The 55283-nt window shown below is 66.6% G+C and carries 58 protein-coding genes, 1 tRNA gene and 1 other RNA gene (1 of these 60 running past the window's edge); 31 read left to right on the forward strand and 29 right to left on the reverse strand.

Annotation, left to right across the window (positions count from 1 at the left end; translation table 11 throughout):
* The first annotated feature begins 102 nt into the window (after nt 1–102).
* A complete protein-coding gene (cobC, locus tag NA11_RS32215) occupies nt 103–1143 on the forward strand; it encodes an Rv2231c family histidinol phosphate aminotransferase CobC (protein ID WP_069165877.1) in 1041 nt (346 codons plus the stop codon).
* 556 nt (nt 1144–1699) lie between these two features.
* Nucleotides 1700–2821 carry a Nif3-like dinuclear metal center hexameric protein gene (locus NA11_RS32225; protein ID WP_069165826.1) on the forward strand — a complete coding sequence of 374 codons (1122 nt, stop codon included), beginning with the start codon at nt 1700–1702 and terminating at the stop codon, nt 2819–2821.
* 394 nt (nt 2822–3215) lie between these two features.
* On the opposite strand, the gene NA11_RS32230 is transcribed toward NA11_RS32225, so the two are convergent.
* A tRNA-Ile gene (locus NA11_RS32230) sits at nt 3216–3292 on the reverse strand.
* Nucleotides 3293–3662: 370 nt separating this feature from the next.
* On the reverse strand, nt 3663–3956 hold the full coding sequence (locus NA11_RS32235) for a zinc ribbon domain-containing protein (protein ID WP_069165827.1): 294 nt from the start codon (nt 3954–3956) through the stop codon (nt 3663–3665).
* Nucleotides 3957–4094: 138 nt separating this feature from the next.
* Here NA11_RS32235 and NA11_RS32240 point away from each other — a divergent pair, with 138 nt between their 5' ends.
* The 4 genes from NA11_RS32240 to NA11_RS32255 all read left to right on the forward strand — a co-directional run bounded on the left by NA11_RS32240 (nt 4095) and on the right by NA11_RS32255 (nt 7984).
* On the forward strand, nt 4095–4736 hold the full coding sequence (locus NA11_RS32240; protein ID WP_069165828.1) for a hypothetical protein: 642 nt from the start codon (nt 4095–4097) through the stop codon (nt 4734–4736).
* 106 nt (nt 4737–4842) lie between these two features.
* Nucleotides 4843–5580 carry a zinc ribbon domain-containing protein gene (locus NA11_RS32245; protein ID WP_069165829.1) on the forward strand — a complete coding sequence of 246 codons (738 nt, stop codon included), beginning with the start codon at nt 4843–4845 and terminating at the stop codon, nt 5578–5580.
* 34 nt (nt 5581–5614) lie between these two features.
* Complete coding sequence (locus NA11_RS32250; protein ID WP_069165878.1) at nt 5615–6760, forward strand: bifunctional RNase H/acid phosphatase; 1146 nt, start codon at nt 5615–5617, stop codon at nt 6758–6760.
* Nucleotides 6761–7279: 519 nt separating this feature from the next.
* Nucleotides 7280–7984, forward strand: coding sequence for a S1 family peptidase (locus NA11_RS32255; protein ID WP_369691176.1), 705 nt, complete (start codon nt 7280–7282; stop codon nt 7982–7984).
* A gap of 123 nt (nt 7985–8107) precedes the next feature.
* On the opposite strand, the gene NA11_RS32260 is transcribed toward NA11_RS32255, so the two are convergent.
* Both NA11_RS32260 and NA11_RS46800 read right to left on the reverse strand, forming a co-directional pair.
* Nucleotides 8108–9148, reverse strand: coding sequence for a DoxX family protein (locus tag NA11_RS32260; RefSeq protein WP_245746325.1), 1041 nt, complete (start codon nt 9146–9148; stop codon nt 8108–8110).
* Entirely contained in the window at nt 9058–9468 is a 411-nt protein-coding gene (locus tag NA11_RS46800; RefSeq protein WP_245746327.1) for a hypothetical protein, read from the reverse strand. Before NA11_RS46800 ends, NA11_RS32260 begins: the two co-directional genes overlap by 91 nt.
* Nucleotides 9469–9803: 335 nt before the next feature.
* Here NA11_RS46800 and NA11_RS32265 point away from each other — a divergent pair, with 335 nt between their 5' ends.
* Complete coding sequence (locus NA11_RS32265; protein WP_084655241.1) at nt 9804–10292, forward strand: GNAT family N-acetyltransferase; 489 nt, start codon at nt 9804–9806, stop codon at nt 10290–10292.
* Nucleotides 10293–10511: 219 nt separating this feature from the next.
* On the forward strand, nt 10512–11576 hold the full coding sequence (locus NA11_RS46225) for a hypothetical protein (RefSeq protein ID WP_069165831.1): 1065 nt from the start codon (nt 10512–10514) through the stop codon (nt 11574–11576).
* Between the two features lie 45 nt (nt 11577–11621).
* Here NA11_RS46225 and NA11_RS32275 read toward each other — a convergent pair whose 3' ends face one another.
* From NA11_RS32275 to NA11_RS32305, 7 genes are all read right to left on the reverse strand, one after another.
* Nucleotides 11622–12182 (reverse strand): NUDIX hydrolase, encoded by a 561-nt coding sequence (locus tag NA11_RS32275; protein WP_069165832.1) that lies wholly within the window; start codon nt 12180–12182, stop codon nt 11622–11624.
* A 79-nt stretch (nt 12183–12261) separates the two neighbouring features.
* Complete coding sequence (locus tag NA11_RS32280) at nt 12262–13023, reverse strand: ABC transporter permease (protein ID WP_069165833.1); 762 nt, start codon at nt 13021–13023, stop codon at nt 12262–12264.
* On the reverse strand, nt 13020–13823 hold the full coding sequence (locus tag NA11_RS32285; RefSeq protein ID WP_069165834.1) for an ABC transporter ATP-binding protein: 804 nt from the start codon (nt 13821–13823) through the stop codon (nt 13020–13022). The genes NA11_RS32280 and NA11_RS32285 overlap by 4 nt, the downstream gene beginning before the upstream one ends.
* Nucleotides 13824–13832: 9 nt before the next feature.
* Nucleotides 13833–14195 carry a DUF1048 domain-containing protein gene (locus tag NA11_RS32290; protein WP_069165835.1) on the reverse strand — a complete coding sequence of 121 codons (363 nt, stop codon included), beginning with the start codon at nt 14193–14195 and terminating at the stop codon, nt 13833–13835.
* A 2-nt stretch (nt 14196–14197) separates the two neighbouring features.
* Nucleotides 14198–14527, reverse strand: coding sequence for a PadR family transcriptional regulator (locus NA11_RS32295; protein WP_069165836.1), 330 nt, complete (start codon nt 14525–14527; stop codon nt 14198–14200).
* Nucleotides 14528–14627: 100 nt separating this feature from the next.
* Nucleotides 14628–15035: a hypothetical protein gene (locus tag NA11_RS32300; RefSeq protein ID WP_069165837.1), complete on the reverse strand. Its 408-nt coding sequence runs from the start codon at nt 15033–15035 to the stop codon at nt 14628–14630.
* Between the two features lie 90 nt (nt 15036–15125).
* Nucleotides 15126–15848, reverse strand: coding sequence for a DUF4386 family protein (locus NA11_RS32305; RefSeq protein WP_069165838.1), 723 nt, complete (start codon nt 15846–15848; stop codon nt 15126–15128).
* Between the two features lie 40 nt (nt 15849–15888).
* Here NA11_RS32305 and NA11_RS32310 point away from each other — a divergent pair, with 40 nt between their 5' ends.
* Complete coding sequence (locus tag NA11_RS32310) at nt 15889–16509, forward strand: TetR/AcrR family transcriptional regulator (RefSeq protein ID WP_069165839.1); 621 nt, start codon at nt 15889–15891, stop codon at nt 16507–16509.
* 172 nt (nt 16510–16681) lie between these two features.
* Here the strand turns inward: NA11_RS32310 and NA11_RS47240 are convergent, their stop codons facing one another.
* From NA11_RS47240 to NA11_RS46805, 3 genes are all read right to left on the reverse strand, one after another.
* Nucleotides 16682–16834, reverse strand: a complete 153-nt coding sequence (locus NA11_RS47240) for a DUF6879 family protein (RefSeq protein ID WP_369691177.1) — start codon at nt 16832–16834, stop codon at nt 16682–16684.
* Between the two features lie 43 nt (nt 16835–16877).
* On the reverse strand, nt 16878–17393 hold the full coding sequence (locus NA11_RS32315) for a TrmH family RNA methyltransferase (protein ID WP_141717956.1): 516 nt from the start codon (nt 17391–17393) through the stop codon (nt 16878–16880).
* A 74-nt stretch (nt 17394–17467) separates the two neighbouring features.
* On the reverse strand, nt 17468–18040 hold the full coding sequence (locus NA11_RS46805; RefSeq protein ID WP_245746328.1) for a hypothetical protein: 573 nt from the start codon (nt 18038–18040) through the stop codon (nt 17468–17470).
* A 57-nt stretch (nt 18041–18097) separates the two neighbouring features.
* On the opposite strand from NA11_RS46805, the gene NA11_RS32325 reads away from it, so the two are divergent.
* Both NA11_RS32325 and NA11_RS32330 read left to right on the forward strand, forming a co-directional pair.
* Nucleotides 18098–18859 (forward strand): helix-turn-helix domain-containing protein, encoded by a 762-nt coding sequence (locus NA11_RS32325; RefSeq protein WP_069165840.1) that lies wholly within the window; start codon nt 18098–18100, stop codon nt 18857–18859.
* Nucleotides 18843–19316: an NUDIX hydrolase gene (locus NA11_RS32330; protein ID WP_069165841.1), complete on the forward strand. Its 474-nt coding sequence runs from the start codon at nt 18843–18845 to the stop codon at nt 19314–19316. The genes NA11_RS32325 and NA11_RS32330 overlap by 17 nt, the downstream gene beginning before the upstream one ends.
* A gap of 34 nt (nt 19317–19350) precedes the next feature.
* On the opposite strand, the gene NA11_RS32335 is transcribed toward NA11_RS32330, so the two are convergent.
* Complete coding sequence (locus tag NA11_RS32335) at nt 19351–20238, reverse strand: alpha/beta hydrolase (protein WP_069165842.1); 888 nt, start codon at nt 20236–20238, stop codon at nt 19351–19353.
* Nucleotides 20239–20314: 76 nt separating this feature from the next.
* Here NA11_RS32335 and rnpB point away from each other — a divergent pair.
* The 3 genes from rnpB to NA11_RS32350 all read left to right on the forward strand — a co-directional run bounded on the left by rnpB (nt 20315) and on the right by NA11_RS32350 (nt 22431).
* Nucleotides 20315–20730: RNase P RNA component class A (rnpB, locus tag NA11_RS32340), an RNA gene on the forward strand.
* A 217-nt stretch (nt 20731–20947) separates the two neighbouring features.
* The gene (locus tag NA11_RS32345; RefSeq protein WP_141717957.1) at nt 20948–21379 is read left to right on the forward strand and encodes a hypothetical protein; all 432 of its coding nucleotides are present in this window, start codon (nt 20948–20950) and stop codon (nt 21377–21379) included.
* A gap of 179 nt (nt 21380–21558) precedes the next feature.
* The gene (locus NA11_RS32350) at nt 21559–22431 is read left to right on the forward strand and encodes a slipin family protein (RefSeq protein ID WP_141717958.1); all 873 of its coding nucleotides are present in this window, start codon (nt 21559–21561) and stop codon (nt 22429–22431) included.
* A gap of 198 nt (nt 22432–22629) precedes the next feature.
* On the opposite strand, the gene NA11_RS32355 is transcribed toward NA11_RS32350, so the two are convergent.
* The gene (locus tag NA11_RS32355) at nt 22630–23010 is read right to left on the reverse strand and encodes a hypothetical protein (protein WP_069165844.1); all 381 of its coding nucleotides are present in this window, start codon (nt 23008–23010) and stop codon (nt 22630–22632) included.
* 432 nt (nt 23011–23442) lie between these two features.
* On the opposite strand from NA11_RS32355, the gene NA11_RS32360 reads away from it, so the two are divergent.
* Together NA11_RS32360 and NA11_RS32365 are read left to right on the forward strand one after the other, a co-directional pair.
* Entirely contained in the window at nt 23443–23772 is a 330-nt protein-coding gene (locus NA11_RS32360) for a hypothetical protein (protein ID WP_069165845.1), read from the forward strand.
* A 16-nt stretch (nt 23773–23788) separates the two neighbouring features.
* Complete coding sequence (locus NA11_RS32365; RefSeq protein ID WP_069165846.1) at nt 23789–25246, forward strand: RNB domain-containing ribonuclease; 1458 nt, start codon at nt 23789–23791, stop codon at nt 25244–25246.
* Here NA11_RS32365 and NA11_RS32370 read toward each other — a convergent pair.
* From NA11_RS32370 to panB, 5 genes are all read right to left on the reverse strand, one after another.
* The gene (locus tag NA11_RS32370; protein WP_069165847.1) at nt 25210–26091 is read right to left on the reverse strand and encodes a CHAD domain-containing protein; all 882 of its coding nucleotides are present in this window, start codon (nt 26089–26091) and stop codon (nt 25210–25212) included. The genes NA11_RS32365 and NA11_RS32370 overlap by 37 nt on opposite strands.
* Before the next feature lie 2 nt (nt 26092–26093).
* The gene (gene pip, locus NA11_RS32375; RefSeq protein ID WP_069165848.1) at nt 26094–27056 is read right to left on the reverse strand and encodes a prolyl aminopeptidase; all 963 of its coding nucleotides are present in this window, start codon (nt 27054–27056) and stop codon (nt 26094–26096) included.
* 17 nt (nt 27057–27073) lie between these two features.
* Nucleotides 27074–27514, reverse strand: a complete 441-nt coding sequence (locus NA11_RS32380) for a hypothetical protein (protein WP_069165849.1) — start codon at nt 27512–27514, stop codon at nt 27074–27076.
* A 140-nt stretch (nt 27515–27654) separates the two neighbouring features.
* Nucleotides 27655–28515: a phosphotransferase gene (locus NA11_RS32385; RefSeq protein ID WP_084655243.1), complete on the reverse strand. Its 861-nt coding sequence runs from the start codon at nt 28513–28515 to the stop codon at nt 27655–27657.
* 20 nt (nt 28516–28535) lie between these two features.
* Nucleotides 28536–29390, reverse strand: a complete 855-nt coding sequence (gene panB / locus NA11_RS32390; protein ID WP_069165882.1) for a 3-methyl-2-oxobutanoate hydroxymethyltransferase — start codon at nt 29388–29390, stop codon at nt 28536–28538.
* A 195-nt stretch (nt 29391–29585) separates the two neighbouring features.
* Here panB and NA11_RS32395 point away from each other — a divergent pair, with 195 nt between their 5' ends.
* The 3 genes from NA11_RS32395 (at nt 29586) to NA11_RS32405 (ending at nt 35645) form a co-directional block, all read left to right on the forward strand.
* A complete protein-coding gene (locus NA11_RS32395) occupies nt 29586–31121 on the forward strand; it encodes an alpha/beta hydrolase (protein WP_069165851.1) in 1536 nt (511 codons plus the stop codon).
* Between the two features lie 95 nt (nt 31122–31216).
* The gene (locus NA11_RS32400; RefSeq protein WP_069165852.1) at nt 31217–32557 is read left to right on the forward strand and encodes a glutamine synthetase family protein; all 1341 of its coding nucleotides are present in this window, start codon (nt 31217–31219) and stop codon (nt 32555–32557) included.
* A 76-nt stretch (nt 32558–32633) separates the two neighbouring features.
* Nucleotides 32634–35645: a bifunctional [glutamine synthetase] adenylyltransferase/[glutamine synthetase]-adenylyl-L-tyrosine phosphorylase gene (locus NA11_RS32405; RefSeq protein WP_069165853.1), complete on the forward strand. Its 3012-nt coding sequence runs from the start codon at nt 32634–32636 to the stop codon at nt 35643–35645.
* Between the two features lie 62 nt (nt 35646–35707).
* On the opposite strand, the gene NA11_RS32410 is transcribed toward NA11_RS32405, so the two are convergent.
* Nucleotides 35708–36052: a winged helix-turn-helix transcriptional regulator gene (locus NA11_RS32410; protein ID WP_069165854.1), complete on the reverse strand. Its 345-nt coding sequence runs from the start codon at nt 36050–36052 to the stop codon at nt 35708–35710.
* Nucleotides 36053–36160: 108 nt separating this feature from the next.
* On the opposite strand from NA11_RS32410, the gene NA11_RS32415 reads away from it, so the two are divergent.
* The 4 genes from NA11_RS32415 (at nt 36161) to NA11_RS32430 (ending at nt 39931) form a co-directional block, all read left to right on the forward strand.
* Entirely contained in the window at nt 36161–36487 is a 327-nt protein-coding gene (locus NA11_RS32415) for a YciI family protein (protein ID WP_069165855.1), read from the forward strand.
* Nucleotides 36488–36496: 9 nt separating this feature from the next.
* Entirely contained in the window at nt 36497–37186 is a 690-nt protein-coding gene (locus NA11_RS32420) for a cysteine hydrolase family protein (RefSeq protein ID WP_069165856.1), read from the forward strand.
* Nucleotides 37187–37363: 177 nt separating this feature from the next.
* Nucleotides 37364–38308 carry an endonuclease/exonuclease/phosphatase family protein gene (locus tag NA11_RS32425; protein ID WP_069165857.1) on the forward strand — a complete coding sequence of 315 codons (945 nt, stop codon included), beginning with the start codon at nt 37364–37366 and terminating at the stop codon, nt 38306–38308.
* A gap of 168 nt (nt 38309–38476) precedes the next feature.
* Nucleotides 38477–39931 (forward strand): neutral zinc metallopeptidase, encoded by a 1455-nt coding sequence (locus NA11_RS32430; RefSeq protein ID WP_245746330.1) that lies wholly within the window; start codon nt 38477–38479, stop codon nt 39929–39931.
* A gap of 98 nt (nt 39932–40029) precedes the next feature.
* Here the strand turns inward: NA11_RS32430 and NA11_RS32435 are convergent, their stop codons facing one another.
* Both NA11_RS32435 and NA11_RS32440 read right to left on the reverse strand, forming a co-directional pair.
* Nucleotides 40030–40929: an alpha/beta hydrolase gene (locus NA11_RS32435; protein WP_084655244.1), complete on the reverse strand. Its 900-nt coding sequence runs from the start codon at nt 40927–40929 to the stop codon at nt 40030–40032.
* Nucleotides 40926–42302: a M20/M25/M40 family metallo-hydrolase gene (locus NA11_RS32440; RefSeq protein WP_069165858.1), complete on the reverse strand. Its 1377-nt coding sequence runs from the start codon at nt 42300–42302 to the stop codon at nt 40926–40928. Before NA11_RS32440 ends, NA11_RS32435 begins: the two co-directional genes overlap by 4 nt.
* A gap of 302 nt (nt 42303–42604) precedes the next feature.
* On the opposite strand from NA11_RS32440, the gene NA11_RS32445 reads away from it, so the two are divergent.
* On the forward strand, nt 42605–43549 hold the full coding sequence (locus NA11_RS32445; protein ID WP_245746332.1) for a DMT family transporter: 945 nt from the start codon (nt 42605–42607) through the stop codon (nt 43547–43549).
* A 413-nt stretch (nt 43550–43962) separates the two neighbouring features.
* Here the strand turns inward: NA11_RS32445 and NA11_RS32450 are convergent, their stop codons facing one another.
* Together NA11_RS32450 and NA11_RS32455 are read right to left on the reverse strand one after the other, a co-directional pair.
* Nucleotides 43963–45078, reverse strand: coding sequence for a glycosyltransferase (locus NA11_RS32450; RefSeq protein WP_069165860.1), 1116 nt, complete (start codon nt 45076–45078; stop codon nt 43963–43965).
* 46 nt (nt 45079–45124) lie between these two features.
* Entirely contained in the window at nt 45125–46192 is a 1068-nt protein-coding gene (locus NA11_RS32455) for a DUF2334 domain-containing protein (protein WP_369691178.1), read from the reverse strand.
* A gap of 89 nt (nt 46193–46281) precedes the next feature.
* Between NA11_RS32455 and NA11_RS32460 the strand changes: the two genes are divergently transcribed.
* Together NA11_RS32460 and NA11_RS32465 are read left to right on the forward strand one after the other, a co-directional pair.
* Nucleotides 46282–46731 (forward strand): TY-Chap domain-containing protein, encoded by a 450-nt coding sequence (locus NA11_RS32460; RefSeq protein ID WP_069165861.1) that lies wholly within the window; start codon nt 46282–46284, stop codon nt 46729–46731.
* Between the two features lie 87 nt (nt 46732–46818).
* Nucleotides 46819–47553, forward strand: coding sequence for a DUF4191 domain-containing protein (locus NA11_RS32465; protein ID WP_069165862.1), 735 nt, complete (start codon nt 46819–46821; stop codon nt 47551–47553).
* Between the two features lie 368 nt (nt 47554–47921).
* Here the strand turns inward: NA11_RS32465 and NA11_RS32470 are convergent, their stop codons facing one another.
* Complete coding sequence (locus tag NA11_RS32470) at nt 47922–48377, reverse strand: RDD family protein (protein ID WP_069165863.1); 456 nt, start codon at nt 48375–48377, stop codon at nt 47922–47924.
* A 288-nt stretch (nt 48378–48665) separates the two neighbouring features.
* Between NA11_RS32470 and glnA the strand changes: the two genes are divergently transcribed.
* The 3 genes from glnA (at nt 48666) to NA11_RS32485 (ending at nt 50971) form a co-directional block, all read left to right on the forward strand.
* Nucleotides 48666–50102 (forward strand): type I glutamate--ammonia ligase, encoded by a 1437-nt coding sequence (glnA, locus tag NA11_RS32475; RefSeq protein ID WP_069165864.1) that lies wholly within the window; start codon nt 48666–48668, stop codon nt 50100–50102.
* Between the two features lie 162 nt (nt 50103–50264).
* Nucleotides 50265–50552 (forward strand): hypothetical protein, encoded by a 288-nt coding sequence (locus NA11_RS32480; protein ID WP_174567761.1) that lies wholly within the window; start codon nt 50265–50267, stop codon nt 50550–50552.
* Nucleotides 50534–50971 carry a DNA-binding protein gene (locus NA11_RS32485; protein WP_245746336.1) on the forward strand — a complete coding sequence of 146 codons (438 nt, stop codon included), beginning with the start codon at nt 50534–50536 and terminating at the stop codon, nt 50969–50971. Before NA11_RS32480 ends, NA11_RS32485 begins: the two co-directional genes overlap by 19 nt.
* A 130-nt stretch (nt 50972–51101) precedes the next feature.
* Here NA11_RS32485 and NA11_RS32490 read toward each other — a convergent pair whose 3' ends face one another.
* Complete coding sequence (locus tag NA11_RS32490; protein WP_141717959.1) at nt 51102–51410, reverse strand: hypothetical protein; 309 nt, start codon at nt 51408–51410, stop codon at nt 51102–51104.
* 118 nt (nt 51411–51528) lie between these two features.
* On the opposite strand from NA11_RS32490, the gene NA11_RS32495 reads away from it, so the two are divergent.
* Entirely contained in the window at nt 51529–51930 is a 402-nt protein-coding gene (locus NA11_RS32495) for a RidA family protein (protein ID WP_069165888.1), read from the forward strand.
* 408 nt (nt 51931–52338) lie between these two features.
* The gene (locus NA11_RS32500; RefSeq protein ID WP_069165866.1) at nt 52339–53244 is read left to right on the forward strand and encodes a tyrosine-protein phosphatase; all 906 of its coding nucleotides are present in this window, start codon (nt 52339–52341) and stop codon (nt 53242–53244) included.
* Between the two features lie 53 nt (nt 53245–53297).
* Here NA11_RS32500 and NA11_RS32505 read toward each other — a convergent pair whose 3' ends face one another.
* On the reverse strand, nt 53298–55283 hold the 3' portion of the coding sequence (locus NA11_RS32505; protein ID WP_069165867.1) for an elongation factor G-like protein EF-G2. 210 nt of this gene lie beyond the right edge of the window; 1986 of the gene's 2196 nt are visible here — the last part of the coding sequence; the start codon falls outside the window, past its right edge — the gene reads right to left on this strand; the stop codon is at nt 53298–53300.

A 55283-nucleotide genomic window follows, 5' to 3' on the forward strand; every position in this document is an offset into this window, starting at 1 on the left:
CCGTGGTGTGCCACTCGTGAATTCCGGGGCGAGTTTCCGGTGGGGGCGGCGGTGTGTCGTTGCCGCGGGGGCGGGGTGGGGACCCACGTAGGCTGTGCACTCGTGTCCGAGGGCAGCGTCGACCGCGCGAAACTGCGTCACCACGGTGACGTGGAGGTGCGTCCCGGCATGCTCGATTTCGCGGTGAATGTGCAGGGGAGTGCGCCGCCGGAATGGTTGCGGCGGCGGCTGGCGGGGCGGCTGGACGAGCTCGGGCGGTATCCGAGTGCGGAGGACGAGCTGGCGGCGCGGCGGGCGGTCGCGGACCGGCACGGGCGGAACCCGGACGAGGTGTTGTTGCTAGGCGGGGCGGCCGAGGGATTCGCGATGCTGCCCCGGCTCGGGTCGCGGCTGGCGGCGGTGATCCATCCGTCGTTCACCGAGCCGGAGTTGGCGTTGCGCGAGGCGGGGGTCGCGGTAGCGCGGGTGGTGCTCGAGTCGCCGTACACGCTGGACCCGGCTGCGGTTCCCGCCGAGGCGGATCTGGTTGTGCTCGGCAACCCGACCAACCCGACGTCCGTGCTGCACCCGGCCGAGACCATTCGTGCGTTGCGGGCGCCGGGGCGAATCATCGTGGTGGACGAAGCTTTTGCCGATGCGGTGCCGGGGGAGCCGGAGTCGCTGGCCGGATATCCGGCGCCGGACATCCTGGTTTTGCGTAGTCTCACCAAGACCTGGGCGCTCGCCGGCCTGCGTTGCGGTTACTTCCTCGGCGCGCCCGAATTGTTGGCGCAGCTGAATCACGGCCGCGCGCACTGGCCTTTGGGCACGCTGCAATTGGAGGCGATTGCCGCCACTGCGGCGGCTGGCGCGGTGGCCGAAGCTGAGGAGCAGGCGCTGGTGATCGCCGCACAACGCGCCGCCATGATCGTTCGGCTGGTCGAACTCGGCATTCAGGTCCACACACCGGCCGAAGGGCCGTTCCTGCTGATCCGGGTCCCCGACGGTGAGTTGTTGCGAAAGCACTTGGCAGACAAGGGCATTGCTGTCCGTCGTGCCCACACGTTCCCTGGTCTCGGGCCGAACTATTTGCGCGTCGCAGTGCGCGGCACCGCCGAGGTGGACCACTTGATCGCCGCGATTCAATCGGCGGATCTGTGGTGATCGCCGCCGGACCGCCGAGTCTCGCTGGCCCGCGGAGGCGGGTTGTCGAGTGTTCGAGTGATCGGCAGCGAGGTGTGCTTACCGCGGCCGAGCCTGCCAGGGCAGCATCCACCGTGCCCGTGCCCGTGCCCGTGCCCATGACTGCGCCCGCGATTGCGACTGTGCCTGTGCTCGCGATTGCGACTGTGCCCGTGACTGCGCCCGCGATTGCGACTGTGCCTGTGCTCGCGATTGCGACTGTGCCCGTGACTGCGATTGCGATTGCGACTGTGCCTGTGCCCGTGCCTGTGCTCGCGACTGTGCCTGTGCTCGCGACTGTGCCTGTGCTCGCGACTGTGCCTGTGCTCGCGACTGTGCCTGTGCTCGCGACTGTGCCCGTGCCCGTGCCCGTGCCCGTGCCCGTGCCCGTGCTCGCGCTTGTGCCTGCGACTGTGGCGATCGCGGGCTGGGTGCCAGCGAGTGTGATCAGTGCCGCGAGTGGTGGTTTCGCTGGCCGCGGATTGCGCAACGGAAAAGCATTGCGACAGTGTGTGACTGGATTGGAGGAGGGTGGACGATGACCACACTGGGTGATCTCATCGGGGTGCTCGACGCGGCGTATCCGCCGAAGCTGGCCGAATCGTGGGACTCGGTGGGGCTGGTGGCCGGTGACCCTGCCGACGAGGTCACCCGGGTGCTGTTCGCGGTGGACGCGACGGCCGCCGTGGTCGATGAGGCGATCGGCTGGCGGGCACAGGCGCTGGTGGTGCACCATCCGCTGCTGCTGCGCGGCGTCGACACCGTTGCTGCGGACACCCCGAAAGGCGCACTGCTGCATCGGCTTATCCGTTCCGGATGTGCCTTGTTCACCGCGCACACCAACGCGGACTCCGCTGACCCTGGCGTCTCGGATGCTCTGGCGGCCGCGCTCGGACTGACTGTGATCGGCCCGTTGGATGCGAAACCCGAATCCCCCGTAGACAACTGGGTGGTTCAGGTGCCGCGTGCGCATGCCGACGCCGTGCTTGCCGCCTTGTTCGCCGCCGGTGCGGGCGGCAGCGGCGACTACCGGGATTGTGCGCTTCGGGTCCCCGCCGTCGGCCAATTCCGGCCGATGTCGCAGGCGAATCCGGCGGTCGGCGCACTCGGTGAGCTCCAGCACATCGATGAGGAGCGCCTTGAGGTGGTCGCGCCGCCCGCCGCCCGCGCCGCCGTCCTCGCTGCCTTGCGTGCGGCCCACCCGTACGAGGACCCGGCGTACCACATCACCGAACGTGCGCTGCTGCCCTCGTCTCTCGGCATCGGTCGCGTCGGCACCCTGGCGGCGCCGGAATCGTTGCGCGCCTTCACCGATCGCGTCGCCGCCGCATTGCCGCCGACCGCGTGGGGTGTTCGCGCCGCGGGCGACCCGGACCGCACCGTCTACACCGTCGCCGTGTGCGGCGGCTCCGGCGACTCGTACCTGAACGCCGCAGCCCGCCGGGGCGTCGACGCCTACGTCACGGCCGACCTGCGCCACCATCCGGTCGACGAACACCTCCGCCGCGGCGGCCCCGCACTGATCGATGCCGCCCACTGGGCCACCGAATTCCCTTGGTGCGCACAGGCGGAACGAATCGTCCGCACCGACCTCCCCGACCTGGAGACCCGCGTCTCGACCCTCCGCACCGACCCGTGGACGGTCAGCGCCCCGAGCTGACATGTCCGCCGATACCCATCGACCGGGAAACCAGTGCTCCTGGAGTTGGTCAGCTGATCACGGGGCACTGGCGGCGGCATCGCGCGAGAAGCCCCCGCCACCAGTGCCCCCTCGGTGAGACGCGCGCTCGCACGAGTAGGACCTGGTGGAGGCGACACGCCGTAGATGGCTCCACCATGGACCACTCGGGCAGCCGTCCTCAGCGAATAGTCCATGGTTGCACTAACTCTGGGTCCGACACCGGGCTCGCGGACGCCACCGGCTCACCGATCCGCTGGGGGCGACGGCCACCATACGGTGGTGTGACCTGTCTGCCGGGCATGAAGGTGCCCGAGGTGCGGGGCCGATCCAGGCGGGTCGGGTGCGGTCGGCATGCGGTCGATGAAGGCGCAACTGGTGCTCCCGGCAGGGCTTGAACCTGCGACCGTCACTGTATAAGAGTGCTGCTCTGACCAGCTGAGCTACGGGAGCCGGGTTTATGGCGATTTCGCGCGAGTCCGACACGGGCACTCGAGGTTCGGGCTGTCCTGGCGACCGGACATAGGCGCCAATCGTCCGGGACGATGCTGTCGTGAATCGCTGACGCGAGTGCAGCGGTGTTCCGTTCGAGTTCAGGTCGATTCGCGAGTGGGACATGGCAGGGGAGATCTGCGGCGTGTCGCGCGGTGAGGTCCCACTCGCGGGGGAACGCGATCGCCGAGTGGGACAGCGTCGTGATCGCCGGTCCGGGCTCAGCGGTGTCCTGTGCGTGAGCCGGCCCGAGCAAGGAACTCTGTTCGACTCGAGAGCGAGGAGTCCTGTTCAGCACCGGCTGATCAACGGGCCGGGACGGTGCTGGTCGCTATATGCGAGGCGGTTGCCCGTGCCACGGGGATCCGGTGCGGGCGGCCGATTGCTCGGGTTGGGCGCGGGCGACGAGTTCGCCTGCGTGTTGCGGTGGCACGGTCGATTCGGTGCCGCACCAGGTGCATTGCAGTGTGTGTTTGGTGCTCAGGGGGAAGAGCGGGACGAAGAAGACGGTGAACTTGGTGACCACCTTCTGGAGGGTGTGGGCGGCCGGGTTGCCGCAGTTTCCGCACACCAGGGTGAGCATGGCCAGTCGCTGCACGTATCGGCGCCAACCCAGGATCAGCATGGAAAACTCCCGAAGAATCGAACTGAGGTCCATCCGACACTACCGCCGTCCCGGCGTGTCGGGGCGTGTCTGCTGGATTGGTCTGTGACGCGCGTGGTTTGCGCGAGTCGTCCGGCTTTTCGGGGGTACAACTACCGCATGAATTTCCCGGTGAACTTCGGCTTCATTCAAGTCGGGTTGATCTTGCTCATTCTGGTCGGTGTGGCGCTGCTGATCTCCGGGCTGGTGCTGATGCGCCGGGTCGGCTTGCGCGCGTTGATCGCACGCGGCGGCAGCGGGCTAGTTGTCCTGCTCGTGGCGGTAGTGCTGCTCTGGATCGCGACGCTGATGCAGACCTATCTCGGATTGACTGGGGAAATCAAGGCGGCACACGTGGTGGCCAAGCCGGTGCCCGGCCAGCAGCACCTGCTCGACATCGACCTCACGCTGTACGGCGACGACCAGCACGACGAGCAGCGCCTCACCTATCAGGTCGAAGGCGATATGTGGGTGCTGCAGGCAGGCCTGGTCGAGCTGGAACCCTGGGTGAACGCGCTCGGCTTCCACTCCGGATACAAGATCAGCAGGCTGTACGGCCAGCGCCTGGACGGCGTCGCCACCAAGCAGAACCAGATCTTCCTCAACGACGGCGACGAGGACTTCTTCAACGACATGCGGGAGGGCCGCTGGTGGACGGAGCCGTTCGTGCGCTCCGCCTACGGCAACGCGGTGATCGCCGTGCCCGGCGAATACGACGTCTTCATCTCCAGGGACGCGATCAAGACCCGCGCGCCTGCCTGATCCTTGACCACTCGGCACCCATTGGTGCGGCGTCCGTCCGCGCGGGTGGGTCGGCGGGGTACGGTTGAACACCGACCCGTCCATAGTGTTCAGGAGTTTGTCCGCGTTGAATGTCGAACCACCGATCCAGGCCAAGCTGCTACAGCTCGCCTCTGTCGACGCCGAGCTGACGCGGATCGCGCACCGCCGCACCGTGCTGCCCGAACAGCAGGAGGTGGCCAGGCTGGAGGCCGAGCGCAACGCGCACAAGGATGCTGCCGTCGCGGTGGAGATCGTGTTGGACGACCTCGACCGCGACATCCGCAAGCTGGAGGGTGAAGTCGACGCCGTCCGCAAGCGCGAGGAGCGCGACAAGGGCATGCTCACCGCGGGAACGGTGAACGCCAAACAGCTTTCGGAGATCCAGCACGAACTGGGCAGCCTGGAGCGCAGGCGCTCGGTGCTCGAGGATGAGCTGCTCGAGGTGATGGAGCGGCGCGAGGCCTCCGCCGACGACCATCAGCACGCGGGCGCCCGGCTGAGCAAGACCGAGCAGGAACTCGCCGACGCGGAGCGGCAGCGGGACGAGGCGCTCGCGGATCTCACTGTGGCACAAGGTCGTTGCGACAGTGATCGGTCGAAGCTGATCTCGCTGTTCCCCGCCGAGCTGCTGGCGATCTACGACCGCCAGCGCGCCCAGCACGGCGCGGGCGCGGCCCTGCTGCAGGCGCGGCGTTGCGGCGCATGCCGGATCGAGCTGGACCGAGGCGAGATCGCCCGGATCGCGAAGACCGCGCCGGAACTGGTCGTGCGCTGCCCGGAGTGTGGCGCGATCCTCGTGCGCACCAAGGAATCGGGGCTGTGAATTCGGTTGAGCGCGTGCGCAGGTGGCGGTCGCGGTGACCGAACGCGAGGTGATCGTCGAGGCCGACGGCGGATCGCGGGGTAATCCGGGCCCGGCAGGCTACGGCGCCGCCGTCTACGCCGCCGATCACGTGCGGGTGCTCGCCGAGCGCCGTGAGTTCATCGGCATCGCCACCAACAATGTCGCCGAATATCGTGGCCTCATAGCGGGTTTGGAGGCGGCCGCCGAGCTCGGGGCCCAGATCGTCACGGTGCGGATGGATTCCAAGCTGGTCGTCGAGCAGATGTCCGGCCGGTGGAAGGTCAAGCACGAGGCCATGATTCCGCTCGCCGACCGAGCCCGCAGGCTGGTCGCCGGCTTCGAGCGGGTGAGCTTCACTTGGATTCCGCGCAAACAGAATTCGCATGCCGATCGGCTGGCGAACGAGGCGATGGACGACGGGACCCTGCTCGACGAGGTGCGCACCGCTCGCGAACCTGCGACGGCACCGGCAGCGCCGACCGTTCCGGCCGACCAAGCGGCCTCAGCGGTCGCCGCCCAGCCCGCTCCTGGCTGGACCGGCGCCACCGGCCGCCCCACCCGATTGCTCCTGCTGCGCCACGGACAGACCGAACTCTCTGTGCAGCGCCGCTATTCGGGCAGAGGGAACCCGTTGCTGACCGAGCTCGGCCGCGAACAGGCCGCTCGGGCCGCGAAAATGCTTGCGGCCAAAGGCGATATCGCTGCGGTACTGACTTCGCCGTTGAGCCGGGCTCGGGAGACCGCCGACGCCGCGGCCACCGCGCTGGACGCGCCGGTCACCGTCCTCGACGGACTCATCGAGACCGATTTCGGCGACTGGGAAGGCCTGACGTTCCGCGAGGCGGCCGAGCGCGATCCTGAGCTGCACGCCCGCTGGCTCGGCGATCCTTCGCTGCCGGCGCCCGGCGGCGAGAGCTTCGACCAGGTACGTGCTCGGGTCGACGCGGTGCGCCGCGACCTGGTCACGCTGTATCCCGGGGCCAACCTGGTGCTGGTCAGCCATGTCACCCCGATCAAGACGCTGTTGCAGCTGGCGCTCGGGGTCGGCCCGTCGCTGCTGTACCGCCTGCATCTGGATCTGGCGTCGCTGTCGATCGCGGAGTTCTATCCAGACGGTGGGTCTTCCGTGCGGCTGGTCAACGACACCTCGTATCTGTAGTTGCGACGAATTCAGCTCTGCTTCAACGTCTTCTGCCGTCGCGGAGTCGACCGGCGCTGTTCACCTCGCAGTCGCCGGATGCTCGGCAATGGTCATCTCGGTCGGTAACCATGTGGGACCGGCGTGGTCTGCCACCTGGGGTTTTTCGATTGAGTTGTGATCCAACAGTGCGGTGCGTGTATAACGGTTGAGTCTCGTCGTGCAATGAATTCGGCTGGGACTCGGGTGGGTTGAGGATGAAAGTTGTTTCGGGCGAAGACTTTTCAGAGCCGAGTGGAATTGCTGTGGCTCAGGTCGCAATCGCGTGCCCAATGTGGTGCGGAACACAGGAGTGTTGTGGATCCGGCACCTCCCATCAATGCTGAGTTAGCCAAGAGGTAACCAGCGTCGGTGAGATTCCTCAGAACAGGCGTTTTCCTCCTGCGGAAGGTCCGCAGATTCCGTCGGGGGGCGGTTCCCCTCCCTGATGCGGTGCGCACGGTGGTTCGCCACCACGCAGTTTTTTCGATAAGGAGAGATGTGGCAAAGAGATTCAGAACCATGGCCCTTGCGGCCGCCGCCATCGCGACGGCGGTCGTCAGCGGCGCGGGCACCGCGTCGGCGGCGCCGAGCGCGGTGCTCGGCGGCAGCTCCGGCATCGTCTTCGACAACAACTCCGCGTGCTCGCTGACCACGATCGGCCGTGACAACGCGGGCAGGCTCGTCGGCATCACCGCAGGTCACTGCGCGCCGACCGGCGCCAAGCTGATCGCAGAGCGCACCCCTGAGGCGGGCGTGATCGGCAAGGTCGCGTTCTCCGACGACGCCAAGACGCTGGACTACGCGGTTCTGGAACTCGATCCGGCCAGGGTCACCCCGGCCCGCAGCATCGGCCCGACCACCATCGCAGGTTTCGGCGCCGCGCCTGCCCCAGGCGCCACCGTGTGCTCGAGCGGCCGCACCACCGGCACCGACTGTGGTGTCGTGTGGGGCATGCTCGACGGCACCAGCATCAACCAATACTGCTCCAAGCCAGGCGATTCCGGCGGCCCCGTGGTGGTCGGTGACCGGCTGGTCGGGATGAATCAGGGCAGGCTCACCGGGCTCGGCCCGATCGGGTTCGACCTGCCGTGCACCACGGCGGCCAACCCCGTGCACTCGCCCGCGTTCTTCCAGCCGATCGACCTGATCCTGGCCGCGATCAACGCCCAGGGTGGTGTCGGCGCCGGCTTCCAGCCCATCTGATCCAGCACCTCTGGTCCGGAATTCACCGCGGTCGCCACTGCTTAGTCGGCGGCCGCGGTGAATTCGTCTAGTGGGTAGCAGAATTCGATCGCCTACTTGTCGAGTCGCTTGGACACTGTCGAGTCAGGAGACGCCGTAGTCCTGGACCCAATGGAATCCGCGGCTACGCTGCGGGAAAGTGTCGGCATCGAACCGTTCGAGTGTCACGGTGATCGGATGATCGTTGAATTCCCCTTCCAGGCGCAGTCGATCCGGCGAGGTCTGCTCGAATGTGAACGCGCCCACCGATATCGGCTGCTGCTGCGGCCGCACCGGGCGCAGCGTCACCGGTGCCGGTGCGGTCTGCAACTCGAGACGGTGGGCATGGGTGTCGACCTGTAGCGCCGCAGGAACCAGCGTGCCGTCCATCCGCTGATATTCCATGATCCCTGGATAGTCGAAAACTATTCGCTGCCAGCGATTCTCGTCGGTCAGTAGCGGTGCGAGCAGCTGCCCGTCGCGGGTGAACTCCTGCACCGTCCAGATTCCGTACAGCGGCGGCTTGGGCCGACCCGAACCGTACTCCCGCCAGACGTCCCACTGAAAGAATGCCAAACTTCCGCTGATCCACAGAGCAAGGGTGACCTGCACCAGTGCCGCGATCCGGCGCGAGCGCGGCGTGCGGAACGGGTCCGGCACGGCGGCCGGGCCCGGCTGCCGATCGAGCACAAGCACCTCGGTCAGCCCCTTCGCGTGCGGCGCAAGCAATACCAGGCCCATCAGCACCAGATGCGCGGAGTGGAGTTTCACGTTCACGTCGAAGGTCATGTTCAGCACGAACACCTGCGCCATGCTCACCAGGCTCAACATCGCGCCGAGGATCGCGGTCCGCGGCACGAGCAGGAGCAGTCCGCCGAGTATCTCCGCGCAGCCGAGCAGGATCTCATACGGCTGCGACGAGCCGACCTGATTCCACAGCACCGCAAAGGGCGCCAGGTTGCCGTACGGCTGGAGCAGCGTGGACAACCCGGGTTCGAACATCTGCGTCGGAATCGCCTTGGCGAACCCGTAGAACAGCATCTGCCCGGCCACGCTCAGCCTGAGGACCAGCAGGAACCATCCGGCCAGCCGCCGGTAGTCGGCGCGACGGCGATCGAGTGCCGTCCACGCGGCGGTCGCGACCACGCGAAAACCAGCAGGCAGAACTCCAGCACCCAGTCGATGGTCTGATCGCCACTGCCACTGCTGTGCCACGCGGCGTCGACACCGAAAACGGTGCGGCCCACCCACGCCAAGCCGGGCCCGAGTGCTGTGTGCTGCCACATGAGCAGGTCCGGCGGCAGCTGGAACGCCATTCCGCCGAGTAGGACGAGCACGAACATCGGCTGGATGACGCAGTACAAGCCGAAATAGACGAAGCAGAAGCGAAAGGCGATGCGGGTGAATGGGTTCCAGCCCACCTGCGCCGGCCGGTCGGTGGCCGGTTGTCTCTTCGAAGAATCCATCGCTGTCACGACTGCGCGCACGCACATCCCTTTCCGTTGTAGCTGCGAAGGAACGCTATGAGACGGACCCGGTGCACCGCCTCCAGGAAGCCCCTGAATGTTTGCTACCCCCGGAGGGGCGCAGACCCTTAGTGCTCGCTACTCCCTGAGAGGTACGACCCGTCATCCTCGGGCGGACGCGTCCGCCCCGTTGATACCGATCTAAAGGACCAGGCAGCGGTTCCGATCACCGTCGAGTTGCGCACGTAGATACCGGCGCTGGTGGCACCGGAGTCGAGTCGGCCTCGCCGCTAAACCAATTGCGTCCCGCTGTGTCCCGCAGGTATTCATCACTGGTGGGCACATCGACGATCGACATCAGGTTGCTGACCGTCAACGACTGGGCAGTGTTCCGGCGGGTGCGGCTGCGGTCACTGACCGACGCTCCGCAGTTCTTCGGGTCGACCCTGGCGGAGGCGCAGGCACGCACCGAGCAGGATTGGCGGGGTATGTTGACCGGCCGGGCGCAGTTTGTCGCCGAGGCCAATGGTGTCGAGCTCGGCACCGTCGGCGGTATGCCCGATCCCGAACGTGGTGGCATACACCTGATGTCGATGTGGGTGGCACCGGAGGCGCGCGGCACCGGCGTTGCCGATCTGCTGGTTCGCGCCGTCCTCGACTTGGCGGCGGCGGGCGGGCATGCGGTGGTTCGTCTGGAGGTCGCGGACGGGAACACCGTGGCCGAACGGCTGTACCTGCGCAACGGATTCGTGCGGACCGGCGTGAGCGGCTTGGTCCGGCCCGACGAGTCGCGGATCGAGCACGAGATGGTGCACGAGCTCTGAAGTTTTGGCGCCGTGCCGCCGGGTAATCGGCAGGCCAGCAGGGCGAAGCGCCGGACTCTCGCCGGACAATGCGGTGCCAGGACCCGTCGAGACGCGGCAGAATCGTGGTGGCAACGCCCATAGCGGACCGTGCGACACCCACACGACGTCTGCTGGAGCTGACGAAAACGACAGCGCGGCAACGCACGACAGAGCCCCCGCAGCGCATGGAGAACGACGATGAGTGAAGCAAACCCACCGGAGCCGGAAACCGACAAGTTCCAAGAAGCCGCCGACGAGGCCAGGCGCAAGGCGGCACAGGCGAAACGTCGTGCGACGGCACAGTCTCTGCAAGCGCGCCGCAAGGCAGCGGACAAGGCTGCTGAGGCGAGCGGCGGGGCGAAGAGCAAGGCCGCCGAGGGCGCGCGCAAGGGGAACGGGAAGGGCGCCGTCGCAGGCAAGTCCGAGGCCAAATCCAAGGCGGCAAGCAAGGCCAAAGCCGCTGACGTCGAGTCCGCCGATGCCGTGAACCACGCACTGGACGACGTCGCGGAGGTCACGCCCGTCGAGGTGACGAGCCAGGACAACGTCGCCACGTCGGAGAATCAGCCGACAGCCGATGCCGCAAGCCCCGGGGAAGTGAGCGCTGCTGAGGAAGCTGACGCTGCCCCCGCAAAGAAGAAAACTGCGGATCAGGCGAAGGCTGCCGCCGGTGACCAGGCGGCAGACGGATCGTCCGGCGCGGCGAGCGTGCCCGATGGGGAGAGCCAATCCGACGCGAAGGTCGCCGACGCTGTGGTGGAGGCGGACGCTGTGGTGGAGGCGGACGCTGTGGTGGAGGCGGACGCTGCGGCGGAGACGGACGCTGCGGCGGAGACGGCGAGTGTCGCCGAGCGGACCGAAGACAAGGCCTCCGATACTCCCGGCACAGCGGAAGACAGGGCCGCCGAGATTGCTAGGGAGGCTGAAGAAAAGGCCGCCGAGTTGGTCCGCACGGCGGAAGAGGATGCCGCTGAGAAGCTTCGCGACGCGGAGGCCGCGACCGCAGCCGCACGGGAGCGGACCGACGAAAAGACCACGGCGGCAAAGGAAAAGGCGGCCGAGGCGATCAAGAAGGCCACGGAACGCACCGACGTGGCGCAGGAGAAGGCTCGTGCCGCAACCGACCGCATTACCTCCTCGGGCTCCGAACCCGTTGCAGAACAAGAACGTTCACTCGTAGAGATCGTCCGCCAACAGCCGTTACTTGCCGCAGCCATCGCCGCGCTGATCGTGTTCATTCTGTGGCGGGTGCGCAAGCGCTGAGCGGACCCGGCCTCCGCTGCTTCGCGGAGGCCGGTAGCTCGATGCTCAGGCGAGCGCGGATTCCAACTTCGTGAGGAAGCGGGCGAAGTGCGGATCGGATTCGGGAACCGCGTATCTGTCGATATCCCACCACCGTTCGGCACTGAACTCGCCAGGGTCCAGGGTGTAGAGCTGGGTGCGGCTGCCGCGGATCAGGTACCAGAGGCTGACGTCCTCGTGGCTGCCGCCGTGGTCGGTGACCGGCGTGATCGTGAGGAACAGGGGGTCGGTCCCGACGACGGTGAATTCGGCCCGAATGCCGAGTTCTTCGGCGGCTTCCCGCCGCGCCGTCTCGAGCGGATGCTCGCCGGGGTCGACGTGCCCGCCGGTCGGCAGCCACAGTTCGGCCAGCCGGTGTCTGCCGAGCAGCACGGCCCGTGCCTCCGGGTCGACGACAACCGCGTAGCAGACCAAATGTCGGTGCGGCGTGGCCGGTTTGACCCGCCGGAACACATCGTCGGTCGAGGTCAACCACGCCAGCGCTTCCTCGATGTGCGTGCGCTCGACCTCATCGAACGGCGCAATCCCGCCCACGATCTCGGCGACGACGGCGGTCGCAGAATTCATGGCCGGGACTGTAGCGGCGAGCACCGACAAGAACGCATTTCGCGCTGGTCAGCGTCGCAGCAACACGATCACGCCGGTGCTAGGTGATCTTACGTCGGTAGGTGTTCATGGCGAAGAAGTACGCGACGACCAGGATGCCGATGCACCAGGCGAGACCGATCCAGACGTCGTTGCCGACGGGTGCTTCGGTGAGCAGGGCGCGGAGGGCGTTGACAATGGACGTCGCCGGCTGGTTTTCGGCGAACGCGCGGACCGGTCCCGGCATGCTGCCCGTCGGCACGAACGCCGAACTGATGAACGGCAGGAAGATGAGCGGGTAGGAGAACGCGCTCGCGCCGTCCACGGATTTCGCGGTGAGACCGGGGATGACGGCGATCCAGGTCAACGCGAGCGTGACCAGAATCAGGATGCCTGCGACCGCGAGCCAGGCGCCGATGCCGGCGCTGGAGCGGAAGCCCATGATCAAGGCGACGAGCACGACGACAACGATCGAAACCAGATTGGCGACGAGCGAGGTCAGCACGTGCGCCCACAGCACCGACGAGCGTGCGATCGGCATCGACTGGAATCGCTCGAAGATGCCGCCCTGCATGTCCTGGAAGAGCCGGAATGCGGTGTAGGCGATGCCCGATGCGATGGTGATGAGCAGGATGCCGGGCAGGAGGTAGTTCACATACGACTCCGACCCGGTGTTGATCGCGCCGCCGAACACGTAGACGAACAGCAGCATGAAGGCGATCGGCATGACCGCGGTCGTGATGATGGTGTCCATGCTGCGGGTGATGTGGCGCAGGGATCGGCCGAGCAGAATCGCTGTGTCGCCGAAGAAATGGGTGGTCATCGTTGCTCCTGAGTGGTGACTGCCGTCGTGCGGTCACTACCGGTGTCGCCGACGATGGCGAGGAAGATCTCCTCGAGGGTGGGTTGTTTCTCGACGTATTCGACCTTGGCGGGCGGGAGGAGTTGCTTGAGCTCGGCAAGGGTGCCGTTCACGACGATCCGGCCGGTGTGCAGGATCGCGATCCGGTCGGCGAGTTGTTCGGCTTCCTCCAGATACTGCGTCGTGAGCAGCACCGTGGTGCCGTGCGCGGCAAGGGTTTTGACGGCTTGCCACACCTCGATCCGCGCTTGCGGGTCCAGCCCGGTGGTGGGCTCGTCCAGGAAGATGACCGGCGGATCCCCGATGAGGCTCATCGCGATGTCGAGGCGGCGACGCATACCACCCGAATACGTCGACACTTTCCGCGTTGCCGCGTCGGTCAGTGCGAACCGTTCGAGCAGGTCGTCCGCGACCGCGCGCGGCTGCTCGACGCGCCGCAACTTGGCGATAAGCACGAGATTCTCTCGCCCGCTGAGGATTTCGTCGACAGCGGCGAATTGTCCGGTGAGGCTGAAGGATTCGCGCACCTGCACCGCCTGGGACGCGACGTCGAAGCCGTTGACACTGGCCGTCCCGCCGTCGGTCTTCAGTAGCGTGGCCAAGATTCGTACGACGGTGGTCTTGCCCGCGCCGTTCGAGCCGAGGAGTGCGAAGATACTGCCCCGCGCCACCTCGAAATCCACGCCGCGCAACACTTCCAGGTCCTTGTAGGACTTCTGCAGGCCTCGCACCTGGATTGCTGGGACTTGCTGAGTCGTCATCGGTGTTCCCTACCTTTGTATTTCGCCTGCGGCGCGGTCGATGGCGCTGTTCAGCCGGTCTTGCTCGCGAACGATCCAACTGCCTGCCTCGTAGTTCCGCAGGAAGTCCTCGACGAACTCGACGGGGTTTTCGCCGAAGAGCTCGCGGATCGGGGTTTCGTCCGCCGCGCTCTGTTCGAACAGGTCGATCAGGTCGTCGAACATCGTCAGCGCGTCACCGTCTACCCGTCCGAAGAACATCAAGTACCGCTCCACCGCCTCTGCAGCGGTGCGGTAGTTCTCCGGAAGTTGTTTCGTGCGCGCCTTGTACTGCCGCCAGCGCTTCTTGCCTTCGAATGACCCGGTGACCATTTCGATCCACTTTGTTGCCATGACTATTTGCCTTCCTTGTGGAGCTGTTCGAGCCGTTCCGAGAGGAAGCTCCATGTCCTCCAGAACTCGTCGAGATGGGCCTGGCCCTGCGCGTTGAGGGAGTACACCTTGCGTGGTGGTCCCTTCTCCGACGGGACCTTCTCCACATCGACGAGGCCCCACTTCTCGATCCGGACGAGCAGGGCGTAGATGGTGCCCTCGGCGATGTCTGAAAATCCCTGCTCGCGCAGCCATGCCGTGATCTCGTAGCCGTATGCGGAACGGCCGGCCAGGACCGCGAGGACGATGCCCTCCAGCGTGCCCTTGAGCATCTCCGTCATCTGCTTGCCCATGGATCTTCCGTCCTATTCAGTGTTACTGACTACCGGTAGATAGTAACACTGAATAGTGGAGGGATGCCGGTGGCGACCGGAAATGCTGCGCGCCAGCCCATCAGGCGGCGTCGAGGGCTCCGGTGATCTTGCGGGCCATCTCGGTCATGGTCGGACTGGGCTGACCCTTGCGCGGGCTACCCGCCGCGTCGATGGCGACGAGGATGGTCCCGCGGAAGTTGTCCGCCTCTGCTGGATCCTGCTGCTCGAGCAGGTGCATGGCCGCGGTCAGGGCGGGCAGCACCTGGTCGGCGAGTTCGGCGACGGACTTGCCGACCAGGTGGATGTCCTTCGATTTCGCGGCGAGCACATGCCCGATCAGGCCGGTCGCGGAGGACAGTGCGATGGTGCCCGCGGTAGCAATCTTGTGCGGCTTGCCCGCGGCGTCGGCGGCGGAGAGCAGCGATACGGCGCCGTAGGCGGCGGTCCGCAGGGTGGTCTTGTCCTGGTCGGTGAGGGTGATGGACATGGTGTCTGCTCCTGTGTTCGTTGTGTCTTTCTGACACGAACACTGTCGCCAGCCGCGCTGACACCGGCCTGACACGGATCTGATGCGTGCTTACAGCGTCTCGGATTGTGTTGGTGGCACGCGAAGCAGGACCAGCCCGTAGGCGACGATCCAGACGACCCACAGCAGCCAGGCGACGAAGCTGATGAGGGCGAGCGGGCTCGCATGGTCGATGATCAGCGGTGTGAGCACAGCGGCGACGAATTGGCCTGCGGCGCTGATCAATCCGAGAACGGCGTGCCAGCGCCGGATGAGACCGGTGCGGTACCCGCCGATCGAGAAGCCGACCATGACGAGCGGAAGGAAGGTGCTGTTGAGGGAGAACAGTGCGTTGTGCTGTGCCCAGAGTCCTGCGGTGGCGGCGGCACTGTGCTCGGTGGTCGAGCTGAGGGCGAGTCGGGCGGCGACGACGCCGACGAAGGTGGCGGTCTGCAGGATCATGCCTGCGAAGCCGATCAGCGACCAGGCCGAGCCGGTGGCTCGTTCCCGCGGCCAGAGGGTTGCCACGACTGCGGCGGCGAACACGATGGCGCACGCGAACGCCACCGGGGTGAACGCCGCGGAGAGCTCGGCGAGACCGGACTTCTCGGTGAAGAACGTGTTGACCTCATCGATGTCGGCGCCGACCACGGGCATGCCCGCAGGCGCGATGATCAGGTTGGCGCCCACGATGATCAGGGCGAAGCCGAGTGCGCCGAATCCGCCGATGCGGGCGAACGACCAGGTGTCGAGGCGTGCTTGGCCAGCTGTCCTATGCTTTGCCTTATCGACCATGTATTGAATATAAGTAGCGTAAACCGAAAGGGGAACCCCCATGCCCGACGAACCGGCGCGTCGCCGCTACGACTCGCTGCGTCGCACCGCGCAGGCGCAGCAGACGAGCTCCGAAATCGCCAAGGCTGCCCTCGCGTTGTTCGTCGCCAAGGGTTGGGCCGCCACCACGGTCCGTGATGTGGCGCGGGAGGCGGGCGTCTCGGTGCCGACGGTCTACGCCGCCTACGGCAACAAGACCGGCCTGACCACCGCGCTGATCGACGCCGCCGACCTGTCCGCCGACCTCCCTCGCCTGCTCACCGAACTCGAAACAGCAAATCCCGCACAGCAATTGGCGGCCATGGCGGGCTACGACCGCAGGTTGTTCGAGCGCGCGGGCGACATCATCGCGCTGCTCCGCGAAGCGGGCCGCACGGAACCCGAACTGGCCCAGACCTATCGCAACGCCCGCGCCCGCGCCGACAACGCCCACCACCAAGTCTTGGCCGCCTGGCCGGCCGGTGCACTGTGCACCGACCTGGACATGGCGACAGCACTCGACATCTACGCCGCGATCTGCAACATCGACATCTACACCGAACTCACCGTCGAACGAGGTTGGTCGCCAGTCCGAGTCGAACAGTGGTGGACCAATCTCCTCGTCCGCGAACTCCTCAACTAACCCCCATACACCCTGGGGCCCGGGTTCCGCCCGCCCGGGACGCCGACAATCCCGGTATGTGGGATCGCCTGGGTAACTTCGTGATCGAGTGGGAACTGGTGGCGGAGGCTACTCGGCCGATGCCGCCACCAGTTCCCACTCGCAGAAGAAGCCGCCGTCTGCTGGACCGTCGTCACTGTGTGATTCGGTAGGCCGCGTGCGGTGTGGCCAGGCTCCATACGCGATCACGGACCGTGCGGCAGTATTCGGCAATCGTCCGGTCTCTGGTCATGGCGAATCCTCCTAGACTCTCGTCTGGCCGGAGTGCGCGTATGCGCGGTCGCATAGGTCGTTGTTCCTTGCGGATGTAGCTTGAGAGTGGTTGGTGGTCAGCATAATCCGGCGAGTTTGTAGAGGACGAGGGAGCCGGCAACGGCGACGTTGAGGCTGTGGCCGGTGCCGATCATCGGGATTTCGACGGCTACGTCGAGGAGTTCGAGTCCTTCCGGCGGAATGCCGGTGGTTTCGTGACCGAGGACGATGATGGTGCGGCGTTGAGCGGTGGGGAGGTCGGCCAGGCGGATGGATTCGTCGGTGAGTTCCACGCCGACGATGGCGGAGTTGGTGCGCTGGCGTTCGAGCCAACGTTCAGGTCGTCCCTGAATCCAGTGGACGCACTGAGGTTTTCGAAGTGTGTTGCCATGAGCGAGGGCATCAGGAATCCATGGCCGCCGCGGCACCACCATGCAAGCACCAACAGCATCGCAGGTACGCAGAAGCGTGCCGAGATTGACGCCATGCTTAGGCCAGAGCGGCGCTATAAGCAGATGGTCCCAACAACCATGGGCCCGCCGCCGACGTTCGCGGCGCAGTTCAGCGCGGGACTTCACCCGCGCGGCCGTCATGAACGAACGGGAATAGCCTTCCCGGTAGGCAATGCGATATTCATCGGATTCATGATACCTGTGCCGTTATTGGGTTACACGCCGTCCGCTTGTGCCGGAAGGTCCGGACGCGCCAGGCGTGCATAGGTCTCTTCCGGAGTCACAGTGATGACGTCCAGTTGTTCGACCAGTGAGCTGGGTATCTGTCCGTTCTCGAAGTGTTCCGGTCCGGGGACTATGACGGCTTCGGCATCCAGGCGGGTTGCTTGTGCCTCGAGCCGGGCCAGCGGCGGCCGTCCGAATTTCGGGTCATAGATCACCATGTCGGCGAAGCCGTAGCCGAGGCGTTCGGCCAACCTCCGTATCTGGCTCTGGTGCCAGAAGTGCGCAGTTCCGGACACGTCGATCCGGAGGTATCCGAGACATGTTGGTGTGCAGTGCATATCCGCCGCCTGTAATTGGTCGTCGCTTGGCGTGAACTGCTCCGGATGGACCTTGCTGCTCTCGGACTCGTCCCCGTAGTCGTTCGTCTCCAGGAATCCGCCCGAGAATCTGTAGATCCTTCGCTGATAGACCATTTCAGCCCCTTGCTCGTGGCCCGTTGGTCTCGGTGCCTGGTCAATGACGGTATGACCGCGGCCTGGACGCCTGAACTGCGCAAAGGACATTCGGCTGGACACTGCAAACGTCCTCCGTGCCCAAGAAACGCCCCGTAGGGTTCAGATATGACCCAACGCCTCGAGTCTGCAATGCTCCGGGCCGGACTCGACTCTGCAACCTTGGCGATGCGAGTCCATGTCGACGTGAAGACCGTGAACCGGTGGCTAGCTGGCCGAATGCCCCACCGCCGGACACGGTTGCAGGTCGCCGAAGCACTCGGAGAGACTGAAGAGTCGCTGTGGCCCTCGGCAAGACCCGACATCCAGGCCGGGGCGCCGGCCACTGCAGAGGTCTCAGCGGCTTACGCACACCGCGCCGATATACCTAACGATCTTTGGATTTCGTTGCTGAACAGGGCAACTGAACGAATCGACATCATCGGTTACGCCTATCCGTTCGTGTTCGAACTACTGCCGAACGCCTCCGAGATCGTCGCCGCGAAATGCCGCGCAGGGTGCGTGGTAAGGCTGGGTTTTGCCGATCCGGACTGCGCTCACGTCATGGAGCGGGACGTGCTCGAACAGATGGGAGGTACGCTCCCCGGACGTATACGCAATGCCCTGTCCATGCTCGGACCGCTTGCCGACACCCCCGGGTGCCAGGTCGGCCTACACGCCACACACTTGTACAACTCGGTATTCAGGTTCGACTCCGAGATGATCGTTACCCCGTACCTGTTCCGTGCCCGTGGATATCAGCACACGGCACTGTATCTCCGCAGACACTCACCACATGGCATATTCGAATCGTTTTCTGATCAGTTCGAACAGATCTGGGGCACGGTAACCCCTTACTCGCGAGGATTCGCTAATGGGCTCACGGCGTGACTACTACAAGGACCCGAACGCGCCGAAGGCGAATAGTTTGGTTCCGGGTGGGTCCGCCTTGGTTGTCGACTCCGGAGGTGCTGTGCTGATGCAGCGCCGGGGTGACTCCGGAAACTGGTCTCTACCGGGTGGGATCATGGAGATCGGCGAGACACTCGAGCAATGTGTGATCCGTGAGACCAAGGAAGAAACCGGGCTAGATATCGAGATTGCCGGGTTGCTCGGCATCTACACGGATCCTGCGCACGTCATCGAGTACTCGGATGGTGAGATCCGGCAGGAGTTCGCCATCACATTCTATGGTCGTGTGACCGGTGGCCAGCTCGCGGTAAGCCACGAGTCCACCGAGGTTCGGTTCGTCCGTCCCGACGAGATGGCATCGCTGCCCGTGCATCCCACGGTGCGGCTACGGTTGCAGCATCACTTCGAACAGCGCGTCCAGCCCTATCTAGGCTGACGCCGGAATAGCGCGCCAGCGGTATCGAAGCCGTTCAGGGGCGGAGGACCGAGACCAGGAATTCGGTTTGGTCGTAGACGGCTTTTTCGAAGACCTCGTCGAAGTAGATGTCGAAATGTCCGGCGGGGTAGCGTTTTACGACGGCGTGTTTGGTTCGGCCTGCGGCGCGGAGCGCGGATTTGACGGGGGTGATGGAGTCGTCGTCGCAGAGTGCGTACATGACCGGCATCTTCAATGACTTCGCGCGTTTGCCCGGTGCGTCGAACAGCGCCGAGAGTGCTACGCGGGCAGCGACCTTCGGCTTGTAGGTTTCGCTTTCCTCGGCGAGCCTGCCGTTGCCTTCCGGCACATCGGAGGCGCTCATCAACGATGCGGCCCGTTTGCGGCCCGCCAGCCGGATGCCGACGGGCTTGCGCCGCAGCGGTCCGATCAGCAGGTCGGTGGCGGCGATCGCGGTGACCTTGGTCATGCTGATCGGCCCCTTCGCCAACGCACAAGCGAGGCCGCTGGTGAACGGCACCTGCGCGACAACGGCGGCGAGATAGTCGTCGTCCGGCGCCACCGATAACACGTGCCCACCGCCGAACGAGGTGCCCCACAGCGCGATCCGGGTGGCGTCGACGCCGCGGATGGTGCGCGCGAACGCGATGGCCGAACGCCAGTCTTCGCGCTGGCGGCTGATCCGGATCAGCTGCCGTGGCTCGCCTTGGCTCGCACCGAAATGCCGGTAGTCGAAGACGAGCACCGCCATGCCTGCGGCGACGAAACGCCGGGCGTACCGGTCGAGCCCCATCTCTCTGTTGGCACCGAGACCGTGTCCCATGACGACGAGCGGGCGCGACTTCGGCTGGCCGTCCGGGCGGTAGAGCCAGGCGGCACACTGCTCGCTTCCGGAGGGGAAACCGACCTCGACACGTTCCATGGCACGCAACCGTACCGTGTTCCCGGCACCCGCACCCTGGTGGAGTAGGGGGTAGTCAGTAGTCTGGCAGTGCGGACGAGTTGGCCGGGCGACCGCGGCATCGGGAACGGGCACAGTTGTGTCACTGCCCGGCGCCGAGGAAAGTCCGGACTCCACAGAGCAGGGCGGTTGCTAACGGCAACCCGGGGTGACCCGCGGGACAGTGCCACAGAAAACAGACCGCCCACGGTCTCTCGGGATCGTGCGGTGAGGGTGAAACGGTGCGGTAAGAGCGCACCAGCGCCCCGGGTGACCGGGGCGGCTAGGTAAACCCCGCCCGGAGCAAGGTCGAAGGTCGCATCGCTCGCGGTGCGGCTGCGCAGGTGTTCGAGGGCTGCTCGCCCGAGCCTGCGGGTGGACCGCTCGAGGCACCCGGCAACGGTGTGTCCAGATGGATGGTCGCCCCCCGGTGCGAACCGGGGACAGGATCCGGCTTACAGGCCAACTCGTCCGCCCCTGCAGGCTGCGTCCCTCTGCGCTTACCGATCCCGCATCCTCCGGGCAACCCCGCGCCACCACTGACGTGTCGAGATCGACACTCTCGCCTCGCAATTGGCCGCCCAGAAATTCACGCGAGGCCGGTACATTGTCGGCCGATGTTTGTGCGGTGTGTCCGATTCGGAGTGGCCGCAGGTTCGACTACAAGGAGATCGTCATCAACGTTCACACCATGCGCCGTGCGGGTTCCCTTGCTTCCGCAACAGCGCTGGCCGTCTTGGCCTGCGTCGGTGTCGCCAACGCTGATCCCGTACCCGTCACCCCCGGCTCCGTCGACATCGCAACGGAGGCTTCGCTGAAAGGCGCCGATGTCGCGGTGTCGGTTACCTACAAGTGTGATCCGGTCAGCAAGGAGGTGAAACTCGTGATGTTCGTGCGCGGCACCGGTGAGGGGGCCGCGGGCGAGCGCACCCTCGGCGCGAACACGAAGGCGACGTGTGATGCCAAGCCGCACACCGAACTTCTCACCGCAGGCAAGATGGCCGATGCCGAGCCGTTCACCCCGGCTGCGGGCGAGCAGGTGCGGGTGGCCGTATCCCTGGTTGCCGGTGGCAAGGAGACCATCGAGGGCGGCACCGCTGTCCGCAGGCTGACCCTCAAATAGCTTCGGCGCCTTGGCCATCCCGGAACGGGACATCGAAGGGCCCATCCCTGGCACCGATCGGGGGCGGGCCCTTCTTTCTGCCCGCATCCGACCGAGCGGTGCCATGATGGAGGTAGCCGCGGGGCCGGAGCGCCCAGGCGCCCGCTCCTGTTGCATGCGGGCGCGATTCGGGACCGACGATGGACATTCTGGTCGTGCTCAGCAGCATTATCGGGGCGGGCGCGGTGATCGGTGGGACGCTCACCGCCGCGAGTGCGCGCGTGGTCGCGCAGTACGAGAAGGGGCTGATCTTCCGGTTCGGCAAAGTGGTCGCTACGCGAGAACCCGGGCTGCGCATGCTGATTCCGTTCGTCGACCGGATGCGCAAGGTCTCGACACAGATCGTCACCATGCCGGTGCCCGCCCAGGAGGGCATCACCCGGGACAACGTGACGGTGCGGGTGGACGCGGTCGTGTACTTCCGGGTGATCGACCCGGTGCTCGCGGTGGTAGAGGTGCAGAACTATCTGTTCGCCGTCGGCCAGGTGGCGCAGACCTCGCTGCGCTCGATCATCGGCAAGAGCGACCTGGACAGCCTGTTGTCCAACCGGGAGGAACTGAACAAGGGCCTGGAGATCATGATCGACAGTCCCGCCCTCGGCTGGGGCGTCCACATCGATCGGGTCGAGATCAAGGATGTGGCACTACCGGATTCACTGAAACGCTCGATGTCGCGGCAGGCCGAGGCCGAACGCGAACGACGGGCCCGCGTCATTTCCGCGGAGGGCGAACTGCAGGCCTCGAGCATGCTCGCGCAGGCCGGTGCGCAGATGTCGGAATCGCCTGCGGCGCTGCAGCTGCGTTTGCTGGAGACCGTCGTACAGGTTGCGGCGGAGAAGAATTCGACCCTGGTGCTGCCGTTCCCGGTGGAGTTGCTCCGCTTCCTGGAGCGCAGCACGCCACCGCTCGCCAAGCCGGAACAGCCCGCGGTGTCAGAGCCATCCGCTGTCAAAGATCTCGAACCCGGTCGGTCCCAACTCGAGAGAGACGACGGAAACAGCCAACACGCCTAGCTCGACCGGCGTATACCGATACGGGTACGGAGTGCGCCCCTTTCGGGTGGCGCCGTGCGTCCCGCATCGGTAGTACAACGTAAAGGACAGAGCCGATGTCCGTGCTCATCCCCTTGATCGCCATCATCAGCATGATCGCGATCGCTTACTTGCTGAAGTACCTGCCCGGCTATCTGCCGTGGCTGAAAGAGCGTTAGCTCAGCACATCATCTTGGCCATCTGGTAGAGGGCCATCGCCTCTTCCTTGGTGGCCTCGACCTTGCCGGAGGCGTGCTTGGCGATGCTGCTGACGACGTCGCTCTCCGGCTTGTTCGCCTTGATGTCCTTGCACGAGTCGCTGAGGATGGTGGCGATCTTCGTGTCGTCCTTGCCGTCGGCGAGCTTCGGGAACGCGCCCTTGAAGTTGACGACGAACGCGCTGGCCTTCACGTTGTCGACGACTTGGCTGTCGACGTTCGCCTTGGCCGAAGGAGCTGCGGAGGAGGGGGTGGCACTGGTGGCTTTATCATCCCCGCAGCCGGTGAGCAGCAGGGCACAGAGGGTAGCGCTGGCCGCGAAGGCGGCGGTAGTTCTGATCACGGAGCGGGATGCTAGCGGCCCGGAACCAAAGTCGCCTCCCGTCAGGTGAACGGGAGACGACATGTTGTGGCAGAAGGCTTGTGGCGTCAGACCGGTGCGATGACCAAGATGTGGGCCCAATACGCGGCCTGGTCTGCTCCGATCAGCGGAACCAGGTAGTCGAACAAGAGTGTTGACATAGCGGAAAAACTCCAATTGTCGACGTACAGGACATTTCGGCAATGAGTGGAGCGAATGCGGGACACGCCCCGGCGGGCTACGTTAGCAGCGATGTCGACCGTAGGTCCGCGTTCGAGCATCCGCCATGCCGATCTGCACGGGAGCTGGCCGGACCGTGATCGACGTCATAAAGTAGGTGCCGTTGGCACGGCCCGTTGCTGGGCGCGACGAGCCCTTCACACTTCGAATGCGGGAAAGCAGGTCTCAACTCATATGCGGATTGTTCGCTCACTGGTCGCCGGCGCGTTGATCGCCGGGGCTGCTTCGGTTTTCGCCATGTTGGGTGCCGGCTCCGCCGGTGCCGTAGCGGTGACGCCGCTGCCGGGTGGGGTGCAGGTCGACCTCAGCCCTGCTGATACTGCCTGGGTCGCCCAGAATCATTTCGGCCGCACCATCGCCGCTCTGCCCCACCCCTCTGCGCCGTCGTTCGGTGAGGCGCTCGATGCCGCGGCGACGGTGTCGTCCGCGGTCGGTGGCCGAGTCACCTTCACCGTGTACGGCCCGCTCGATTCGTTGAACGGCACCATGCTGGCGCTCCAGTAGGTCTGGCACCGACAGCGTGGAATTGCATCAGCGGATCGTCTCGGCGCCGGTTGATTTCGGCGCCATCCGTTCCGAATTCGGTTTGGCCTCGGCGTATCCCGCCGAGGCCACCGCGGAAGCCCGCGACGCGTCCGACGCGTTCGCGGGCGACCGGAACGATCGCACCGACATCCCGTTCGTGACGATCGACCCACCGGGGGCGATGGATCTGGACCAGGCCCTCCATCTCGAACGCACCACCACCGGCTTCCTCCTGCATTACGCCATCGCCGATGTCGGCGCCGTGATCGATCCCGACGGCCAGCTGGCCAAGGAGTCCGGCACCAGGGGACAAACCTTCTATCTGCCCGACGGCACCGTGCCGCTGCATCCGCCGGTGCTGTCGGAAGGCACCGCGAGCCTGCTGCCCGAGCAGCGCCGCCCGGCGGCGCTGTGGACCATCGAGCTCGACGAAAACGCTGAACCACAAAGCTTTTCGGTGGAACGTGCGCTGGTGCTTTCGCGCGCCAGGCTCGACTACGCCGGTGTGCAGGCCGACGCGGACGCCGGCACGCTGCACCCTTCGATCGCGGCCCTGCCGGAATTCGGCAAGCGGCGCATCGAGGCCGGGCTCGCCCGCGGCGCCATCGGCCTGCGGCTGCCCGCGCAGAGCATCGTCAGTGACGGTCAGTCCGACGGACATTGGCGACTGATCGTCGAACCACGCACCGCCGCCGACGACTGGAACGAGCAGGTTTCGCTGCTGACCGGGATGTGCGCGGCCCGCATCATGCTCGACGCAGGCGCGCCCGCGTTGCTGCGCACCATGCCGCCGCCGGCAGAGGCGGCGATCGAGTCCATGCGCCGCACCGCCGCCGCGTTGGGGGTCGAGTGGCCCGCGGCGCAGCCGGTCGGGCAGATGCTGGCCGGGTTGGATCCGAATACCCCTGCCGCCCTTGTCCTGATGTCGGAGGCGACCAGCCTGTTGCGTGGGGCGTCCTACACCGTTGTCAACGGCGACGCCGTGGCGGCGACGCCGGACAGCTTGCAGCACAGCGCGATTCGCGCACCGTACGCGCACGTCACCGCGCCGCTGCGGCGACTCGTCGACCGCTACGCCACCGAGATCTGTCTGACCAGATGCGCGGGCACCGAAGTGCCGCAGTGGGTTACGGACGGGCTGGCCGGTGCGGTCGACACCATGCGGCGCAGCGACACCATCGCGGGCAAGGTCGAACGGGCCTGCATCGACCTCACCGAGTCGACCCTGCTTGCCGAACGCGCAGGCACCGAGTTCGACGCGGTGGTGGTGCGGGAAGCCAACGGCAACCGCGCGGCGGAGATCTTCATCGCCGATCCGCCGGTGCTCGGACCGTGCATGGGGGAGCCGCCCGAAGGTGCGGCCGTGCGGGTGCGGCTGGTCGCCGCCGACCCGGCCACGCGGAAGATTACCTTCGCCTACCCGGCGGACAACGCGGCCGCGGCGTCGGGATAGCCGCTGAGGGCTTGGCGCGCGGCAAGGTCTTCGGCCCCGGCCAGCACTCGGTAGAGCCCGGTTTCCTCGCCTGCCGCACCGGCATCCGCGGCGACGCCGTAGATGGCGTGTTGCGATTCGACGGCGTCGCGGTGGTCGCCGAGCACGGTCTGCAGGCGCTTGGCGTTCTTGCCGAGTTCGCCGGCCGCGTCACCGAGCGCGGGTTCGGCCGCCTCGCAGGAATACCGTAATCTTTTGGCGCTCTTGCGGATATCGTGCAGCAGTTCGACCCGGTCGGTGGCGGCGACGGTGGTCTCCTGCCGGATCAGGTCCTCGACGCGATCGCGGTCGCGTTCCAGCACCACCCCGAAGAAGTCCACGGCGGGGACTTTCGCGCGCGAGGAGCGCAGCGGCGGCTCGCTGCGCCAGTCCGTGAGCTGCTCGCGCAACCGCCGATAGCGCTCGCTGTCCAACGCCAACAACACCGCGGCGTGGGCGGCGGCGTACTTCTCGTGCTCGCCGGTGACCAGCCTCGCGGTGACGGCCGCTCGCTCCTCGGCCGAATGCTCGCCCTGCGCACCGTGTTTGGCCAGCAGCTTTTCGAAGCGGTCGGCCATGACCTCGGCGTCACGGGCGACGCCGAGGACACCGGCCAGCCACTTGAGCTCATCGCCCATCGCCCTGACCGGGTCCTTCTGGAACAGCCCACGGTAGGACCGAAGCACGCTGCGCAGCCTGCGGGTGGCGACCCGCATCTGATGCACCGAATCCGGTGCGTCGGAACGGACCTCGGGTTCGGCGGCCAACAGCCGGTCGACATCGTCGCTGAGTGCGGTGACGAGTGCGCTTCCGGCTGTGGCCGTCATGGTTATCCCGCTTTCGCGAATCGGTCGGTGGCTTCGACCAGGTGGTGCGTTGTGCCCGGTTCGTTGGCCGCGTGGCCTGCGTCGTCGACGATGTGCAGTTCCGAACTCGGCAACGCCTTGTGCAGGTCCCAGGCGCTCACCGGCGGGCAGACGATGTCGTGACGGCCTTGGACGATCACCGTTGGGATATGGGAAATCGTACCGATATCGCGCAGGAGCTGGCCCTCATCGAGGAAACCGCCATTGCGGAAGTAGTGGTTCTCGATCCGCGCGAAGGCGAGCGCGAACCGGGGCTCCGCGGTCTCGGCGACCCGATCCGGTTGCGGCAGCAGTGAACTCGTCGCACCCTCCCAGCTGGACCAGGCCACGGCGGCCGCGAGCGCGACCTGCTCGTCGGGCGAGTGCAGCAAACGGTGGTAGACCTCGACGAGGTCCTCGCCGCGCTCGGCCTCCGGCACCGGCGCGAGGAACTTCTCCCACTCGTCCGGGTACACGTAGCCTGCGGCGCCGTTGTAGTACCAGTCGATTTCCTTGCGCCGCAACAGGAAGATGCCGCGCAGCACCAGCTCGGTGACCCGCTCCGGGTTGGCTTCGGCGTAGGCGAGCGCCAGCGTCGAACCCCACGAGCCGCCGAACACCTGCCAGCGTTCGATGTCGAGATGCGTTCGCAGCGCCTCGATATCGGCGATCAGATGCTGGGTGGTATTGGTCTCCAGGCTCGCGCCCTCGGCGATATGCGGGGTGGACTGCCCGCAGCCGCGCTGATCGAGCAGCACGATCCGGTACGCGGCCGGGTCGAAGAACTGCCGGTGATAGGGCGCGGTGCCGCCACCGGGGCCGCCGTGCAGAAAGACCACGGGCTTGCCATCGGGGTTGCCGCTGACCTCCCAGTAGATCGACTGGCCGTCGCCGACACCGAGCATCCCGGTGTCGTAGGGCTCGATCTCCGGGTAGAGCGTGCGCATCGGTGCTTTGTGTCCTCTCAGAACGCCAGGCCGGCGGCCAGGTCGGGAATTGACAGTGCCTCGATCGCCTGCTGGCGGACATCGGAGCAGCTCTTGGTGGTGACGCGGTCGATGACGGGCTTGTCGGCCAGCACGGCGCCGTTGATGCCGCCGTTGCGCAGCGCCCACTCGTGCACCAGCGCGTTCAGGCCGATCTTGCCGAGCGTCGGGCCCTGCACCCGCCAGTTCGACAGCTCGGGGCGGATCATGTCGCACAGCTGCCCGGCCGCGGCGTCGGAAATCTCGGGGGAGGCCGGCTTGGGGGCGGCGCTCGGCTTGCTGGTGGCGGACGCTGTTGTCGAGCTCGAGCTGCCGGTCGGCGCCGGGTTCGACTCGCTTCCACACGCGGTGAGGGCGGCGGCGGCACAAACACCTGCCAAGACCAGGGTGCTGCGGGAAATCCAACGGCTGTGAAGCATCGGTACCTCTGCTCGGGTCGTCATTGTCCGCATCGAGTCTGCCACGATCTGCGAAGTTCGACCGTTCTCAGTTGATGGACTACCGGTATCGGGGCCGCCTGGTCTTCGTCCTCGTCAGCTGTGGATTCGAGCGAGGCGGGCTAGCGGAACGCGACTCGTAGCTCGTCGAGCAACTCGTCGACGATGCGGGCGAACCGGGGCGCGGAGGTGTCGATCGTGCGCCAGGGATTGAGGGCGACGAGCGGGGCGAGGCGGTCGGCGAGGGCGATCTCGGCCTCGCCGATCGTTGCGGTGCGGCGCCAGTGCGCGAGGTAGGCGTCGCGGTGCGGGCCGCGCAGGAGGCGGTGGCTGAGGAGCGGGTGGGTGAGCACGGCGTCACCCCAGTCGAAGAGGCGGCTGTGGCCCGGGGTCGCGCCCGCGAAGACGTTGTCGGTGTGCACGTCGTTGTGTTCCAGGGTGAGCCTGCCGTAGGCGGCCAGCTCGGCGGCGGCCTCGTCGATGCGGGCGCCGAGATCGGGTATGCGCGGCTCGAAATGGCGATAGACGGTGTCGAGGCGGTCCGGCGGGAGGTAGGGAGTCCCGGTGCCGCGCAGCTCATCGATGTGCGCGGCGAGTGACTGCTGGAGCTCGACATACGAGCGGAGCAGGCCGGACCATTCCGCCTCGGTGCCACGGGCGGTCTCGCCACCGTGCGGGCTGAGCAGCCACCCGCGATCCGATTGCACCGCAAGGGGTTCCAGCACACTGCCGGGGCATAGTCGGGAAAGTAGCTCGAGCAGCGGGCCCTCATGCGCGAAGGCGCGCGCATTGGCCTTGGCCCACATCGGCCCGGCCTCGGTCGGGATGCGCACGAGCAGCGACCAGGCGCGGCGCCGGGTTTCCGTTGGGGCGCCGGTGATCTCGATCTCCCGCACCTTCAGCACACTCGCCGCCCAATCGACCAGCGGTGCGATCGGCTGGCCGAGCAGCGCAGCGGGTGCATGCACCGCTCGACCAGTCATCCAGGTGTCGCTCTGTCGATCTAGAAGCTGTGCTCGGGACCGGGGAAGGTGCCGCGGCGCACCTCGTCGGCGTAAGCGGCTGCCGCCGTGCGCAATTCGTCACCGACATTGCCGAAACGCTTGACGAACTTGGCGGTCTTGCCGCTGGTGTAGCCTGCCATGTCCTGCCAGACCAGCACCTGCGCATCGGTTTCCACGCCTGCGCCGATGCCGACGGTGGGGATGGTCAGCTTGCGGGTGACCTGTCCGGCGAGCTCGGCGGGCACCATCTCCATGACCACGGAGAACGCGCCTGCCTCCTGCACCGCGATGGCGTCGGCGACGAGCTGCTCGGCGCCGTCGCCGCGACCCTGCACACGGAAGCCACCGAGGGTGTTGACGCTCTGCGGGGTGAACCCGATGTGCGCCATCACCGGAATGCCCGCCGAGGTGATCAGCGCGATCTGCTCGGCGACCCGCTCACCGCCCTCCAGCTTCACCGCGTGCGCCTGGCCCTCCTTCATGAACCGGGTCGCGGTGGCCAGCGCCTGCTGCGGCGAGGACTCGTAGGTGCCGAACGGCAGGTCGGCGACAACCAGCGCGTGCGGAGCACCGCGCACCACGCCGCGGACCAGCGGAATGAGCTCGTCGACGGTGATCGGCACTGTGGTGTCGTAGCCGTAGACCACGTTGGCCGCGGAATCGCCGACAAGCAGCACCGGGATGCCCGCTTCTTCGAACAGTCGAGCCGAGGAGTAGTCGTAGGCGGTGAGCATGGCCCAGCGCTCGCCGTCGGCCTTCATTTGCTGCAGGTGATGCACCCGGGTCTTGCGCGCCTTCTTGGGCTCGCTCGGCGCCGCGCCGTAGGCAGGGGTTTCCGAGTCGGATACGGACATCATCGTCCCTTTCGTCTGGTGTCTCCTCGGGGCCCATCCGGGTCCCCGGGTTCGTCTGACCGATCCAGTGTCCCATCTGTCACCGGGCCGGTTTAAGGGCGCTGAGCGGTGCGATTGGTCACATCACCTGCCGCGTTGGCGCCTGGTGACCGGTGCGTTGCCCCGATCGCGCCAGCGAACTGCCAGTATCGGTGCATGGCTTTGGTTCAGAGAGGACGCGCTGCGCTGATCGTCACGGCGCTGGCATTGGTCGTTGCGGGTTGCACCATCGGCAAGGACGAGCCGAAAGGTCCGATGCCGACGCCACCTGTCGACCTTGCGAAGTTCTACACCCAAACCGTCGAGTGGGGTGGTTGCGCGGACTTCGGCACCAAGGACGACCGCTTTCCGCCGAACGCCGAGTGCGCGCGGATCAGCGTTCCGGTCGACTACGCCGCGCCGGACGGGCCGACCGCCCAGATCGCGGTGTCCAGGGTCAAGGCCACCGGCAAGCGCATCGGCTCGCTGCTGATGAACCCTGGCGGGCCGGGGGAGTCCGGCCTGACCATGTCGGGACTCGGCAACCGGACCGCACTCGCCGAGCGCTTCGATCGCGTCGGTTTCGACCCGCGCGGTGTCGGGTCCTCGACCCCGGCCATCGTCTGCGAGACCGCGCAGGAACAGGATGCCGAGCGGGCGGAGCCGCCGAAGGACAACTCGCCTGCAGGCATCACCGCGGCCGAGGACGAGAACCGGCAGTACGCGGACCGCTGCACCGAGCGCACCGGCAAGGACTTCCTCGCCAGGGTCGGCACCCGCGAGGTGGTGCAGGACCTGGACGTGATGCGCGCCGCGCTCGGCGACGCGAAGCTCACCTACCTGGGCTACTCGTACGGCACCAAGATCGGTTCAGCGTACGCGGAGAAGTTTCCCGCGCACGTGCGCGCGCTGGTGCTCGACGGCGCCATCGACTCCTCGCAGGATCCGGTGCAGGAGTCGCTGCGGCAAGCGGCCGGATTCCAGAAGGTGTTCGACGCCTACGTCGCGGACTGCGTGAAAAAGGACGACTGCCCGCTCGGCACCGACAAGACCCAGGCGGTGTCGCGCTTCCGGGCGCTGGTGAATCCGCTGTGGGACAAGCCGGTACCGACCACCGACCCGCGCGGGCTCGGCTACGGCGACGCGCTCACCGGCGTGCGGCAGGCGCTCTACACCAACGATCTGTGGCCGGTGCTCACCCTCGGCCTTTCCGAACTGCGCGACGGCCGCGGTGACACGCTGCTGCAACTGGCCGATCTCTACGACGGCCGCCGCGACGACGGCACCTACAGCAACACCACCGACGCGTTCACCGCCATTCGCTGCGTGGACGATCCGCGCATCACCGATCGTGGGCTGACCGGCAGGCAGGACACCGAATACCGCAAGGCCGCACCGTTCCTCGACGACGGCCGTGGCACCGGCGCCGCACCGCTGGACCAGTGCACGGCCTGGCCGGTGCCGAACACCAGTGAGCCGCATCGGATTTCGGTGGCCGGACTGCCGAAGACGGTGGTCGTCTCCACCACCGCGGATCCGGCGACGCCGTACCAGGCGGGTGTCGACCTGGCCGACCAACTCGGCGCCGCCCTGGTGACCTACAAGGGCAGCAGGCACACGATCGCGTTGTCGGGTGGATCGAAGTGCGTCGACCAGGCCGTCATCGACTACTTCGTCGACCTGACGGAACCCGAATCCGGCCTCACGTGCTGAACATTGCGGCGGTGATGTCTTTTTCCCGCAACAAGCACAACACACTCAGCGTGTATGTAACACGGATTTAACGCCGGGTGCTTACTCTCGCGGACATGGATCGCCAGAAGGAATTCGTGCTGCGGACGCTCGAAGAGCGGGATATCCGCTTCGTGCGTCTCTGGTTCACCGACGTCTTGGGTTACCTGAAGTCTGTCGCCATCGCTCCCGCCGAGCTAGAGGGTGCGTTCGAGGAGGGTATCGGCTTCGACGGCTCTGCCATCGAAGGCTTCGCCAGGGTGTCGGAGGCCGACATGGTCGCGCGGCCGGATCCGTCCACGTTCCAGGTCCTGCCCTGGTCGACCAGCAAGGGACATCAGCACTCGGCCCGCATGTTCTGCGACATCACGATGCCCGACGGCTCGCCGTCGTGGGCCGATCCGCGCCACGTGCTGCGCCGCCAGCTGAACAAGGCGGCCGATGTCGGCTTCAGCTGCTACGTGCACCCGGAGATCGAGTTCTTCCTGTTGGAGAACGGCCCGCAGGACGGCTCGCAGCCGACCCCGGCCGACTCGGGTGGCTTCTTCGATCAGGCCGTGCACGATTCGGCGCCGAACTTCCGCCGCCACGCCATCGATGCGCTCGAATCGATGGGCATCTCGGTGGAATTCAGCCACCACGAGGGCGCGCCGGGTCAGCAGGAGATCGACCTGCGCTACGCCGACGCGCTGTCCATGGCCGACAACGTGATGACCTTCCGCTACCTCATCAAGGAGGTGGCGATCGACGAGGGCGTGCGCGCGACGTTCATGCCCAAGCCGTTCGCCCAGTACCCCGGCTCGGCGATGCACACGCACATGAGCCTGTTCGAGGGCGAGGCGAACGCCTTCCACGATCCGGACGACCCGATCAACCTGTCGGAGACCGCGCGCGCGTTCATCGCTGGCATCCTCGAGCACGCGCCGGAGATCAGCGCGATCTCCAACCAGTGGGTCAACTCCTACAAGCGGCTCATCCACGGCGGCGAAGCGCCGACCGCGGCCTCGTGGGGCCGGTCGAACCGGTCCGCGCTGGTGCGGGTGCCGATGTACACGCCGAACAAGTCGTCCTCGCGTCGCGTCGAGATCCGCAGCCCTGATTCGGCATGCAACCCGTACCTGACCTTCGCCGTGCTGTTGGCGGCCGGTCTGCGTGGCATCGAGAAGGGCTACACGCTGCCGCCGGAGGCCGAGGACGACGTGTGGTCGTTGACCGCGGCCGAGCGGCGGGCGATGGGCTTCCGCGAGTTGCCAGGCACGCTCGACGAGGCGCTGCAGGCGATGGAGCGGTCCGAGCTGGTCGCCGAGACGCTCGGCGAGCACGTGTTCGACTTCTTCCTGCGCAACAAGCGCCGGGAATGGGCGGACTACCGCAGCCAGGTGACGCCGTACGAGCTGAAGGAATACCTGGGACTCTGACGTCGGCACCGTACTGGTACCGAACCTACGTTCCGGCGCGCATCAAGTGTTAGCCGGAAGCATGTAATTTGAGACCATGGTCCGGCCCCCGACTGCCCGCTCCGCAGTGCCCGGCGTCGGTCGGCTCGGTTTGCTCGAGCCGTCCGCCGCCGCCTCGTTGCACCAATTGGGCTGGGACAACGTCGAAAGTATTCCGGTGCTCTGGGCGTTGTCGCGTGCGCCGGATGCCGATCTCGCGCTGCACACGCTGATCAAGCTGCAGGAGCAGCTCGGAACCGAGTGGGCGGCATTGGATTCGGCGATCCGCGCGGAAACGTCGTTGCGCGGCAGGTTGTTCGCGTTGCTCGGCGCGTCCAGTGCGTTCGCCGATCATCTCGTTGCCGATCCGGCGGCGTGGCAGCTCCTGCGCCGCAAGGCTTTGCCGGAACGCGGTGAGTTGATCGCTGATCTGCTGTCGGTGGTCGATGCGGTGCCGGAAGAGGGACCGAATGCGGGTCCAATGTTGTTCCGGGCCGGTGCTTCCGGTCCCGAGGTGGTTGCGCTGCTGCGCAAGCGGTATCGCGATCAACTGATGCTGCTCGCCGCGCTCGACCTGGCGGCGACCGTCGAGAACGAACCGGTGCTCGCCTATCAGGTGGTCGGGCGGCATCTCACCGACCTGGCCGATGCCGCGCTCACCGCGGCGCTGTCGGTGGCCGTGGCGCGGGTCTGCAAAGACGGGCCGGTGCCGGTGCGACTCGCGGTCGTCGCGATGGGCAAGAGCGGTGCGCGAGAACTGAACTATGTCAGCGACGTCGACGTGGTGTTCGTCGCGGAACCCGCCGATGCCACCGCGACCCGGCTGGCCGCCGAGATGATGAGCGTGGCCAGCGCGGCCTACTTCGAGGTCGACGCGGCGCTGCGGCCGGAGGGCAAAGCCGGCGCGCTGGTGCGCACGCTCGATTCGCATCTCGCCTACTACAAGCGGTGGGCGCGGACCTGGGAATTCCAAGCGCTGCTGAAGAACCGGCCGATGACCGGTGACCTCGAGCTCGGCGAGCAGTACCGGGCCGCGCTGATGCCGATGGTGTGGACCGCCTCCGAACGGCCCGACTTCGTCACCGACGTGCAGGCGATGCGGCGCAGGGTGGAAGACCTGGTGCCCGCCGATCTGCGTGAGCGCGAACTGAAGTTGGGGCACGGCAGCCTGCGCGACGTCGAATTCGCCGTGCAGCTCCTGCAGTTGGTGCACGGCAGGGTGGACGAGTCGCTGCACGTGCAGGGCACCGTCGAGGCGTTGACCGTGTTGGCCGCGGGCGGCTATGTCGGCCGCGACGATGCCGCGAATCTCACTGCGTCCTACGAGTTTCTGCGACTGCTCGAACATCGGCTGCAGTTGCAGCGACTGCGCCGCACGCACACCCTGCCCGCCACCGACGACGAGGAGGGGATGCGCTGGCTGGCCCGTGCCGCGCACATCCGGCCGGACGGCAGGCAGGACGCGGTCGGCGTGCTCGGCACCGAGATCCGCCGTAATGCCGTGCGGGTGCGGCGGTTACACGCCAAGCTGTTCTATCGGCCGCTGCTCGAATCGGTGGTCAAGCTCGATCCGGACGCGCTGCGGCTGAGTCCGGACGCGGCGATCCGGCAGTTGGCGGCGCTGGGCTATCAGGCGCCCGAACATGCCCTCGGACACCTCAAGGCGCTCACTGGTGGCGTGTCGCGCAAGGGCCGGATTCAGGCGCTGCTGCTGCCGACCCTGCTCGAATGGCTCGGTGACACACCCAATCCCGATGCGGGTCTGCTCGCGTACCGGCGAGTGTCGGAGGGGCTCAACGACCAGACCTGGTTCCTGCGGGAACTGCGCGACGAGGGCGCGATCGCGCATCGGCTGATGATCGTGCTCGGCTCCTCGGAGTACCTGCCGGATCTGCTGATCAACGCGCCGGACACCATCCGCATGTACGCGGACGGGCCAGGCGGGCCGCTATTGCTGAGTCCGCAGCCCGAGGATGTCGCGCGCGGCATCATGACGGCGGCGGCGCGCTACGACGACCCGAAACGTGCGGTGGCCGCGGCACGTTCGCTGCGCAGGCACGAACTGGCCAGGGTGGCCTCGGCGGATCTGCTGGGGCTGCTCGATGTGCGGCAGGTCTGCCGTGCGCTGTCCTCGGTGTGGGTTGCGGTGCTGGAAGCCGCACTCGCGGCGGTGATTCGGGCGAGCGAGGCCGAGCGCGGCGCGCCTGCACCCGCCGACCTCGCGGTGATCGGCATGGGCAGGCTCGGCGGGATGGAGCTCGGGTACGGGTCCGACGCCGACGTGCTGTTCGTGTGCGACACGCGGCCCGGCGAAGACGAGACCAAGGCCGTGAAGTGGGCGATCAGCGTCGCCGACCGGGTGCAGCAGCTGCTCGGTGCGCCGAGCACCGATCCGCCGCTGCACGTGGACGCCGGATTGCGGCCCGAGGGGCGCAACGGCGCACTGGTCCGGACGCTGGCCGCCTACGCCGCGTATTACGAGCAGTGGGCGCAGCCGTGGGAGGTGCAGGCGCTGCTGCGCGCCCATCAGGTCGCCGGTGATCAGGGGCTCGGCGTGCGGTTCCTGCATGTCATCGACAAGGTGCGGTATCCGGTGGGTGGGGTGTCGACCGAGTCGGTGCGCGAGATCCGGCGGATCAAAGCCAGGGTCGACGCCGAACGACTACCTCGTGGCGCCAATCCCGCGACACACACCAAGCTCGGTCGCGGTGGTCTCGCCGATATCGAGTGGACCGTGCAGCTCATGCAGTTGCGGCACGCGCACGACGTGCTCGGGCTGCACAACACCTCGACGCTGGAGTCGCTCGACGTCATCGAGCAGACGAAGCTGCTCGACGCCACCGATGTCGCGTTGCTGCGGGATGCGTGGTTGACCGCGACGCGGGCGCGCAATGCGCTGGTGTTGGTGCGTGGCAAGCCTGCCGACCAGCTGCCGGGGCCGGGCAGGCTGCTTTCGGCGGTGGCGAAGGTCGCGGGCTGGCCCAATGACGACGGCAGTGAATTCCTCGACCACTACATGCGGGTGACGCGGCGGGCGAAAGCGGTGGTGGAGCGCGTTTTCGGCGAGTGAGTCGGGACAGTCGCTGTAGTGCTGCGGAATTCGCGACGCCGCGCTCGGGTCTCGGCCTGGAGTTACTGCGCCACGTTGACGAAGGTGAGACCCGTTCGCTCGGCGCGCTTTTCGCCCCATTCGTAGAGGGCCGTGAGGACGGGGACGAGGCTCCAGCCCTCCTCGGTGAGGTCGTATTCGACCTGGAGCGGGACAGTGTCGTAGGCGGTGCGGCGGACGAGGCCGTCGCCTTCGAGTTCGCGCAGCTGTTGGACGAGCATCTTCTCGCTGGTGGTCGGCATCAGCCTGCGCAGTTCGCCGTAGCGGCGCACGCCCTCCTTGAGGTGGGCGAGGATCACCGGCTTCCATTTGCCGCCGATGAGGTCGACGGTCACCTCGACCGCGCAGTGGAACTGCTTCTCGAGCATCGCTCGCCTCCGTACTCACCAAAAAGTGCGTTCTTGTAACACTGTAATCATCGCGATTCCATGGATGGCGGAAACCGTACCTACGGCAGACATGGAGTTCGAAACCCTATGAAGGTCATCGTTTTCGACCGTTTCAAGCCCGGGGTGACCTTGGAGACCATCAACCCGTACCTGCCGGAGGAGGTCGCCAACGTGTGGCGGCTGTGGAAGGCGGGCATCGTGCGGGAGAACTACGCCAGGGCCGACGAGCCGGGCGTGGTGATCGTGTTCGAGGTGGACAGCGTCGAGGAAGCGCAGCAATACGTCGCCGACTTCCCGCTCACCAAGGCGGGCTACCTGGAGTGGACCTATGTCCCGGTGCAGGCCCCGCTGCCGCTGGAGGCGCTGATGGACCCGAAGGTCGACGTCGCCGAGCCCTACGACCGGACCAAGTGAGGTCGTCGCATGCGTAATGCCTTCGGCCTCAGCATCCCGCAAACCGTCGAGGACGCCTGCGATCCCACCAGGATGGCGGTGCTGATCTACGACATGCAGGTCGGCATCGTCCGGCAGATCCCGGACGGCGACACGATCGTGCAGGCGTGTGTGCGACTGCGAGATGCCGCGCGGGAAAGCGGTTTTCGGGTGTTCTACACCCGGCACATGTCGCTGCCCATCGCCGCCTCCGGTGTCTCTCAAGTGCGCACCGCCATGCAATGGCAACGCGTGGACGACCCGGCCGAGCTCCGGGTCAGCTTTCCGCAGGGCTCGCCGCAATACCAGTTGGTCCCCGAGCTGAGTCCGAACGCAGACGAGGTGGTCTTCGACAAGATCACCATGTCCGCCTTCGCGGCAACCCCGCTCGATTTTGCCTTGCGCGACTGCGGAATCGACACGTTCGCCATCGCGGGCATCGCCATGGAGGTCGGCATCGAACCCACCGTCCGGCACAGCCTCGACCTCGGCTACCTTCCGATCGTCGTCGCCGACGCCTGCGGTGCAGGCCACCCTGCAGCCGCCGAAAGATCCCGTGCCACCCTCGAATTCACCGGAAGCACCCTGACCACCGACACCCCAACCCTGACCGACCTCATGACCAGAGACCCGCTAGCCGTCGACCCGCTGCCGTCCCTCGTGACCCGCAGGTCCACCTGACGTGAACCCTGAGATTCGCACTTCTTTCGTGAATCCGCACCACCTCTAGCAAGCCAGAACGGTGCGGATTGCCAGAAGAGGTGCGGATCCGGGGTATCCGGTTGGTGGCCCGCGTCTGTGCGGGATCTGCGCGGTGGGGGTACAAGTTCTCCACAGGCGGGACCTAGGCTCGGCGGTATGGCTAAGTGGATGAAGCGGATTCTGCTGGGGGTGGGGTGGTGCGCGCTGTTGGCGGGTGCTGCCGGGATCGTGCTGCATTTTGTGGCTTGGCAGCAGCGCCCGTTGGTGCTGCTGGCGTCGGGGGCGTCGTATTTAATGGTCGGGGCGTTGGTGGGGTTCGTGTTCTTCTTGATTGCGCGCGGATGGCGGAGCGCGGGGGCGGCCGGGGTACTGGTCGGGGTGGTGTTGTGGACGCTGGTGCCGTCGTTTGTGCCGGAAGGGCGTGCGGCCACCGGGCCGCAAGTCACGGTGATGCAGTCGAATTTGCTGTTCGGCCAGGCGGATACCGGGGCGGTCGTGCGGGAGGTGCGGGACAACCGGGTCGACGTATTGACCGTGCAGGAGTTGACGAATGCCGCGGTCGAGAAGTTGGCGGGATCGGGGCTCGCCGCTGAGCTGCCGTATTCGTATCTGCGGTCGACGCCCGACGGTGGCGGCGGGACCGGGATCTACAGCCGGTATCCGTTGCGGGACGGCAAGAGATACGACGGGTTCCTGCTCGAACACGTGTCGGCGACGATGGAGCATCCGGAGCGAGGGCCGATCGCGGTGTTCTCGTTTCATCCGATTCCGCCGCCGTTCGGCTTCTCGAATTGGCTCACGGAGATGCGGAAGATCCGCGAAATCCTCGACGCGCAACAGGGTCCGGCCATCGTTGGCGCCGATTTCAACGCCACTCGGGATCATGCGGCGTTCCGCGAACTGCTGGACGGGCGGTTCGAGACCGCAGCCGATCAGGTAGGGGCGGGCCTGCTGCCGACCTTCCCCGACGATTGGCGTATCGGCCCGTTCATCGGGATCGACCATGTGCTGCTCGCCGACGCGACCGCCGAGGACATACACACGCTGCGGGTGCCGGGATCGGATCACCGGGCGCTGCTGGCCCGCGTGCGATTGAACTGAGCAGGCTTCGTGCCCGAAATGTAACCGCGCCTGTCGTTCTCGATCACAAGTGATGCGCAGGCGCAGTCGTCCGCGATTACCATGAGAACGCTCACCGATCGGCACCAGCGTCGGTCATCGAGCAGCTGCGCGGGAGGTGCGCGGTGCAGTACTCGGGGAGACGAGTGGATGATGACGACGAGACGGCGCTGGTTCGGCGCGCTCACCTGTGCCGCGGCGATCGGCCTGGTATTGACCGGGTGCACGGCGGTCAGCACCGACCGTGCGGCAGCGCCGGATACCGTGCGCTCTACCGAAAACCAGTGGGAGCTGGCCGGTTCGATGACCGCCTCCGGACCGAACGGTCCGCGCAAGGGCGTGCCGGACGCGCCGCTCAGCGCGGAGAACGGTGACGGCGGCAGGATCGACAAGCTCGCCTTGAACACCATTTCCGACGTGCAGGAATTCTGGACGACCGAGTACCCCAAGAACTTTCCCGGCACCTTCAAGCCGGTGACCAGGTTCCTGTCCTGGGACGCTGCCGCGCCCAAGGAGCAGTCGATCACCTTCTGCAAGATCGACACCTACCAGGTGGTGAACGCCGCCTACTGCAGCGGCGATCACACCATCGGCTGGGACCGCGGGGTGCTGCTGCCGAGCGTGGCGAAGAAGTTCGGCGACATGGCGGTCGTGATGGTGCTCGCACACGAGTACGGGCACGCGATTCAGGGCCAGGCGAAGCTCGCCGGGTTCTTCACCCCGGCGCTGGTGCAGGAACAGCAGGCCGACTGTCTGGCCGGCGTGTTCTTGCGTCATGTGGCCGAAGGCAATTCGGCGCACTTCACGTTGAACACCACCGACGGTCTCAACGCGGTGCTCGGCGCGACCGTCGCCATTCGGGATCAGGATCCGAACGATCCGAAGAACACGCACGGTTCCGCGTTCGAGCGGGTGACGGCCGTGCAGATCGGCTACACCGACGGCGCGCAGGGCTGTAAGAAGATCACCAGGCAGGAGATCTCCAAGCGCAGGGGTGACTTGCCGAAGACATTCGATCCCGGCGAGGAAGACGCCCAGCTCCCGGTGTCGGTGGCGTCGCTGACCAGCGTGAGCCAGGCGCTGGCGACCGTCTTCCCGACCACGAGCCCGCCGCAGCTCGACTACTCGGGAGTGGTGCGCAACTGCCCGAATACCACTACGACACAGCCTGTTTCGTATTGCCCCAGTGTGAACAAGGTCGGTACCGAGGTGTCTGCGCTTGCCAAGCGCGCCGGGACGATGAGCAAGGGCGACGATCCGCTTTCGGCCATGGTGGACGGTGACTACAACGCGTATGTGGTCTTCGTGTCGCGCTATGTCCTTGCGGTGCAACAGGATCGCAAGCTGACGGTGACCGGCGCCGAGACGGCCGGGCTCCGCACCGCCTGTCTGTCCGGTGTGTTCACCACTCGATTGAGCGAGCCCGGCAGCGACCCGCGCCTGTCCGCAGGCGACCTCGACGAGGCCGTCTCTGGCCTGCTCGCCGACGGTCTCGCCGCGTCCGACGTGAACGGCAAGGTCGTACCGAGCGGATTCGCGCGACTCGAGGCCTTCCGCACCGGCGTGCTCGACGGCGAGGACGCCTGCATGACGCGGTATCGCTAAGCGCTACAACGGAAGTGCGCACTGGTCCCGTGCGCACTTCCGACGATCGAGTCGCGCCGGTCGATGCGGATGAACGCGACGGATCTCCGCGCGGGGACTCACTTCCCGGAGAGGTGTGCTTCCAACCACTCGATGACGTCGCCGATCACCTTGTCCTGCTCCGGTTCGTTGAAGACCTCGTGATAGAGGCCGTCGTAGCGGTGCACGGTCAGATCGGTGGAGGCGGCATGCTGCTCGATGACGTCCGCACCCGACGGTGCGACAAGGCGGTCGGCGGTGCCCTGCAGCACCAGCAGCGGCACGGTGAGCTTGTCGAGGCGATCCTTCACCAGGTAGCTGGTGTGCAGGATCTCGGTGCCGGTCCTGGCGGGGAGCTTGCCGTGATGCACCAGCGGGTCGTTCACGTACGCGCGAACGACGGCGGGGTCGCGGCTGATCAGCGTCGGATCTATGGCCAGCACACCGAGATTCGGGGTGAGCTTGGTCAGAATCGGGGCGAGCGCGCGTTGCACCGCGTTACCGATCGCGATGTCCAGCGGCGGTGCGGACACCACAACGCCGGTGACGTCGAGCGGTGCTCGGGTGGCCAGGTGCAGCACGATGAGGCTGCCCATCGAGTGGCCGATGAGGAATCGGGGCACGTCGGGATGTTCGCGGGTCGCGATGTCGAGCATGCCTGCCACATTGTCCGCGGCGCCGTCGATCGAGCCGATATTGGCGTTGCCGCCCGCGGATTTGCCGTGGCCGATGTGGTCGAGTGCGTAGACGGCGAATCCGTCGATGGCGAGGCGATTGCCCACGTGGGCGTAGCGGCCGGAGTGCTCGCCGACGCCGTGCACGAGGACGATGACGGCACGCGCGGGGGTATCGGGCAGCCATGCGCGCCAAGCGATCCCGCTGCCGACGCCGTCGAAACGACCGGCCTTCTCGGTGATCGACACGGCGGTCGGCTCGGCGCCTCCGGTGCCGGGTTCGGTGGCATCGGGCTCAGCGGTCATGCATCGGCTCCTGAAGTTTGCGGTGCACTGTTCGTCGAGTGCGCCAACTGGGCGATCAGCCGGCGGTTGAACTCGATGAGTCGAGCGTAGTTGACCCGGGAGAGCCGCTCGTCGGTTCCGTGGATCGAGGCGATATCGCGTTCGCCGAGCACGATCGGCGCGAAGTTGCACCGGGTTGCGGCCAGATCGTGATAGTGCCTGGAGTCGGTGGCGCCGGGCACGATGCCGGAGGTGACCGCGATGCCTGGCACGACGGCCCGCGCGATATCCGCGATCACGTCGAACATCGGGCCGGTCCGTGGGTGGGCTGTCGGCTCCGAGCACATGCCTTCGGTTTCGATCCGAACACCCTTGTCGCGCACCACCTTCCGGCAGTGTTCCAGCACCGCGGCGATCGAGTCGCCTGGCAGGATGCGGAAGTTGACGAGGGCCTCGGCATGCTGGGGCAACACGTTCGCCTTCACCCCGCCGCGGATCACCGTGGGGGCGGTGGTGGTGCGCACCAGTGCCTCGGTCTGCGGCTGGGCCGCCATCATCCTGGTGATCAGCGGCGCCGCGAGGCCCGCGAGGCCGAGCAGGCCGCGGCGGACCGTCGGCAGCGCCTCGCGCACCCTGGCCAGCATGTCGGCCGTCACCGGCGTCATCCGCAACGGCATCGGATGATCCTGGAGCCTGCTCACCGCGCGGGCGATCCGGCCGACCGCCGTCTGCTTGCCAGGCATGGACGAATGCCCGCCGACCTCGCTGACCGACAATCGCACCGTCGCATAACCCTTTTCGCCGAGCATGACCGTGGCCACCGGCTGCGCGATCCCGTCGACGACACCCTCGGTGATCACGCCGCCCTCGTCGAGCAGCAGGTCGGCGCGCACGCCGAGCTCGCGCAGGTGCTGCGCCATCCTGACCGCGCCGGTGTCGCCGAACACCTCCTCGTCGTGGCCGAACGCCAGAAAGATGGTGTGCTGCGGGCGGATTCCGGCGGCGAGTGCCGCCTCGACCGCCTCCAGGATGGCGAGCACCCTGCTCTTGTCGTCGATCGCGCCACGGCCCCAGATGAATTCGTCATCGACCACGCCCGCGAACGGTGGATGCGTCCAGCGCTGCGCATCGTCCACCGGCACCACATCCTGATGCGCGAGCAGGATCGCCGCGACCCGTTCCGGTTCGACACCCGGCCACCGGTAGAGCCTGCTGTGTCCGAACCGTTCGAGTTCGAGTTCGGCGTGCACCAGCGGGAAGGATTGCTCGAGGTGCGCGGACAGCTGGGTGAACGGTGCATCCTCGACCTCGTCCGGAACGTCGGAGGATATGGTCACGCAGCGCAATGCGGCGGCGAGGCGCTCGGCGGTGAGATCGTCGACCGGTTGCGTCATCGGTCACCGGTGCGGTTCGGCAAATTCATGGACACCGTCGCATTGTCCAGCATGTCGGGAGCGGGCGTGATCGGCTGCCCGTTTCGCCAGTTCACGGCGGTGGTGCAGACGGTGCTTGGCCATGGGCATGCGGATGCGCGCGATACCGATCCAGGTGGCCCACGGCGAATGTAGGCGGGCAGCGACGGTGTTATTCGGGCGGCCGTCGGCCCAGGTGACCGGCGTAGGAAAGGGACACGACGGTCTAGCTGTTGCCGAGTCGCCGGGCGGATGCCACCCGGTGTTCACCCCGGGACGACAGCATGAGCGGTATGCCGGATGCCGTCGACGTGCTTGGCAGTGCACCGATTGACGCGCTCGCGGTGGGAACTGTGACCCTTGCGCTGCTGGCCGCGCTGTTGTTCGCGGTGTCGGCGGCGCTACAGCAGGGTGCCGCGCGACAGGCCGCGGTGGACGACGGGCAGAGCAGGTTCCTGATGATCGTCGGAATCGCTCGACGGCTGATCGCCGATCGCCGTTGGCTGGCCGGGCAAGGCGCCAATGTGGCCGGGTTCGTTATCCATGCGGTCGCGCTGCGGTTGGGCGCGATCGCGGTGGTGCAGGCGCTGCTGGTGGTGCAACTGCTGTTCGCGTTGCCGATCGCGGCGGCGCGGCGCAAACGGGCGCTGCTCCGGCGGGATTGGGCCGGAACTGTTTTCGTGTGCGGCGGATTGATCCTGCTCGTCGGACAGAGCGCGCCAGGGCACGCGGACCTACGACCGCAACTGCTGCCCGGCGTCGGTGTCGGCGTGTTCGCCACGATCATCGTGCTGATTGCCGCGTCGCGGCTGGCCCGCTCCACTCAGCTGCGTTCGGCGCTGGTCGCGGTCGCGGCAGGCTGCTGCTTCTCCACCACCGCGGTGCTGGTCGTCATCGCCACCACCGCGCTGCCTTCGCTCAGCTGGGCGCTGCTCGGCATCCCGGTCTCGACCGTCATCGGCGGCCTGCTCACTCAAGAGGCGTACGCGCGTGGTTCGCTGCCCACCGCGCTCACCGCCATGACGATCACCGACCCCGTCCTCAGCTACGCGGCAGGCCTCACCCTCTTCGCGGTCACCGTCCGCCCGCAGCCCGCCCTGCTCGTCCTCGCCGCCGCCCTGGTCATCACCGGCGTTGCCCTCCTCGCGAATTCCCCAACCCTGCACGACGAACGAGACCACACGCTCGAGCCTGCGCCGAAAACGCCGGTGCCAGAGGCCGTCCCGTAACTCGCGTTCAGGAGGGCCCCTAGCCCGGTACCGGCTTCAGCGGTTGTTCACAACCGAGCGCATGGTGGGCTCCCGAGCCCGAGCCCGAGCCCGAGCCCGAGCCCGAGCCCGAGCCCGAGCCCGAGCCCGAGCCCGAGCCCGAGCCCGAGCCCGAGCCCGAGCCGAATGCCTGTTGCCAGTGGTTGTCTCGTAACCGGGTGCGTACTGGACGATCGCAAGCACGCGCCGAATGCCCGGTGCCAGTGGGTGTCCCGTAACCGGGCGCGTGCAGGTCGACCTCGATCCGGCATCGGGCGCCTGCTCGTCGGGCGATCGCACGCCGAGCAATCAGTGTCAGCTGTCTTGGTCTGACATCGAGAGAACGTCCAATCTGCACGGGATCCGTTGTCGGCGCTGAACATCCGACGGTTGGGTCAGGCGGTGCGGGCGGGGGAGTCGTAGTCGGCGTAGAGGGCGAGCATGCCTGCGACGGTCGCGGACCAGGGGAAGCGTTCGGCGGCAGAGCGGGCGGCGTGGCGGCGCTGCGGAGCGGGGACGGTGAGCAGGGCGCGGACGCCGTCGGCCAGGCCGTGCGGGGAGCCGTCGGAGACGAAGCCGGACCCGGGAGCGTCGACGAGTTCGCCTGCGGCGCCGGCGTCGGGGACAACGACCGGGGTCCCACAGGCAAGCGCCTCCAGCACCGCGAGGCCGAATGTTTCGGCGGGGGAGGGGAATACGGCGATATCGGCGGCGGCGACCAGGTCGGCCATGGTGGTGCGGTCGGTCATGTGGCCGTGGAAGACGACAGGGAGGCCCGCGGCGAGCCGTTCTAGGCGTGGCCGCAACGGGCCGTCGCCGATGACGGACAGTTCGCAGCGCAGGCCGGACTCGGTCAGCACGCGCACCGCCTCGATCGCGCGGTCGGCGCGCTTCTCCCTCGACAGCCTGCTCACCATCACCAGGCGGACGAGCTCATCCGAGGGTGTTTCGGCGACCTGCTCGGTCGGGCGGAAGGTGCTCAGATCGACACCGAGCGGGACCCGGCGCACGTTGGTCGCGCCGATCCGCGCGAACTCCGCGGTCGCGAAACTCGAGGTGACGACTACCTTTTCGGCACGAACACAGAGCCTGCGGTTGGCCAGATCGGCGGCCGTGGTCAGCGGGAAGCCCGGTGGTACTCGGCTGCGCAGGATCGCGTCGATGCGTTCGTGCGAGAACAACACCAGCGGCACACCCGTGCCCCGCGCCCACGGCGCGAGCCACCGGACGCTCAGCTTGTCGCTGCACTCGAGCACATCGGGTCGCAGCCGGTCGAGGACGGCGCGGGTGCGCCGGGAGGTGAGCACGTGATAGCCGCCGGCACCGAACTTGGGGCTGTGCACGGTGATCCGGCGTCCGGACGGCGTCTGCTCGTCGTCGTCGGCCGGACCGGGAACCACGAGCACTCGCTCGTGCCCGGCCGCGAGATAGCCGCGGCCGATCTCGTCGACGCAGGTGCGCAAACCACCCGACGCCGGGGTGTAGAAGTTCGCGATCTGCACGATGCGCACTAGTGGACCACCGCTTCGACCGTTACTGAGCGGGTGCTCGTGCGCATCAGGCGACCTCGACCAGTTCGGCGTAGGTGGTGGCGCGCGCGCCCGCGCTGAGCGCCGCGTCGATCGCGCGGAGGGTGGCGTCGCGCAGGCCGGGGCGATGCAGGTCGTCGGGGTGCAAGGCGAGCCGGACCAGCCCGCCGCCTGCGGCGTTGCGGCGTGCCATGGTGACGAACATGGCGGCGCCGAAACGCTCGGACCAGCCGCCGCCAGGGCGGTGCGAGAGCGCGAAACCGCGATGCCTGCGGCCGGTGCGCAGATCCTTGGCGCCGAAGTGATCGGTGGTGTGCGAGAAGCCCGCGACGCGCAGTGCCTGTTCCGCCGCGGGGGAAGCCAGCCAGCCCGGCGGGGTGAAACCGGTGGTGAACAGCCCCGATTCGGTCATGACCGCGGTGGCGGCACGCAGTTTGGCGGCGGCCTCGTCGACGTCGAGCGCGGCGAATTCGGCGGCGCCGCGCGCCACCGCGCGGCCGAGCGTTCGACGGGGCCAGCTCCCTTCGGGCCCGGCCCGATGTGACCACCCATGCACCATGATTTCGTCACCCCCGGCGCGCCGTTCTCGTAGAAAACTCGCGAAGTCCGGTCGATCAGCCAGCGAAGCGCCGCGCCACGGGCCAGGTATGACCAGTAGCGACACCGGGATCCCGAACCCATCGGCGTCGGAACACCACTGTGCCGTCTCGTCCGCACTCGCAGGTGCGACGTCATGGACGCTCACCACCAACCGCGCACACACGCACCGCAAACTAACACCGCCCGGTTGCCACCAGCTGAACAACACGGTGCCGGTATCCGACGGATCGACGCGGCTCGGTTGCGCAGGTGCGCGGGCTTCGGAGGGAGCAGCGCCGATGTTGTCGTCGCCGCTGCCGTCGACGTCGATGACAGTCCAGCCGCCTTGCACGACGGGGTGCCGTGACGGGTGGTGGCGTTGAGCTCGAACCAGGTTCCGGCACGGCACGACGGACCGAAGCGCTGCACCGGCGGAGGGCGCGAGGTCGACCGCGACCCGACGAAATCGCCCGTCGTTCCAGCGAACAAATGGGCCATTCGGTTTCGCTATGGTCACCGCGAAGCATTAGGGGCTACAACATGATTCGCGTGGTGTGTGCGGCACGTCGGCGTATGATCGGGCCAGTGCGAGTGCCCGGGGGAAGTATGAGTGAGCCGGTGACCGCGGACTGGGAACAGTTCGTTCAAGCGCTGGCCCAATGTCTGTCGGAGCTACCTTCGCGAGCGACGTTGATCATTGCGGCGCCCGGCAACCGGTATGTCCAGTTCATGCAATACGACATCAAATTATCCGCTGAGCTGGCAGGCAATCATTATCTGTCGCAACCGATTCCGGATGCCGCCGCACAGGAATTGCGTGACCTCGGCTGGAATGAGCCGCTAATGCGGCGCGAAGTCGACAATTGGACCAGGACGATGTTCTGGCCGATCTCCCCGCGCAGCCTGATCGAATTCGCCCGCTCTGTGGCCATCGGCTTCCGCGACGCACTCGGCGTCGAGACACCGGTGGAGTTGCGCGCGATGGGATGGACCGAAGCGTCCGGTGATCTGGATCTCACCGTGCTCGGCTCGATCGCCCGTCGCGGCTTGAATTGACGCCGTCTGGACCTGCCCGTCCCGCCGGCTGCCATCCCTGAGGTCCCGTGGCAGAAGAGCCAGCACGTTGGCACTATCCTGAGTGGCATGGCAGCAGGTAAGCCCACCAAGGAAGCGAAGGCCGCCGCGAAGGCGGCCCGCAAGCAGCAGTCGAAAGAGCGCAGGCAGCAGCTCTGGCAGGCTTTCCAGATGCAGCGCAAGGAAGACAAGCTGCTGCTGCCGTTGATGATCGGCGCCTTGCTCGGCAGCACTGCCGTCTTCCTGGTCATCGGCATGATCTTCGGGTTGACCTGGTTCCTCGTTCCGCTCGGCGTCGTGCTCGGCGCGCTCGGCGCGTTCATCATCTTCGGTCGCCGCGTGCAGAAGAGCGTCTACGGCAAGGCCGAGGGACAGGCCGGCGCCGCGGCCTGGGTGCTGGACAACCTGCAGGGCAAGTGGCGGGTGACCAACGGCATTGCCGCGACCACCCAGCTCGACGCGGTGCACCGGGTGATCGGCCTGCCCGGCGTGGTGCTGGTCGCCGAGGGTTCCCCGCTGCGGGTGAAATCGCTGCTCGCGCAGGAGAAGAAGCGCACCGCGCGACTGATCGGCGACACCCCGATCTACGACGTCGTCATCGGCAACGACGACGGCCAGGTGCCGCTGAAGGAACTGCAGCGCTACCTCACCAAGCTGCCCCGCAACATCGACACCAAGCGCATGGACCTCATCGAGGGCAGGTTGACCGCGCTCAGCTCCCGCACCGGCCCGGCCCTGCCGAAGGGACCGATGCCTGCTGGCGCCAAGATGCGCGGCGTCCAGCGGACCATCCGCCGGCGCTGAGCTGGACTTACCCGAAAGGCCCGCACCACATGGTGCGGGCCTTTCGCGTACTGGTCGCCGCATCGAGGAGGTACTGGTGTCGGCATCGCCCGAGAGCCCTGCTGCACCAGTACCCCTTGATCTTGGTCATCCGCGAAGCAGCCAGAGCACGCGGTCGTAGGCAAAGTGGGAACTGGTGGCGGCATCGGCCGAGAGCGCTCCGCCACCAGTTCCCACTCGGTCACGGGCGAAGCAGCCAGAGCGGGCGGTCGTAGGCGAGGGCGTGGTGGACGACGAGGATCGCGGCGGAGATGAGGGCGCCCGCTTTGGGGCCCGCAGGGAGTGCGGATCCCTAGAACCGGTGCGAACCTTCAGGACCAATGCGGCCGTCAGCGGGAATGGACGAGCGCGGTGCCGGTCGCGCGATCGTGCATACCGCGGCCGTCACTATCGGTGAACAGGGCGGGCACCACGAAAACCAGCAGCGCCTGCCTGGCCAGCGCTCGCACGATGCCCACTGTCACGGGCGCATCGATCCGGACGGTGCGCAGCCGCAGGAAATACTGCCCCGGCGTGAACCCGAACAGCGTCACCGCCGCCACGCCGATCACGAACCAGATCAGCAACGTCAGGGTGGACGACGAGGCGCTGCGGGTGATCACCGCGGAAATACCGAGTGCGATCATCCAGTCGATGAACAGCGCGGCGATCCGGCGCATCATCCCGGCCAGCGACCCGGCACCGGACTTCGGCAGACCCAGTAGTGCGCCGGGGAACTCGGGGTTTGCCTGATCGCCGGAACCCTCCGAAGGACCGGAGAGCCACGATCCCGTCATGCGTGCCATGACCCCCACAATAAGCGGGGCCGACCGACCACCCGGCACCGCATAAGGGGAGTTCACGTCGGTGCGTCCCAGGTCGGATGGCAGGATTAGCATGTTCTAGGAGACCAGGTGGGACTCCTCACCTTTCCACCGGCACGTGTAACACTGGCGAAACACAACCTTGACTGCGGGGAAACACCGCGTCCATAGCGTCTGGACGCGACGAACCCGCCCGTAGCGACTGCTTGCAGGTCGCTCGAAAAGGCCAGCAAACGACACTGGCTGGGAACCGATCCGTAAGGAGAACAAGTGACGTTCAGCACGGCCGACGAGGTCATCAAATATCTCGCCGACGAGGAAGTCGAATATGTCGACATCCGCTTCAGCGATCTTCCCGGTGTGCAGCAGCACTTTTCGATCCCGGCGAAGGCTTTCACCACCGACCTCGCTGAGGAAGGGCTAGCGTTCGACGGCTCCTCCGTCCGTGGCTTCCAGTCGATCGACGAGTCGGACATGCTGCTGCTGCCCGACTTCAGCACCGCGCGCCTCGACCCGTTCCGCGCGGCGAAGACGCTGAACCTCAACTTCTTCGTGCACGACCCGTTCACGCGGGAGGCCTACAGCCGCGACCCGCGCAACATCGCCCGCAAGGCGGAGGAGTACCTGCGCTCGACCGGCATCGCCGACACCGCGTACTTCGGCGCCGAGGCGGAGTTCTACATCTTCGACTCGATCCGCTACGACTCGAAGATGAACGGCGCGTTCTACGAGATCGAGTCGGTCTCCGGTTCCTGGAACACCGGCGCGAAGTTCGATCCGGACGGCAAGCTGAACCGTGGTTACAAGGTGCGCAACAAGGGTGGTTACTTCCCCGTCGCGCCGTACGACCACTACGTGGACCTGCGCGACACGATCGCGACCAACCTGCAGAACGCGGGCTTCGAACTCGAGCGCGGCCACCACGAGGTCGGCACCGCCGGTCAGGCCGAGATCAACTACAAGTTCAACACCCTGCTCGGTGCGGCCGACGACCTGCAGCTCTTCAAGTACATCGTGAAGAACACCGCGTGGGCCGACGGCAAGACCGTCACCTTCATGCCGAAGCCGCTCTTCGGTGACAACGGCTCGGGCATGCACGTGCACCAGTCGCTGTGGAAGGACGGCAAGCCGCTGTTCCACGACGAGGCGGGCTACGGTGGTCTCTCGGATCTGGCGCGGCACTACATCGGCGGCATCCTGCACCACGCGCCGTCGCTGCTGGCGTTCACCAACCCGACCGTGAACTCCTACCACCGCCTGGTTCCTGGCTACGAGGCGCCGATCAACCTGGTGTACTCGCAGCGCAACCGCTCTGCGGCCGTGCGCATCCCGGTCACGGGCAACAACCCGAAGGCCAAGCGCATCGAGTTCCGCGCGCCGGACTCCTCGGGCAACCCGTACCTGGCCTTCGCCGCCATGATGATGGCTGGCCTGGACGGCATCAAGAACAAGATCGAGCCGCTTGCCCCCGTCGACAAGGACCTCTACGAGCTCCCGCCGGAGGAGGCCAAGAACATCCCGCAGGCGCCGACCAGCCTCGCCACGGTCATCGACCGCCTCGAGCAGGATCACGACTACCTGACCGAGGGCAACGTCTTCACCGACGACCTGATCGAGACCTGGATCAACATCAAGCGTGAGCAGGAAATCGCCCCGGTGAACCTGCGCCCGCACCCGTACGAATTCGAGCTCTACTTCGACGTGTAAGTCGTTCGTACACAGCGTCGTTCAACGGCCCATCCGCGAATCGCGGGTGGGCCGTTGGCCGTTCGGCGTGCGGCTCAGGTCGTTACGAGACCTTCCGATATTCAGTGGGGGAGATTCAGGCTGTTCCTTGAGTTTTCCTACTTTGATTGATAATCTGTTCCGGTGAGCGATGAGCTGGAGCATCGGATCGGGGAAGGTCCCGCGACGCGGGTCAGCCTTTCGCTGCCGGAAGGCACCGCCGAAGCCATCCGCCGCCGGGTGGGTAAGCGCGAGTTCTCGTCTTTTATCACCTCTGCCGTCGAGCGTGAGCTTCGCGGAATGCTGCTCGACGAGTACATCGCCGATCATGAGCGGCGTAATGGGCCGTTGCCCGAAGCGGAACGTCGACGTGCGCGGGATATGTTCGATCAGGCTCTCGGTGAGTCAGAGCAGTGGCACACGGCAAGCTGAACAAGCCTGGGCGCCCGACGGCAGGGCATGCTGGGACGTTGGTTCTGGACTGCGACGGATTGTCTCGGCTCATCGACGACTCGGTGTCGGTGGTCGCGATCGTCGCCGAGGCGCGCTCTCGCGGGATGGAGGTCGTGATCAGTGCGCTCACTATCATCGAAGCGACCCATCGCAAGACCGACCGGGCGCGACTCGCTTGGCTGCTGTCCGCCCTGCGCATAGAGCAGGTTGATGAAACGTCCGCGAAGGCGGCGTCGGCATTGTTGCTAGAAGCTGGATTGCATGGGCACAAGTACGCGATCGATGCCGTTGTGGCGGAAATGGCGCTACGCCAGCATATTCCAGTGCTGATGCTCACCAGTGACCTCGATGACATGCGCAAGCTGTGTGGCGAATCCGTGCATTTGATCACGACGTAGCGCGACTGCCCGAGGTGAATGCGAGATCGGCTCAATACGTGTGCACCAACGCCGACCCTGCGAGGCACGAGTTTGTCCGGCGCGGCGGCATCCCGGGCGAATCGCGGTGGGCGTCGGGTATGGGTAGCGGTCAGGTGCTGGGTGCGGAAAGTGGTGGGGCGTCGGGCGGCGGTAGTGGCGGGATGCCGGGCACAGGTACTGGTGAGGCGTCGGACGGGAGCGTCGGTAGGTGAGGGAGGGGCGCGGTGCCGGGTGTGGGCAGCGTTGTCGAGATGACCGGAGGGGTGGGGATGAGGCTCGGTGCGTTGTCGGTGGCGGGGCGGTAGGTTTCGAAGGCCAGCAGTCCGCTGGTCACGAGGGTGAGGGCGGCGAGGGTGCCGAGGAGTGGGCGGGCGAACCTGCGCACGAGGGATCTCGGTGGCCGATGGTCTGAAGTCATGGCTGTACCGCCCCCTCGCGCGACGCTGCTTGGTGACCAGATCGGGGGCTCGGTGCCTGTTGTTACGACCAAGATCCGTTGGGCGGACTGGGGGCGGGCGGGGCTCTAGGCTGGGGTGGTGATCGATGAGAGATTTGCTGAAATTGCCGGTGTTGCAACGGGTAACGGGTACTCGCATGCGGTGACTACGTCGGGGCGGCTGGCGTTTGTTTCGGGGCAGGTTGCGATGGATACCGAGGGGAAGGTGGTGGGGTTGGACGATCTTGCCGCGCAGACTCGGCAGGCGATGAGCAATCTGGGGAACGTGCTTCAGGCGTTGGGGAGTGACTGGACAGGGGTTGTGAAGTTCACGTGGTTTGTGACCGATGTGAGTGACTTGCAGGTGCTTCGGGATGCGCGGGACGAGTTTCTTCGGCCTGCGCTGGGGGATCGGCCGAATCCGGCGAGTTCACTGATTCAGGTTGCGGGGTTGTTCCGTCCTGAGTATCTGGTCGAAGTCGAAGCGGTTGTAGCGCTTTAGTTTTCGGCGGGAGATTCGCACTCGCTCTGTGGATTCGCACCCGTTCTAGCAGCTCATAAGGAGTGCGGATCCGCGGAAAGGGTGCGGATGCCGAGGAGGGGTGCGGATTTCAGTGCGGGTGCGGATGTGTTGTCGGGCGTGCGATTTGCGGGAATGGTGGATTGGCGGGATGATCATGGGGACGGTGCGTGCGGGGCGGCTCGCGTCGATGGGGAATCAAGTTTCGCGACACGATGCGGTGTGCATCGCGGCTCAGGCGCGATAAGGGCAGGTTGTCCAGGGGTTACCTCGGTGGATGAGGGGGCAATCTCGCTGGCCGGCAAGGGGATTCCGGTGAGTGGGGTAAACGCGGCGGGATGAGCGGGAAACTCCGCAGCGGGGCTGAGTGGAGCCCTACTGTCCCGCGCCATGAGGATCTCAATTGTTTCGTTGCTCGCCGCCGCATTGGCGACCTTTGCATTGACGGCGACAACCGCACCACCCATGGCGTCGGCGCAACCGGAGGCGCAGGCCGAGAGCGCCGTTGCCGCGGCGGGAAAGATCGATTTGCAAGGCGCGGTGAATGCTCGTGATATCGGCGGATATCGGACCTATGACGGCGCGAAGGTGAAGTCGGGCAAAGCCATTCGAGCGGACTCGCTGGAAAAGCTGACCGCGGCCGATCTGCAGAAGCTGGCGGGGCTGAAAGTGAAGACCGTCATCGATCTGCGCACGCAGGCGGAAGTTCAGTTCGCCGGGCCGGACAAGCTGCCGCAGGGCGCACAGCTGGTGGCCAGGCCGATCGACGACACCGGCCTGTTCCAGAAGCTGCTTCAGGTGATCCAGTTGCGCGACCCGGTGAAGCAGGAGGAGATGCTCGGCAACGGTAAGGCCGAGGAGATCATGAAGGGGGTGTACACCAGTTTCTTGACCCCCGCCTCGCGCGCCGCGTTCGGACAGACGGTGAAGGATCTGGCCAACACCGACAAGGCCACGCTGTACCACTGCACCGCGGGCAAGGACCGCACCGGCTTCCTGACCTATGTGGTGCTGCGGGCGGTCGGTGTGCCGGAAGCCACCGCGAAGCAGGACTATCTGCTGTCGAACCAGTACCGTGCCGCGGCCGACGCCGCGTTGCGCCAGCAGGTCAAACAGGCTGGCCTGATGCAGAATCCGGATCTGCTCATCCCGCTGCAAGAGGTCCGCAACCAGTACCTGGACACGGCCGTCGCGAAGCTGGAACAGGACTACGGCAGCTTCGGCAAGTTCCTGACCCAGGGCCTTGGCCTCGATGCCGGAACCATCCTGAAGCTGCGCAAGAACCTCGTCAGCTAGTCAAGGAAAGTCGTTGGGGCCCGTCCACCGAAAGTGGATGGGCCCCAACAGCACTAGGCCTGCTTTTTGGCGCGCAACGCGGTGGCCAGTTGGGTCGGCATCGGTTCGTGCCGGGTGTAGGAGCGGGTGAAGTCGCCGGTGCCGTGCGAGAGCGAACGCAGATCGATGGCGTAGCGACTGAGTTCGAGTTCCGGCACCTCGGCGTGGATTCGGGTCCGGCCCGCGCCGTGCGGCTCGGTGCCGAGGACGCGACCGCGACGACCGGAAAGGTCGCTCAACACCGGGCCGACGTAGTCGTCGGACACCAGCACCCATACCTCGGCAAGCGGTTCCAGCAGGGCGATTCCCGCAGCGTTGGCGGCCTCGCGCAAGGCCAGGGCACCGGCCGTCTGGAATGCCGCATCGGAGGAGTCCACCGAATGCGCCTTCCCGTCGAACAGTGTGACCCGCACATCGACCAGCGGATTACCGGTGGCAACCCCGCGCAGCGCCTGCGCACGCACCCCTTTCTCCACCGACGGAATGAATTGGCGGGGAACGACTCCGCCAACCACCTTGTCCACGAACTCGATGCCTGACCCGCCGGGCAGCGGCTCCACTTCGATCTCGCAGACGGCGTACTGGCCGTGTCCACCGGACTGCTTGACGTGCCTGCCGCGCCCATTCGCCTTGCCCGCGAACGTTTCTCGCAGCGCAACCTGATGCTCGATCACGTCGACCTGCACGCCGAACCGGGTGCGCAGTCGCTCCAACGCGACATCGCGATGCGCCTCGCCGAGGCACCACAGCACCAATTGCCTGGTGTGACTGTTGTGTTCGAGCCGCACCGCTGGATCCTCGGCCGCCAACCTGGCCAGGCTTTGCGAGAGCTTGTCCTCGTCGGCCTTGCTGTGCGCGGCGATCGCGATGGGCAGCAAGGGATCCGGCATCTGCCACGGTTCGATCAGTAGCGGCGTGCCGGTGCCGGACAGGGTGTCGCCGGTTTCCGCGCGGCTGAGTTTGGTCACGTAGGCGATATCGCCCGCGATGGCCTGGCCGAGCGGGCGCTGGCCCTTGCCGAACGGCGTGGAGACCGCGCCGACCCGTTCGTCCACGTCGTGGCTTTCGTGACCGCGATCCTCCTGGCCGTGTCCGCAGACGTGCACGGTGTCGTCGGCGCGCAGCGTGCCGGAGAACACGCGCACCAGCGACACCCGGCCGACGTACGGATCCGACGCGGTGCGGATCACCTCGGCCGCGAGCTCACCGTTCGGATCGCAGGTGAGCGGATGCGCCGCAGCGCCATTGGGGGCGCGCACGGCGGACACGACATGCTCCGACGGGGTGGGGAAGCCGCCGCTGATCAGATCGAGCAGTTCGACCGTGCCCAGCCCCTGTTTGGCGCCTTCCGGCGCGGGTGCACCGAACAGGACCGGGTGGAAACTGCCGCGGGCGACGGCACGCTCGAGATCGGTGACCAGGGTGGCGAGCTCGATCTCCTCGCCGCCCAGATAACGCTCCATCAGCGTCTCGTCTTCGCTTTCGGCGATGATGCCCTCGATCAGCCGGTTGCGTGCCTCCTCCAGCATCGGCTGCTGCTCGGGTGACGGCGCGCCTGCCACACATTCGCCGGTCGAATAGTCGACCACGCAGTTCGGCAGCAGCTCGATCAGCCCGGTGACCGGACGATGTCCGTCCGGGTTCTTCGGCCCGTACACCGGAAGATGCAGCGGCAGAATATTTTCCGAGGAGCCACCGCCGAGCACCGCACGACAGGTCTCGGTCATCTCGTCGTAGTCGGCGCGTGCGGTGTCGAGATGGGTGATCACGATCGCCCTCGGCATCCCGACCGCGGCACACTCCTCCCACAGTGCGCGGGTCGCTCCGCTCACGCCTTCGGAACCCTCGGCCGCCGAGATGACGAACAGCGCCGCATCCGCCGCGCGCAAGCCTGCCCGCAATTCACCGACGAAATCCGCGTATCCGGGGGTGTCGAGCAGGTTGATCTTCAGCCCGTCCCAGGCCAGCGGCACCACCGACAACTGCACCGATCGGTGCTG

The organism is Nocardia altamirensis NBRC 108246, assembly GCF_001612685.1.
GTDB lineage: Bacteria > Actinomycetota > Actinomycetes > Mycobacteriales > Mycobacteriaceae > Nocardia > Nocardia altamirensis.

Coding starts and splice junctions, on each gene's coding strand:
- NA11_RS32225 (WP_069165826.1), top strand. CDS start 1,700: ATGACCACACTGGGTGATCTCATCGGGGTGCTCGACGCGGCGTATCCG.
- NA11_RS32235 (WP_069165827.1), bottom strand. CDS start 3,956: ATGCTGATCCTGGGTTGGCGCCGATACGTGCAGCGACTGGCCATGCTC.
- NA11_RS32240 (WP_069165828.1), top strand. CDS start 4,095: ATGAATTTCCCGGTGAACTTCGGCTTCATTCAAGTCGGGTTGATCTTG.
- NA11_RS46800 (WP_245746327.1), bottom strand. CDS start 9,468: ATGGATTCTTCGAAGAGACAACCGGCCACCGACCGGCCGGCGCAGGTG.
- NA11_RS46225 (WP_069165831.1), top strand. CDS start 10,512: ATGAGTGAAGCAAACCCACCGGAGCCGGAAACCGACAAGTTCCAAGAA.
- NA11_RS32275 (WP_069165832.1), bottom strand. CDS start 12,182: ATGAATTCTGCGACCGCCGTCGTCGCCGAGATCGTGGGCGGGATTGCG.
- NA11_RS32280 (WP_069165833.1), bottom strand. CDS start 13,023: ATGACCACCCATTTCTTCGGCGACACAGCGATTCTGCTCGGCCGATCC.
- NA11_RS32285 (WP_069165834.1), bottom strand. CDS start 13,823: ATGACGACTCAGCAAGTCCCAGCAATCCAGGTGCGAGGCCTGCAGAAG.
- NA11_RS32290 (WP_069165835.1), bottom strand. CDS start 14,195: ATGGCAACAAAGTGGATCGAAATGGTCACCGGGTCATTCGAAGGCAAG.
- NA11_RS32295 (WP_069165836.1), bottom strand. CDS start 14,527: ATGGGCAAGCAGATGACGGAGATGCTCAAGGGCACGCTGGAGGGCATC.
- NA11_RS32300 (WP_069165837.1), bottom strand. CDS start 15,035: ATGTCCATCACCCTCACCGACCAGGACAAGACCACCCTGCGGACCGCC.
- NA11_RS32305 (WP_069165838.1), bottom strand. CDS start 15,848: ATGGTCGATAAGGCAAAGCATAGGACAGCTGGCCAAGCACGCCTCGAC.
- NA11_RS32310 (WP_069165839.1), top strand. CDS start 15,889: ATGCCCGACGAACCGGCGCGTCGCCGCTACGACTCGCTGCGTCGCACC.
- NA11_RS47240 (WP_369691177.1), bottom strand. CDS start 16,834: ATGCGACCGCGCATACGCGCACTCCGGCCAGACGAGAGTCTAGGAGGA.
- NA11_RS32315 (WP_141717956.1), bottom strand. CDS start 17,393: ATGACGGCCGCGCGGGTGAAGTCCCGCGCTGAACTGCGCCGCGAACGT.
- NA11_RS46805 (WP_245746328.1), bottom strand. CDS start 18,040: ATGTCCTTTGCGCAGTTCAGGCGTCCAGGCCGCGGTCATACCGTCATT.
- NA11_RS32325 (WP_069165840.1), top strand. CDS start 18,098: ATGACCCAACGCCTCGAGTCTGCAATGCTCCGGGCCGGACTCGACTCT.
- NA11_RS32330 (WP_069165841.1), top strand. CDS start 18,843: ATGGGCTCACGGCGTGACTACTACAAGGACCCGAACGCGCCGAAGGCG.
- NA11_RS32335 (WP_069165842.1), bottom strand. CDS start 20,238: ATGGAACGTGTCGAGGTCGGTTTCCCCTCCGGAAGCGAGCAGTGTGCC.
- NA11_RS32345 (WP_141717957.1), top strand. CDS start 20,948: ATGCGCCGTGCGGGTTCCCTTGCTTCCGCAACAGCGCTGGCCGTCTTG.
- NA11_RS32350 (WP_141717958.1), top strand. CDS start 21,559: ATGGACATTCTGGTCGTGCTCAGCAGCATTATCGGGGCGGGCGCGGTG.
- NA11_RS32360 (WP_069165845.1), top strand. CDS start 23,443: ATGCGGATTGTTCGCTCACTGGTCGCCGGCGCGTTGATCGCCGGGGCT.
- NA11_RS32370 (WP_069165847.1), bottom strand. CDS start 26,091: ATGACGGCCACAGCCGGAAGCGCACTCGTCACCGCACTCAGCGACGAT.
- pip (WP_069165848.1), bottom strand. CDS start 27,056: ATGCGCACGCTCTACCCGGAGATCGAGCCCTACGACACCGGGATGCTC.
- NA11_RS32380 (WP_069165849.1), bottom strand. CDS start 27,514: ATGCTTCACAGCCGTTGGATTTCCCGCAGCACCCTGGTCTTGGCAGGT.
- NA11_RS32385 (WP_084655243.1), bottom strand. CDS start 28,515: ATGACTGGTCGAGCGGTGCATGCACCCGCTGCGCTGCTCGGCCAGCCG.
- panB (WP_069165882.1), bottom strand. CDS start 29,390: ATGTCCGTATCCGACTCGGAAACCCCTGCCTACGGCGCGGCGCCGAGC.
- NA11_RS32395 (WP_069165851.1), top strand. CDS start 29,586: ATGGCTTTGGTTCAGAGAGGACGCGCTGCGCTGATCGTCACGGCGCTG.
- NA11_RS32400 (WP_069165852.1), top strand. CDS start 31,217: ATGGATCGCCAGAAGGAATTCGTGCTGCGGACGCTCGAAGAGCGGGAT.
- NA11_RS32405 (WP_069165853.1), top strand. CDS start 32,634: ATGGTCCGGCCCCCGACTGCCCGCTCCGCAGTGCCCGGCGTCGGTCGG.
- NA11_RS32410 (WP_069165854.1), bottom strand. CDS start 36,052: ATGCTCGAGAAGCAGTTCCACTGCGCGGTCGAGGTGACCGTCGACCTC.
- NA11_RS32415 (WP_069165855.1), top strand. CDS start 36,161: ATGAAGGTCATCGTTTTCGACCGTTTCAAGCCCGGGGTGACCTTGGAG.
- NA11_RS32420 (WP_069165856.1), top strand. CDS start 36,497: ATGCGTAATGCCTTCGGCCTCAGCATCCCGCAAACCGTCGAGGACGCC.
- NA11_RS32425 (WP_069165857.1), top strand. CDS start 37,364: ATGGCTAAGTGGATGAAGCGGATTCTGCTGGGGGTGGGGTGGTGCGCG.
- NA11_RS32430 (WP_245746330.1), top strand. CDS start 38,477: ATGATGACGACGAGACGGCGCTGGTTCGGCGCGCTCACCTGTGCCGCG.
- NA11_RS32435 (WP_084655244.1), bottom strand. CDS start 40,929: ATGACCGCTGAGCCCGATGCCACCGAACCCGGCACCGGAGGCGCCGAG.
- NA11_RS32440 (WP_069165858.1), bottom strand. CDS start 42,302: ATGACGCAACCGGTCGACGATCTCACCGCCGAGCGCCTCGCCGCCGCA.
- NA11_RS32445 (WP_245746332.1), top strand. CDS start 42,605: ATGAGCGGTATGCCGGATGCCGTCGACGTGCTTGGCAGTGCACCGATT.
- NA11_RS32460 (WP_069165861.1), top strand. CDS start 46,282: ATGAGTGAGCCGGTGACCGCGGACTGGGAACAGTTCGTTCAAGCGCTG.
- NA11_RS32465 (WP_069165862.1), top strand. CDS start 46,819: ATGGCAGCAGGTAAGCCCACCAAGGAAGCGAAGGCCGCCGCGAAGGCG.
- NA11_RS32470 (WP_069165863.1), bottom strand. CDS start 48,377: ATGGCACGCATGACGGGATCGTGGCTCTCCGGTCCTTCGGAGGGTTCC.
- NA11_RS32490 (WP_141717959.1), bottom strand. CDS start 51,410: ATGACTTCAGACCATCGGCCACCGAGATCCCTCGTGCGCAGGTTCGCC.
- NA11_RS32500 (WP_069165866.1), top strand. CDS start 52,339: ATGAGGATCTCAATTGTTTCGTTGCTCGCCGCCGCATTGGCGACCTTT.